This window comes from Dactylosporangium sp. CA-233914 (genome assembly GCF_050942935.1).
Taxonomy (GTDB): domain Bacteria; phylum Actinomycetota; class Actinomycetes; order Mycobacteriales; family Micromonosporaceae; genus Dactylosporangium.
This window is the reverse complement of sequence record NZ_CP192030.1, coordinates 1828116-1885608: the sequence shown is the minus strand read 5'-3', so window position 1 is coordinate 1885608 and position 57493 is coordinate 1828116. Positions and strand designations below refer to the sequence as shown.

Here is a 57493-nt window from a genome sequence, read left to right as displayed (position 1 = left end):
GGCCGCGCCCCGAGCGGCGCAAGGGCCTCCTCCAGCGCGTCAACCGCCCGAAGAACAAGATCAAGATTCGGTACCCACGTGAAGTGCAGCGCCACGCTGTCGCGCCCGTAGTGCGGGCTGAGCCACAGCGAGTCCGCCGCGACCGTGCGGATCTCGCAGATCTGCAGCGCGGGCACGACCACGTCGCGCACCCGCCCCACGGCCGCGAACGCCTCGGCCGCGTCCGCGCGCGCCACAAAGTACTCCGTCTGCAGTTCCTCGCCGCTGCTCGGCGTGAACTCGAGCTTGAAGTGCGGCAGCCGCTCGTGCCAGGGCCCGGGCACGCCGCCCTGCTCGGTGCAGTGCACCGGCGACATCACCGCGATCGGGTGCCGCTTCCCCGCCGCCGGTTCAGCCCCGAACAACCGCGCGGGCGCGGGTGCGTCCCCGTCGCGCCGCTTGACCCAGACCTGGTCGACGGTGTCGCCGCCCCAGGCGGTGAAGAGGCTGACGCTGTACCCCGCCGCCGCGATCTCGTCCCAGTGGGCATCCAGCTGCGCCCTCGGCAGCCTCTCGAAGACGTGCTGGCTGATCTCGTACCGCGGCAGCAGGTCCAGCGTCACCCGCACCACGATCCCGAGCGCCCCGAGCGCGACCACGGCCCCGTCGAAGTCCGCGTCCCCGCGCCGGAGCGTCATGAGTTCCCCGGTTCCCGTGACGATTTCGACCCCGGCCACCGCGGTGGCGAGGTTGCCGAGTCCTGCTCCGGACCCGTGCGTGCCGGTCGCGACCGCGCCGGCGATCGAGATGTGCGGCAGCGACCCGAGGTTGTGCAGCGCGTACCCGGCCGCGTCCAGCCGCCGCGCGAGCTCCCCGTAGCGCACCCCACCCGCGACGCTGACCGTCATCCGCTCCGTGTCGATCCGCACGTCGGCCGGCAGTCCGCCCACGCTGACCAGGTCGTGGTCCGTGTCGGCGATCGGGTTGAACGAGTGCCCGGTGCCGAGCACCCGCACCTTCTCCGCCCCCGCCACGATCTCCTGCACCTGCTCGACGCGGTCCGGCCGGTGCACCCGCGCCGCCCCGAACTCGATGTTCCCGGCCCAGTTCCTCAGCCGCTCGGTCATGTCGCCTCCCCGCCGAACCGTGCCCTGCCCCGCCACCGTAGCGGCCCCGGCCCGGACGCCCGCGCCCCCGGCGCAGCCGGAACGCGCCCGCACGTGGCCCGCGTCCGCGCGCCGGGCGGCGGAGCAGGCATCGCCGATCTTCGAGCCGGGGCGACCCGAATGGGCGGGCGCCGGTCCCCGGCCGGACGTCGTTCACCACCGAACGAGGCGACAGCGGGCCACTTCGGTCGTTCCTCGGGCTCGGGCGCCCGCGCAGACTTCGCATCGTGACCTCTCAACAACCGCACGGCACCGGCCCCTGGCGGCCGGAGAACCCCGGTCTGCGGCGCTCCGCCTCGCCGTTGGAGCCGTTGCCGCCGTTCGGGCCGCCCCGGCTCGCCGGGCGGCCCCAACCCGCCGGCGGCCATGACGCCCCGGCGCCCGCAGGCGCGGGCGGTTTCGCTGCGTCCGCGCCCGGGGGCGGGGTCCGTAAGCACGGGTGGTACCTGGTCCTGGCCGCCGCGGTGCTCGGCGTCTTCGTCTTCTGCGGCATCGTGGTCGCCGCCGCGGGCAACCAGGAGAAGCCGGCGAAAACCCGGGACGTCGCGCGAAACGGGGCACTCGGCGCGCCCATCGGCGAGCCGGTGGCGTCGCATTCCGCCGTCGGCGGTGCTCAGGCCGCGAGCACGGCAGCCACCACCGACGCACCCGCGCCCAGCGCCGCGCCGACGACCGCCGCGGTCGTACCGGGCGCCACGGCAACGACGGCCGGGACGAAGCCCGCCACCAAGCCGACCACGAAGCCGCCGACCACGAAGCCGCCGGCGACGAAGACCGCGACGAAACCGCCCGCGGCGAACTGCAACCCGAACTACACGCCGTGCGTGCCGAACGATCCGGTCGACGTGGACTGCGCCGGCGGCGGTGGCAACGGGCCGTCATACGTTCAGGGGCCCGTCCGCGTGATCGGCAGCGACCCGTACGGCCTCGACAACGACCACGACGGCATCGGGTGCGAGTGACCGGCTCCCGCCGCGACACGCCCGGCGCGCGGTCGCCCAGCGCACCGGGGTAGACGCGGGGACTCAGCGGACGCCTGTCAGGACTCGGGCCGGGGCGGGCGGCGTACGGGGCGGGCACGGCGAAGCGGTGATGGGGTCAGGCGGGCTGGTTGAGGTACCGCAGCATCTGCTGGATCTCGGCGGTGCGCGACTCGTCGATTCGCTTGGCCAGGTCCAACGCCCCGGGGTTCACGCCTGTGCCGGTCTCCATCCGGGCGATCTCGATGGCGTTGTGCTGGTGGGCGATCAGCAGGTTGAGGAACTTCGTCTCGAAGCCGGCGCCGGTGGCCGACTCCAGGGCCTTGATGTCCTCGGGGCTGGCGCCGTGGGCGCCGCCGTGGCCCGCGTGGGAGGACGGGTCGGCGGCCGGGGGCTGGCCCCAGGCGCCGAGCCAGCCCTGGATGGTCTTGAGCTCGTCGGTCTCCGTGACGTCGATGGCGGCCGCGAGCGTGCGCACGTCGTCGCGGACGGCCTTGGAGCGGGCCAGGCGCACCATCTGCAGGGCCTGGCTGTGGTGGGCGGCCATCATCTGGCTGAACATGACGTCGGTGTCGTTGAAGACGCGCTGCTGCGTGGCTGCGGGGGCGGGCTGCGCCGGGGCGGCGGCGCAGCCCGCCAGCAGGAACGCCGCGAGCAGCAGGGGCGCGAAGCGTTTCATGAATCCGGGAGTCTCCTTGGGTCGGGGCGACACGCCCGGCGCGCGGGCGCGTCGCCCCTTCGTTGAGCGGTACCGGGGGATCAGACGCGCTGCCACAGGGCCGGGACGTTGGGCGGCTCCCAGCCGGGGATCGCGGTGTGCGCCTGGCGGCACTGGTACGTCACGCCGTTGTACGTGACGCGGTCGCCGACCTTGTACGCGGTGCCGGCGGCCCAGGTGGTCGTGCCCGACGGCGGCTGCGTGGGCGTGGGCGAGGTGGACGGTGAGGGGTTCGGACGCGTCGGCGACGGCGACGGCTGCGTGGGCGTCGGCGTGGGGTTGCCGCTGCCGACCTGCAGGTCGACGCACGAGTAGAACGCGTTGCCGGTGTCGGCGATGTTCCAGCGCGCCAGCACCAGGATCCGGCCGGTACGGCCGCCGAGGCTCACCGTGTGGGAGACGGTGGCGTCGGGCTGGCGCCCGCCGCCGTCGATGTTCGCGATGCGGGTGCCGCCCACGAAGTACTCGAAGTTCGTCGTGGCGTGGCGGGCGGTGAACACCCAGGTGAAGGTGACGGTGTTGCCGACCGAGGTGGCCGGCCAGCCCTTGTTCGGGTCGTCCAGCTCCGCGAACCGGGCATTGCCGCCGCTGCAGCTCGTCAGGCCCTTCGGGCCCTCGACGCTCTGCGGCTCGTAGACGATCTCGCCGCAGTTGGCCACGCGGCCCTGCGCGCACATCGCCTGGCGGCTGGGCGGTGAGGAGATGTACCCGTGCGCGGACGCGGGAGACGCCGTCACCAGGAGTGCGGCGGCCACCGAGGCCAGCGTGAGGGGTACCGCAGCGATCGCTTTGCCCATCCAATCGCTCCTTCCAGCGGTGGGGGTGATGCCGTCAATGTAAGGGAAGGATTGTTAACAGTAAATAACCTTTATGAATGTTCGTCAATGGAGCGCTCTCACCTGAGGTAGGGTTGAGGACCTTTTAAGGCGCGCCCGCACGGCCGAATCACCCCGCCCGGCGGGATTCAACCGGCGCCCCGCGGTCAATGGGGTCGCCATGCCCTTCATCACCGCCTCCGACGGAGCCAGGATCTTCTACAAGGACTGGGGTTCGGGCCGCCCCGTCGTGTTCAGCCACGGCTGGCCGCTCAGCGCCGACGCCTGGGACAACCAGCTGATGCTGCTGGCCTCCAACGGCTTCCGCGCGGTCGCGCACGACCGGCGCGGACACGGCCGCTCCGCCCAGACGTGGAGCGGCAACGACATGGACACCTACGCGGACGACCTCGCCGAGGTCATGGACCAGCTCGGCCTCACCGACGCGGTCGTCGTCGGGCACTCCACCGGCGGCGGCGAGGTCACGCGGTACCTCGGGCGCCACGGCACGTCGCGCGTGTCGAAGGCGGTGCTCGTGGGCGCCGTGCCACCGCTGATGCTCAAGACCGGCGCCAACCCCGAGGGCACCCCGATCGAGGCGTTCGACCAGATGCGCGCCGCCATCCTGGCCGACCGCGCGCAGTTCTACCGCGACCTCAGCGCTCCGTTCTACGGCGCCAACCGGCCGGTCAGCACAGTCTCGGACGGCCTGCGCGAGCAGTTCTGGCGCCTGAGCATGCAGGTGGGGCTCAAGGCCGCGTACGACTGCGTGCGGGAGTTCTCCGAGACCGACTTCACCGAGGACCTCAAACGGATCGACATCCCCGTGTACGTCGCGCACGGCGACGACGACCAGATCGTGCCGATCCAGGCCGCGGCGCTCAAGACCGTGCAGTTGCTCAAGAACGCGAAGCTGAAGGTGTACCCGGGGGCGCCGCACGGCCTCAACGGCGCGTACGAGGCGGCGTTCAACGCCGATCTGCTCGCGTTCGCCCGCGACTGACCACCGCCGCGTCGCCCCGGCTCCTCCGTCCGCTCCTCCACTGTCGCCGTTGGCCGCGATCGCTCGTCACCGCGCCGCCGACCGGTTTCGCGTGGCCTGAAGCGCCTCTCGCGGATGCCAGCCCAGCACCCGGGCTCGGACGCCCGGTGCCCCGTCGGAGGCGCCCCGGTCGGGTGCGGATGAAGGTGGGTGTCAGCCGAGGTCGTCCAGCGTTGCGACGAGGCGGCGTACCACCGGTGTGGCGGTCCGCTCGTTCCAGGCGAGGCCGATGTCGACGGTCGGCACCGGCGGGGTAAGGCGGCGCAGCACCACCCCGCGCAGCCGCAGGTCCTTTCCTCGCCCCTCGGGCACCGCCGCGATCACGCCGCCGGCCGCGACCGCGCGCAGGAGCTGCTCGTCGTCGGGCTCGTAGCGGACCAGGTTGATGCCGGCCGGCCACACCTGCGCGACGATGCGGTCGAACATGCCGGGGCCGTTCTCGCGCGGCCACATGACCGCGGGCTCGCCGGCGACCGCCTCGCGCGGGACACGCCGCAGCCGGGCCAGGGGGTGGCCGGCAGGCAGCGCCAGCCGCAGTTCCTCGGTGGCGACGAGGCGCCAGCGGATACCGGGATCGTCCAGGGGCGGCCGGACGAACGCCGCGTCGTATCGCCCGGTGAGCAGTCCCGCGACGTTCGGGGCGTGCCAGCCGGTCTCGGGCAGCACCTCCACAAGCGGGTTCTGCGCGCGGAAGCGGTCGACGAGGGCGTCGACGCGCCCGCCGCGGGCGGATCGGGTGTATGCCAGCCGGACCCGTCCGCCCTGCCCGCGCGCGGCGGCGGCGATGCGCTCCCGCGCAGCGGTGGCCTGGGCGAGCAGCAGCGCGGCCTCGGCTGCCACGACCGCGCCGACCGGGGTGAGTGCGCACGCGCCCGGGCCGCGGTCGATGAGTCGCGCACCGATCTGCCGCTCCAGCGCCCGGACCTGCTGGCTCAGCGCCGGCTGCGCGACATGCAGGCGCGCGGCCGCGCGGGTGAAGTGCAGCTCCTCGGCGAGCACCGCGAAGTATCGCAGCCGCCGAAGGTCCAGGGGGTCCATTCGAGCGAGCATAGGCGCGGACGCGGGCGGGCGCTGATAAGCGTTGCTTATCGCGCGGTAGCGTACGCGACTTGGACATGGCTCCCGGACGCTGGTTGCCTGGGGGACATGGATGACGTGATCGTGCTCGGGGCCGGGGTGATCGGCCTGACCTGCGCATTGCGGCTCCTCGAGCGGGGCGCGCGGGTGCGCGTGCTGAGCGCCGACGAGCCCACCCGGACAGTGTCGCGCCTGGCCGCGGCGGTGTGGTACCCGACCCATACCGATGCCGACCCGCGCGTCCTCGCCTGGGCGCGCCGCACGTACGACGAGCTCATGGCCCAGGCCGCGGACGGCGTACCAGGCGTCGCGCGGCGACCGACCCGCATGGTGCTGCGCCGGCCCGCCGACATCCCCTGGTGGGCCGCCGCCGTGCCGGACTTCACCGTCGTGCCGGGCGCCACGGCCGAGCCAGGCGCCACGGCCGGACCGGGTGAGTGGCGCTTCACGGTGCCGTCGGCCGAAATGGAGGTGTACCTGCGATGGCTCGTCGAGCGCGTCGCCGACTCGGGCGGCACGTTGGTGCGCGGGCGCGTCGAACGGATCGCGGACCTGGGCGGGCAGGCGGGCACGGTGGTCAACGCGACCGGGCTCGCCGCCCGTGTCCTGGCGGGCGACGACGCGGTGTTCCCGGCCCGGGGGCAGATCGTGGGTGTGGCCAACCCCGGCCTCGTGACGTCGCTGCGGGACGAGGAGCATCCGGGCGGCATGACGTACATCCACCCGCGCTCCCGTGACGTTGTGCTCGGCGGGACGTTCGAGGCCGGTGACTGGAACGAGACCCCCGATCCGGCCATCACCGAGGCGATCCTGCACCGCTGCGCCGAGCTGGAGCCCGCGCTGGCCGGGGTGCGACCGCTGTGGGAGGCGGCCGGCCTGCGCCCCGCGCGGCAGGGCGGGCCGCGGCTCGAGCTGGACCCGGCGCCGCTTCCGGGCGGCACGCGTGTCGTGCACTGCTACGGCCACGGCGGCGCGGGCGTCACGCTGTCGTGGGGCTGCGCCGACGAGGTCGCCCGCCTGGCCGGCTGAAAGCGGTCGTGGACCGGGACGCAACGCACGGCCGACGGACGGGATGCCGCAGGAGGCCGGCGCGAAGGCGCTGAGCGTCGACGGCGCCGCGCGAGACCGGCACATCGGGATCTCGCCGAAGCCGGCATCGTCTTGTGGGCGACAGGCCACCGCGCGAGCGCGCGGCCAGCACCCGCTCGCCGGACAGGGCGAGCGTGAAACGCGAGGGCCTACACACCCGCGCGCTGGACCGGGAGACGAGGTGAAGCGCGAGAGCTTACACGCCCGGGCGCGGGACCGGGCCGGCGGGAAGGACATATAGCGTTACGCCACCGCGCGGGCGTGTCGTCGGCGCACCGGCATGCCGGAACAGGGCGGCATGCCGGTGCGACGTTGACACGCGACCGCGCGGTGGCGAAGGACAGAGGCCGGGCGGGACGTCAGGCGTCGCGGGTCTTGAACAGGTACGCCGCCACGGCCAGCAGGAGTGCCGTCCAGCCGGAGAAGACCGCGAACCCTTGCCACTGGGTCAGCAGCGCGCCCGCAGGCAGGGTCGGCTCGAAGATGAGCCGGCCCGCGTTGGTCGGCATCCAGGCGTTGACGTGGGCGCCCCAGGAGCCCGGGAGCAGCTGCGTCAGCTGCGACACGATGAGGATCAGGCCCAGGACACCGGTGATGGCGCCCGCGGTGTGGCGGACGATCGCGCCGAACGCCAGTGCGAACAGGCCCAGCATCGCGATGTAGAGGCCGGCGCCGATGACGGAGCGGGTCACGCCAGGGTCGCCGAGGCTGACCGGGATGTGCTCGGCGATGATCGCGCGGCCCAGGAAGAACCCGCCGAAGGCGAGCGCCTCGCCGACCACAAGCATGAGGGCGGCGAAGACCAGGATCTTCGCGGTGAGGACCGTCAGGCGGCGCGGTTGCGCCTGGAGGGTGGAGCGGACCATGCCGGTCGTGTACTCCGCCGAGATGACCATCACGCCGAGAACCGCGATCACGAGCTGGGCGATGAACACGGGGCGGGCCAGGACGATTTCCAGCGGATGCCGGGCGAGGTAGTCATGGTCCGAGGCGCCGGCCGAGTCCCACTGACGCATGATGCTCCAGGCGATGACGGACATGAGGCCGATCGCGATGCCCGCCATGGCGACGATCGACCACACAGTGGAGCGCACCGTGCGCAGCTTCGTCCACTCGGAGCGCAGCATGCCGGGCAGGCCGGCTCGTGGCAGTACCGAATAATCGCTCATCGCTTCTCTCCTGGCACGGCGGCGTGGTACTCCACGCTGTCCTTGGTCAGCTCCATGAATGCCTGCTCCAGCGACGCCTGCAGGGGCGAGAGCTCGTGCAGGCGGACGCCGTGGTCGAACGCCAGGTCACCGACGCGCGGGAGCGGCACTTCGGTGATGAGCAGGGCGCCGTCGGGCTCGGGCGTGGCCTTGCCTCCCGCGGCGATGACGAGTTCGGCGAGGCGGCCGGGCTCGGGCGTCCGCGCGCGTACGGCGAGCGCCGAGTTGCGGTCGATGAACTCGCGCACCGTGCAGTCGGCGATCATTCGGCCCCGGCCGATCACGAGCAGGTGGTCGGCGGTGTGCTCCATCTCGGACATAAGGTGGCTGGAGACGAGCACGGTGCGGCCCTCGGCGGCCAGGGAGCGCATCAGGTTGCGGATCCACAGGATGCCCTCGGGGTCGAGGCCGTTGACCGGCTCGTCGAACATGAGCACCTTCGGATCGCCGAGCAGTGCGGTGGCGATGCCGAGTCGCTGGCCCATGCCGAGCGAGAAGCCCTTGGAGCGCTTCCGCGCGACGCCAGCGAGGCCGACGATGTCGAGCACCTCGTCGACGCGGCGGCGCGGCAGATTGTTGCTCTGGGCGAGGCACAGCAGGTGGTTGTACGCGCTGCGGCCGCCGTGGATGGCCTTGGCGTCCAGCAGGGCGCCGACCTCTCGCATCGGGTTGTCGAGGGTGGCGAAGGGGCGGCCGTTGACCGTGACGCTGCCCCCGGTGGGCGCGTCCAGGCCGAGGATCATGCGCATCGTGGTCGACTTGCCCGCCCCGTTGGGGCCGAGGAACCCGGTGACCTGCCCGGGGCGGACCGTGAACGACAGCCGATCGACGGCGACGCGTTCGCCGTACCGTTTCGTGAGGCCGATCGCCTCGATCATCGTGGTGTCCTTCCGCTGACTCGGCCGGCCCCCGCGCGGGCGCGCCGTCGCAGCGAAACTAGACGGGTGTTGCTGTGGCGAGGCTAAGAGATGCTGTGACGCCCCTCAGCCGCGCGTGTACGTCATGTCGAAGTCCTTGGCCCACGTGATGCCGTCCTTCGACATCTCCCAGTAGGCCGTGATGCGATTGCCGTCGGCGGCGATGGTGCCGGTGAAGCGCTGATTGAAGCCCTCGGCCGCGCGCCAGATGCGCCATATGGCGCCGTCGACGTCCATGCCGTACGACCGCAGGACGCCGCGGGAGTCGGAGTACAGCATCGTGAAGGTCTTGCTCCCGTCGTCGTAGCCGATGATCGACGTCGTCGGGAACGGCGAGTTCTCGAGCCATTCGCGCGGCACGTCGTCGCCCGGTGGGTCCGCGTCCGCGCGCTGGACCAGGAACTCGCCGTCGTCTGCCCATGCGAAGCTCGCCCAGCCACGCATGGTGATCTTGCCGTTGACGGAGGCGACGGTGTCCCACATGCCCAGCAGGGACCCTAAACGCCGCCGTACCTCGCTCATCGCCGCTCCCCGGATTCTCGTTCCCGCCAGAACATGAACCCGACTTATACACTAGGCGCCCGCGCGCGGGCTCCACCCAGCGGTCAGTTGCGGACGGCCGCGAGGAGCCTGTCGCACTCGGCGATGAGGCGCCCGCGCAGCGGTGCGGCGCGCTCGGCGAAGCCCCGCTGCGCCTCCACGTAGCGCGCGCGGCCCTCCGGGGTCTCGATCCGCACCGGGTCGTAGCCGAGGTCGGCCAAATCGTAGGGAGAGGCGCGCATGTCGAGCGTGCGGATGTCGCGGGCCAGCTCGAAGCCGTCGCCGATGAGCTCGGCGGACACGAGCGGGGCGAGCTTGTACGCGTGCTTGTAGAGGTCCATGTTCGCGTGTAGGCAGCCCGGCTGCTCGTTGGCGGCCTGGGCCTCCCGGGTCGGCTGCAGCAGGTTCAGTGGTCGCGCGGGCGCGGTGTAGAAGCGGAACGCGTCGAAGTGGCTGCACCGGATCCGGCTCGCCTCGACGACGGCGTCGGTGCCGGCGGCGCCCAGGCGCAGCGGCCACGCGTTGTGCCGCAGCTCGTCCTGGGTCTGGCGGTACACCATCGCCCACTCGTGCAACCCGAAGCAGCCCAGGTGCGGCGTCCGCCCGGCCGTCGCGACGAGCAACTCCCGCACCCACGCGATCGCGTCCGCGCGGCGGGCGGGGACGGTGACCGCCTCCGCGCCCGAGCCGGAGAGCACGACGCCCGCGCCCGGATGCCAGCGGCGCAGCTGGGCGGGGCGATACGAGTAGTAGGTGAACAGGAAGTCCTCGACGGGGTGCTTACGCCCGGTCCGGCGGCGGGCCAGGTGCGGCTCGATCCACGCGTCCACGCGCGCCTCGTGGGCGGCGCGGCGCGCCTCCCAGGTCGGCTGGTCCAGAACGGTGAGCTGCACCGATCAAGTTTACGGAGAGGTAGCGTCGAAGCCATGCGCAAGCTCTGTGCTCTGCTGCTCGCCTGCTTGCTCCCCCTCGCCGCCTGCTCGGACGTGTCCAAGGACCCCTCCGAGCCCGCCCCCGCGCGGCCGGGTCCTTCGAGCCCGAACGGTTCCCCGAGCCCCTCGGGGCTCGGCCAGCCGACCCAGGTCAAGGTGACCGTGCCGGCCGGGCTCGCGTCCGCGCCGTTCAACCAGGATCGGCACCTCCAGCTGCCCGCCGGCTGGACCGCCACGGTCTACGCCCGGATCGACAAGGCGCGCTTCATGGCCCTGACGCCCAGCGGCGACCTGCTCGTGTCACAGCCGGGCGCCGGAAAGGTCCAGATCGTGCGCGCGGGTGCGGTGTCGCAGTTCGCGACCGGGCTGCGCCAGCCCCACGACATGGTCTTCGCGCCGGTCAACGGCAGGACGTACCTCTTCATCGCCGAGTCGAACCGCGTCGTGCGGTATCCGTACAGCAACGGCGACCTCAAGGCCCACGACGGCGAGGTCGTCGTCGACGGCCTGCCCGACACCAGCACACCTGAGCTGCGCGGCCAGTACGCACACGTGCTCAAGAACATCGCCGTGCACGGTGACACGCTGTACGTCTCGATCGCCTCCACCTGCAACGCGTGCGTCTCCGACACCGTCAGCGACCCGCAGCGGGCCGCGATCTACACCTACGCCGCGGGCGGCACCAACGCCTCGCGGCGCCTCCTCGCGCGCGGCATCCGCAACGCCGAGGGCCTCGCGTTCCGCCCGGGCACCGACGAGCTGTGGATCGTCGTCAACAACCGCGACAACACCCTGGTGCCGGACGACCGCGACGTCGACGGCGACGGCAAGTCCGACAAGGGCAAGCGGATGTCCGAGTTCGTCGACGACTACCCGCCGGAGGAGTTCATCAAGGTCCGCGACGGCGGCTTCTACGGCTGGCCGTTCTGCAACCCCAACAGCGACAACGGCCTGCGCAACATGGGTTTCCTGCGCGACTACGAGCTCAACCGCGACGGCTCGAAGGCCGACTGTGCCAAGGCCGACCCGATCGACCTGGGCTTGCCCCCGCACAGCGCGCCGCTTGGCCTGACGTTCTTCAACGGCGCGGCGATCGTGCCCCTGCACGGCTCGTGGAACCGCACGAAGCCGGCCGGGTACAAGGTCCTCTACATTCCGTGGACCGCGTCCGGGCCCGGCGATCCGGTCGATCTGGCAACCGGCTTCGTGGCCGCGGACGGCAAGTGGTGGGGACGGCCGGTGGACGCCGCGGTCGACACGGACGGAACGCTGCTGATCAGCGACGACGGCAGCGGTACCATCCTGCGCCTGACGCCTCCGCGCGCGGGCTGACGCCTTCTTTCGCCACCACGCGGTCGGGTCGCCCGTGCGGCCCGGCCGCGACACGCCAACGCGCGGATGTGAGGGCGCGGGCGCGCGGGCACCGGACCGGCGGCGCCGTGGCTGCGGCGGCGGAGTGGTGCGGGGACGGCCGCGTGCAAGCGTGGCAGTCGCGAGCACGGAGCGCTAGGACGCGCAGGCGCGTGGGTGGAGGGGCTTGGCGGATCAGCCGGGGCGGGCGATCCGGGCCGGGCTGCCGTCGGCGTTGTGGAACGTCACGCCGAGTGGTCCATTGTGGACTGTGAGTTCGCCCGGGGCGGTGACGCTCACGTCGAGCTCGCCGTCGGCGATCTTCAGGCCGCGGATCCGGAAGGCGCCGACCGGGGACGGGGCCAGCGGGGCGAACATGATGCGGCCGGCCGGGACGTCGACGTCGAGGCCCAGCAACGCGACCAGGATCGCCGGTGCGGCCGCCGCGGACCAGGCCTGGGGGCGGCAGGCGATCGGGTACGGGGTCGGCAGGTCGTCGCCGCCATAGAGCTCCGGCAGGCGGTACTCGAAACGCTCGGCCGCATCCAGCAGCGCGCCGATGATCGCCGACGCCTCCGCGTGGTGGCCGGCGCGGGCCAGGCCCAGCAGGGCGATGGCGTTGTCGTGCGGCCAGACGGAGCCCAAGTGGTAGGAGAGGAAGTCGTACCCGGCCGATGCGGGCGCGGCCGTGCGGAGGCCGAACGGCGACCGGAGCTCGGCCAGGCGGTCGGCCACGGCCTCGCTCTCCCCCGGTGTCAGCAGCCCGGTGCCGAGCAGGTGCCCCATGTTGGAGGCGACGAGGTCGACACGTGCACCGTCGCCGTCCAGCGCGATCGCCGGGTAGCCGCCGGGGCACCAGAACCGCGCGCGGAAGCGCTCGGCGAGGTCGTGCGCCCAGTCGCGCCAGGTCTTCGACTCCGCGCCCGCGCCGGGCTCGGCCTCGTCCGGGAACTGTTCGAACAGATAGGCCGCGTCGAGGGCGGCCCGGTAGGCGTACGCCTGGACCTCGCTCAGGGCGATCGGGCCCCGCGCGCGCCGGCCGTCGGCGAACTGGACGGCGTCGGCGGAGTCCTTCCAGCCCTGGTTCGTCAGGCCCTCGCCGCCGGTGTCGTGGGTGACGAAGGCGTCGTGGCGCGCGAGCCAGGCCAGGGCGCGGCGGACGTTGGGCAGCAGGGATCGGACAGTCTCGACGGGCATACCCCAGCGGTACGCGTCCGCGAGCGTGCTCACGAACAGCAGCGTCGCGTCGACGGTGCCGTAGTAGAGCGGGGGCAGGCTGTGGCCGGTGGACTCGCGGCGTAGCTCGTGCAGGATCCGGCCCGGCTCCTCCTCCGTCGCCGGGTCGTGCCGCTCGCCCTGACGGGCCGCGAGGGCGCGCAGGGTGCCCGCGGCGACATCGTGGCCGAGCGGCAGCGCCAGCCTCGCGGCCCAGAGGGCGTCGCGGCCGAACAGGGTCAGGTACCACGGGCTGCCGGCGGCGTAGTACGCGTCCGCGCCGTCGGTGCGGCGGAGGGCATCCAGGTCCTGGACGCTTGCGCGGACCAGCGCGTCCAGCCGGCGGTCGGACGAGGCGACCCGCAGGGTGCTGAAGCGCCTGGGGCGGGCGACCGGGGGCCGGTCGGTACGGGTGATGCGCAGCTCGGCGGACCAGGTTCCGCGCGCGGGGACGATGGCTCGCCAGAGCAGGGTCGCGGCCGCGCCGTGCGCGTCCGCGCGGGTGGTGATTCGGGCGGGCGGGGCCGTTTGGATGCGAACCGACATGCCGTCGGGGGCCTGCCAGTCCAGGTGGGGCATGGGGTCGGCGGGCGAAGACGGAGCGGGGCAGGTGGGCGGTTCAGCGGCGCGGCCCGCGCGGACGGTGCCCAGCGCGGCGAAGTCGGTGGCGGCGCGGACCGCCACGTCCACCTCGATCGCGGACTGCGACGCGTTGGCCAGGGTGATCGTCTCGGTGCCGCCGGACGGCTCGGCCAGGCGGCGGAGGGCCGCGGTCAGGGCGGGCACTTGCGGTACTGCTGAAAAATGCGCGGACGCGGCGCCCGTGCGGCGGACCGTCAGCGTGACGGGCTCGGAGCCGTCCAGCGTGACGGCCAGGCGGGACAGGACGCGGCGGTCCTCGACGTAGAGACCGTCGGGATCTTGTTCCAGGCGGCCCGACGGGGCCGACAGCCACGTCGCGGGGGCGGCCACGCAGGTGATGCGGTCGTGGGTGTACGGCTCGGGCATGGGGCGCTCAGCCGCCGATGACGTTGACGGCGCGGGCGACCACGAGCAGGACCGTGACCAGGGAGATGACCGACTCCCCGACCATCAGCATCTTGGCCCACGCCGACATCGGCAGGGTGTCGGTGGGGCTGAACGCGGTGGCGTTGGTGAAAGCCAGGTAGAAGTAGTCGAAGAAGCCCGGTTCCCAGTCGTGGTGGGCCAGTTGGGGGACCTGCATCTGGGTGAAGAGGAAGTCGGGGTGCGGGGTGTCCGCGTCCGCGCGGGCGGCGGGGCCGCCGCGGTCGCCCTCCCAGAACCACAGGGCGAAGACGATGACGTTGGTGAGCCAGATCGCGGCGCCCCACAACAGCAGGTGCTCGGACGGGACCTCGCCGTGGGTCTGGGTGAAGAGGGCGCGTACGAGTAGCCCGACCGACCAGGCGGTGACGAGCGTCAGCAGAACGGCGAGGCCGATGCTGAGCGGGCGCAGGATGCGGGTCTCGCGGTTGATCCGCGTCGGGTTGACCACGACGATGCTCAGCAGCAGCGCGCCCTCCAGACCCGGAAGCAGCCAGCGCGGGCGCGGGGCCAGGTCGGCGGGCAGTACCAGGTGGATGACGATGGCGATCGCGATGACGAGCGCGGCGGGCCAGCGCTGTTCCGCCTCCGTGCGGCGCAGCCAGCCGGGCGCCTGGGCGGGCTTGCCCGGCTTGGGCGTTCCGTTGGAGCCGAGGTCCAACGCGGGCGGCAGGTCACTCACGGCAGCCAACCGTAGACCTGCCGTCGCGCGGTGGCCAGCGGGACGGCCCGCGTTTCGCGATGCGCCTGGCCGGGGCCGGCGCACGGACGCGGGCGCGACGACGCGCGGACACGAGGACGTGGGGACACGAGAACGTGGGGACACGAGGTAAGCCGACAAGACGGCCCGTGTTTCGTGACGCGCGGACGCGCATGCGCGGTGGGGGAACCTCGTGGAAGCGTGGTCAGGTGAAGAGGTGGTAGAGCTGCCAGGTGATCGCTGCGATTCCCGCCAGTGCCAAGGCGCCCAGGTAGGCCAGGACGAGGCGGGTGTCGCGCAGGATGCACTTGGAACGGGTCAGGCCACGGCGGCGGGCGCGGACGTAGCCGGCGAAGCCCAGCAGTGCGAAGCCGAGCACCGCGACCGGGCCCAGGAGCCAGGCCAGGGCCGCGATCGTGGCGTAGACACAGAGACGGAGCGGGTCGTACGGGGGTGCGGAAGGCACGGACGCGGCGGACGTGGGGGACGTGAGCCGCGCGGACGCGGCGGTCGGATGCGGCACGGACACGGCCGCTGTGGCCGGCGGATGCGGCGCGGACGTGGGGGACGTGGCCGGCGGATGCGGCACGGACGTGGGGGACGTGTGCGGCGCGGACGCGGAGGGCTGGGGCGCGGTCATCGGGTCGCCTCCGATGTCGCGGCACGTGGGGAAAGGGGCAGCAGCGTTCGGGTCGCGCGCGGCAGGCGCTGGGCCGAGAGCGCCGGCCAGGCCTGGACCGCGCAGAACGGCGCGCATTGATGATCGTCCTCGCGGCGGGTGGCCACGTGGACACAGCACTGCAGCAGGCGCTCCTCGATCATCGTGTGCAGGTCCATGAAGGGCTTGACGGTGATGCGCTTGACGCGCTCGCCCAGCATCTTGCGCAGCCGGTTCCGGCCGCCCGGGAGCGAGGACGACACCAGGGTCGTGAGGGTCGAGATGCCCAGGTCGCAGTTTTCGCAGATGTCGCGCCACAGGGAGCCCACGTCCGGGTGGGACAGCGACGACTGCTCGGACAGCAGGCCCAGCAGGGAGTCCTTGACGGCGGTGCGCAGGGCGGCGGGCAGCTGGACGTCGGCGATGCGGTTGGCGACCAGGTCGGGCGCCAAGTCCAGGAAGGACAGGAGGCGGTCGTGGCCGATGAGGGCGGTCATCGACTGCCAGCGGCCCGCGTCGTCGCGCAGCATGTAGCCGACCGAGCAGCAGTGCGGGTGGGAGCAGGGCAGGGCGGTGAGGTCGCGCCACGTGACCAGGTCGCCGGTCTGCGGGCCCAGGCGCGCGAGGACGCCGGTGTGGGTGAGGCGGTTCATCGGGTCGATCGGGCCCGAACGGCCGGAGCCGAACTGGGGCTGCAGGGAGACGCCCCCGACGTACGGGGTGTCCAGGGCGCGCTTGACCACCGCGCCGATCTCGTCGTCGTTGACGCCCAGGGCGCAGGTCATGGTGAGCGTGGTGAAGATGCCGCGCGCGGAGAGACGGTCGACGGCCTGGTCCTTGAGGCGGCGTAGGTCGGCGCCGCGGTGGTGGCGGGCGGCGCGCTCGGACACGCCGTCGTACTGCAGGTAGACCTCGACCCGCTCCCGGTGCCGCGTGAGGAGGTCCAGCAGCGCGTCGTCGCGCGCGATGCGCACGCCGTTGGAGTTGACGAGGACCCGCACGACGTTGCGCGCGGAGACCTCGTCGAGGAGTTGCTCCAGCCACGGGTACAGGGTGGGCTCGCCTCCGGAGAGCATCAGCACGTCGATACGGCCGTTCTCGCGGGCGAGCTTGGTGTCGACTCCGGCGAGGACGTCGGCCAGGGGCACAGCGCCCTCGATCGCCGGCGAGGAGTCGGTGAAGCACGTCGGGCAGCGCAGGTTGCAGCTGTCGGTGAGGTCGGCCAGCAGGATGCAGGTGTGCTGGGTCTGCATCTCCGGCAGGCCGGCCAGGTACGCCGACGGGACCGGGGCGAAGTTGCCGGCCAGATCGGGGACGTGGGTCTTCGTGGGGGCGGTCCACTGCTCCAGGTACCGCAGGATCTCCGGCTCCTCGTCGTAGAGCGTGCGCACCAGCCCGTGGGCCGGGCAGCCCCGCTCGAGCCAGATCCGCCCGTCACGCTCGGCGAGCCAGCCCGACAGGCGCTGGACCGTCTCCAGTGGACGGTCGGGGTCATCGACGGCGCAGGACGGGCAGAACGCGTTGACGTAGCGATGGATGCGGTCGCCCCGTAGCGGCATTCCGGTGGTCATGACGATCCCCCCTGGTTGACGAGAGCGAGGCACACCCCGATGCCGACGACGGGGCAGACGAGAACGCTGGCGCCCCAGCCGATGAGCAGGCCGAGACCGAGACCGCGGTCCTTGCGCACGATCCACACGATGCCGAGGGTGAGGCACGCGGCGAACAGCGCCGCCTGGAGCAGGATCTCGAGGTAGAGGCCGAGCAGGGCGTTGTCGGAGTTGGCGCTGGAGCTGCCGACGGCGACCGCGGCGACGCCGATCAGGACAGACACGACCTGGGCGGCGAAGACAATGCCGATGCCGGCGAAGACGCGCTTCGTGCGGATCGGCCGCTCCGGACCGGGTGGGGGCGGGGGCACGGTCCAGTCGTGCTGCGGGGGAAAGCTCACGTCGGCACCTCCATTTCATTCGGTACCGTACGGTCGCGGGCGCCTCCGCGCGTGCGACGCCACGCCAGGCGGGTCACGGTGAGGGGCAGCAGCGCCAGCAGGAACAGCTGGGAACGGGTCAGGCCGGCCCATACGACCTCGTTGCCGCGCACGAACTCGACGCCGAACCGAAATGCGGCATAGGCGGCGAGGTAGTACGTGAAGAGGCGCCCGGGCGCGGTGACGCGCCCGCGCAGCGCGAGCAGGGCGGCGAACGCGGCGAGGTGGAACAGGATCTCGTACGCGAACGACGGGTGCAGCGGCACGTCTGCCGGGACGTGCATGGCCGCGGCGTGCGCCTCGTCGAGCCGGATGCCCCACGGCAGGCTCGTGGGAGTGCCCGGGGGCTCCGCCAGCAGGCAGCCGACCCGGCCGACGACCATGCCCGCGGCCACAGCCGGGGCGAACAGGTTGCCGGTCTTGTGCGGATACCCGCCGATCCGCTTGCCGATCAGGGCGCCCAGGTAGGCGCCGAGGAGCCCGGAGAGGATGCTGCGGTTGCCGTACGCCCACTGCTCCAGCAGCGTGGCGTTGTCCCGCGGGTCGAGGTGCTGCGCCCAGGTGCCCAGCCGCGCCATGATCGCGCCGCCGACGAGGGCGCCGGCCAGGACGTACCAGAGGCGCTCGTCTTGGGCGCGGCGCCGGCGGATCTCCCACAGCAGCACCAGGGTGGCGACCCCGACACCGAGCGCCACGAACACGTCGTGGGACAAGATCGCCACCGGCCCGATCCGCGTGATCACCGGGTGCATGGCTGCCGAGCCTACTGGCACATCGCCGCGCCGTGCGGGTCTTCCGCGCGGGCGCGGACACGACGAGCGCACGGCCCGCGACACGCCAGCGCGCGGACGCGGCAGACGCACGCAAAACTCGACGTGCGGGCGCGGAAGCAAGGGCGCAAGCACGGTGTGGACACGCGGGCGCGGAAGCGAGGGAGAGTGCGCGGGTGCGCTGGCGCGGGGCACATGCGCGGTGCGGGACGAGGTGCGGACGCAAGCGCGACGCGGACGCGCGGGCACGGTGCGGGACAGGGTGCAGGAACAAGATCGCCGCAGACGCGCGGGCGCGGTGCGGGACAAGGTGCGGACACAACCGCGCCGCGGACGCGCGGGCGCGAGCGAGGGCGCGGATGCGGGTGCGGGTGCGAGGACACAAACGCGGCGCAGGCGCGGACGCGCGGGCGAGGGTAGGGAGGGCAAGGTAGGGGCGGGGGAGAAAGAAGACACAGGCGCGAAGGCAAGTGAAGACGCACGGCGCAGGTGCGAGGACGCGCAGGCGCGCGGGGAACGCGCCAGGAGGCGTGAACGCGCGCGGGCGTGAGGGCGCGTCAGGGCGCGCAAGGATGCGAGGACGCGCAAGGACGCGAGGACGCGCGAGGACGCGAGAACGCGCAAGGACGCGAGAACGCGAGAACGCGCAAGGACGCGAGAACGCGAGAACGCGCAAGGACGCGAGGACGCGAGGCACCAGGTTGGTGGCGGAGTGTGAGGAAGACGAAGGGAATGTGGCCGCGCGGCGAAGAGACTGTGCGGGTCCGGCGGCGGGTTGCGGGGCTGTCCTACCCTAGCGGGATGGTCACCACGGAGGACCCTCTGCCGTTGTTGCCGGACCAGCCGGTCAAGCCCCGGCGCCGGCGGTGGTGGAGTGTCGTGGTCTGGCTGATGGCGGTTCCGTTCGTGCTGTGGGCGGCGTTGCGCGTGTTCGGGCTCGACACCGGGTTTCCGGCGGTGCAGTTGATCGCGTTCACGCCGTACGTCGCGATGGCCTCGTTCGTGCCGCTCGGCGTGGCGTTGCTCACCAAGCGGCTGTGGCCTGCGGTGGTCACGGCGGTGGCGACCGTGGCGCTGGCGGCGTGTGTGCTGCCGCGGTGGATCGCCGACAGCGATCCGGAGCCGGCCAATGGGCCCGGGTTGCGGGTGCTCAGCGTGAACATGCTGATGGGGGGCGCGGACACGGCTACGATCGTCGGGCTGGTGCGGTCGCTGGGTGTGGATCTGGTGACGCTGCAGGAGTACACGCCGGAGGCGAAGGCGGCGCTGCGCACGGCGGGGCTGGACGAGTTGCTGCCGAACTCGGTGTCGTACCCGCGCCCGGGCGTGACGGGGTCGGCGGTGTACAGCCGGTTCCCGGTGACGGACCTCGGGTATCGCCAGTTCCCGTCGGACTTCGGCCAGGCGCAGGCGGGGGTGCGGGTGCCGGGGGCGGGCGACGTGCGGGTGGAGTCGGTGCATCCGTGCGCGCCGGCGACCGCGCACGGCAGCGGGTGCTGGGAGCACGACATCGTGCAGGAGCCGGCCGCGACGCCGGACGGGGCGGTGAACCTGCTGATCGGGGACTTCAACGCGACGCTGGACCACGAGAAGTTCCGGGCGCTGCTGAATACGGGGTACCGGGACGCGGCGGACGTCGCGGGGGCGGGGTTGCAGGCGTCGTGGCCGTACGACGAACGCTGGTTCATTCCGGGCGTCGTCCTGGACCACGTGGTGGCGGATCGGCGGGTGGGGGTGCGGAAGGTGTCGGTGCATCGTGTTCCGGACAGCGACCACAAGGCGGTGTACGCGGAACTGGTCCTGCCCAGGGGGGCGGCGTAAGGGGAACCCGGCGTAAGGGGCGGACTCGGACGGCCGAAGGTACCGAGGGCGTACCTCCGCCTACACGCGGTTCGTTGGCCGGGAGTACCTTCACGTACGGATCGGGCCCCCGCCCGAACGGGAACACGTTGGAGCAGATGGGTGACACGAACGTTTCGCGGCCTCGCGGTCGCCTTCGCCGTGCCGCTGGTCCTGGGCACGGCGGCCGCCTGTTCGGACAAGCAGGGTGACGGCTCGCATACCTCGTCCGACCGGCCGACGGCGGTGGTGACCGCGCAGCCGACGGACGCGCAGTCGGCGCAGGTGATGGCCGAGCAGGTGTTCGACAACCTGTCGGAGGGCGACTGGGCCGGAGCCTACGACCTGTGGACGGACAACGCGAAGGCGGCGATCGGCAAGGACGCCTACATCGACCTGGTGTCGACGTGCACGGCGCAGCAGGGCGAGTACCAGGTGACGGGCGTGACGTCGGTCGACGCCTCGACGGCGACGGTCAAGTGGACGCACATGCCGGCCGGTGGCGGCGCCAGCCGGGCCGGGGCGAGCACGGCGAAGTACCAGAACGGGGCCTGGCACTTCGAGCCGGACCCGGCGGCGCTGAACGCGTACAGACAGAACAAATGCCCATAGAAGGGAAGGGCCGGGGTTTTCCCCGGCCCTTCCGCTTTTTACGGCTCGGGTCCGCGTCACCTGCGGGCCGCTGCTCCCGCCAGACACCGTTCGGCCGTGGCCGGCCTCTCTGCCAGGTCCGCGGGGCCAAGAGCCAGGATCAGACGCGCACGGAGCTCGACAGTCCGTAGCTGAGCGCGTCGACGAGCGCCTGCCAGCTGGCCTCGACCACATTCTCGTGGACCCCGACGGTCGTCCAGTCGTCCCCGGTCGCGTGCGTCTCGACGAGGACCCGGGTGACCGCGCCGGTGCCGTGGCTGCCCTCCAGGATGCGCACCTTGTAGTCGGCGAGCTGGAACCGCCCCAACTGCGGATAGTGCCGCGTCAGCGCCACCCGCAGCGCCTCGTCGAGGGCGTTGACGGGCCCGTTGCCCTCGGCGGTGGCGATGACGCGCTCGCCGCGGACGCGGACCTTCACGGTCGCCTCGGAGACGACGGCGCCGTCCTCGCGGTGCTCGACCAGCACGCGGTACGACTCGAGCGCGAACGGCTTCGGCAGCGCCCCCTCGGCCAGTTCCGCTCGGGCGAGCAGCTCGAAGGACGCGTCGGCGGCCTCGAACGACCAGCCGCGGGCCTCCAGGTCCTTGACCCGGTTGGTGACCCGGGACAGGGCCTCGGGGTTGCCGGCCAGGTCGACGCCGAGCTCGCGCGCCTTGAGCTCGATGCTGGCCCGGCCGGCCATCTCGGTGACTAGGATCCGCATGTCGTTGCCCACGACGACCGGGTCGATGTGGTTGTACAGCACGGGATCCACTTTGATCGCGCTCGCGTGCAGGCCCGCCTTGTGAGCGAACGCTGACGACCCGACGTAAGCCTGGTGGGTGTCGGGTGCGATGTTGGCGATCTCGGCGATGGAGTGTGCGACGCGCACCATCTGCTCGATGCACCCCTCCGGTAGGACGGGTATGCCGAGCTTGAGCTGGAGGTTGCCGACGACGGCGAACAGGTCGGCGTTGCCGGGGCGCTCGCCGTAGCCGTTGGCGGTGCACTGGAAGTGCGGCACGCCGGCCTCGACCGCGGCCACGGTGTTGGCCACGGCGCAGGATGTGTCGTTCTGGCAGTGGATGCCCAGCCGGGCCACCGCTTCCTCGGCGCTGATCCCGAGCGCGACGGCCAGGCGGTCCTTGACCTCGGCGATCGTGCGGCTGATCAGCGACGGCAGCATGCCGCCGTTGGTGTCGCACATGACGGCGGCCTCGGCGCCGGCGGCAAGGGCGGCGGCGGCGACGCTGGCGGTGTAGCCGGGGTCGAAGCGGTACCCGTCGAAGAAGTGCTCGCAGTCGAGGAAGACGCGGCGGCCCTCGGCGACGAAGTACTCCACCGTCTCGCGCACCATGGCCAGGTTCTCCTCGGCCGTGGTGCGCAATGCCCGCTCGACGTGGCGCAGGTCGGACTTGGCGACCAGCGTGACGGCGGGGGTCTCGGCGTCGAGCAGGGCGCGGACCTGCGGGTCGTCCTGGACGCGTACGCCGGCCTTGCGGGTCGCCCCGAACGCGACGAACACCGCGTGCTTGAGGTCGAGTTCGGTGCGCGCTCTGCGGAAGAACTCGGTGTCCTTCGGCATCGCCCCCGGCCAGCCGCCCTCGATGAAGCCGACGCCGAACTCGTCGAGCAGCCGCGCGACGGCGAGCTTGTCGACCACCGAGTAGCTGATCGCCTCACGCTGGGCCCCATCGCGCAGCGTCGTGTCGTACACCTGCATGGTTGTGCTCCTTTGGCGGGAATGGGGGGCCTTCAGGCTCGGCGGATCAGGGGCCTTCGGCTTGCTCAGGCTCCTGGCCCAACAAAAAGACCCCTCGCGAAATGCGAGAGGTCTGCGCGTCCGGCGGAGGAGTGCCGGGCACGCTAGGGGCCAATAATGAGCCGAGTCACGTTCGGTAGCTTGCCACGCTCGGGCCCGCCGTGGCACGTGATTCCGGATTTTGAGAAACAGGGTGATCTGCTTCACGATTCACCCTGTTCGTCACGTCCTTGTAACGAGCGTCGGTCAAGGTTGGAGCCAGTCCAGGAGCGACGCCCCGGGCGGGGTGTCGATCACCGTTGGTAGGGGGGTGAGGTTCGTGTCCATCGAGACGTTGCAGGCGGCGCTCCCGCCGTATGCGCGGGATCTGCGGCTGAACCTCGACTCCGTGTTCGCCACGGACCTGCTGGACGAGCAGCAGCTGTGGGGCGCCGCGCTGGCGTGCGCGATGACGACCCGCAGCCCGCTGGTGATCCGCGCCATCGCCGCCGAGGCGGGCGAGCACCTCAAGCCGGAGGCGGCCGAGGCCGCGAAGGCGGTCGCGTCGCGGATGGCGATCCACAACGTCTACTTCCGCGCCAAGCACCTGATCGGTGATGAGGCGTATCAGGACCTGCCCGCGCGCCTGCGCCGCCAGGTCTCCTCCACGCCCGGGGTCGGCGCCGCCGACGTCGAGGCGTGGTCAGTGGCAGTATCCGCGATCACCGGGTGCGGGGTGTGCCTGGAATCGCACGAAAGATCACTTCGCGGTGCAGGGGTGTCCCGCGAAGTGGTCGACGAGGTGTTGCGCGTCGCCGCGGTAGTTCACGCGTTGGCGGTAACCCTCGATGCAGAGGCGGCTCTCGACTAGGAGCTTTCCTCTTGTACGGGTGTCGGAGTGGCGGCTCCGGCACCCGTACGCATTTTTCGGGCTTTTCCGCCCGTACTCCCCCCGTGCAAGTTGCGCACAGGGTGTCTGCGTACCCGTATCCCCGACGGCTACCGTTGCGATCAACATCGACGGGCCGGATTGGGAGTACAGCATGATCGACGGAGTTCCGCGCGAGCCGGAGGAGCCCCCGGTCGATCCCCCGCTCGGCTGCGCCGACCCGATGCTGTGGCGCGTGGCGCGGGCCCTGCACGACGCGCACCGGCCACGGACCGACAACTTCTGCGAGTGCAAGGCGTTCTGGCCCTGCGCGGACGCGCAGCTGGCCGAGGAGGCGCTGCAGCTGGCGTACGACCGGCCGTCGCCGCGTGTCCTGCGCCCGGGCGCGGGGCGCAACTCGAACCTCGGCCGCTGGTCGGCCTGAACCCCGGGCTCCTCGCGTCCCGGCCCAGGAAACGCCCGGGCGCCGCGGCACCTGCCGGCCCGCTCCTGTCCGATTCCTCGCCTGGCGGGCGACAAATCTTTCCCTCGCGAAACCGGCAAGTCAGGCAATGCGGAACGGTCGCCAATAGGCCACGACGTGCAGGGCGCCCATGGCCGGTCGATCCACTTATGTCTCGGCGCAGAGCGCACCCGACATAAGCGGCAACCACCCCGCCAACCGAAATGCCCGGAAAACGAAAAGCGGCGCCCGGCACGAGACCGGACGCCGCCCGTAAACGAATCGTTACAAAACGCGATGCACCCAGCCATACGGGTCCGGTGCCGTCCCGCGCTGGATCGAGACGAGCTGCTCCCGCAGCCCCATCGTCACGGCCCCGGCCGCCCCGTCGCCGATGGTGAACTCCGCCTCGGCGTCGCGCACGGTCCCGATCGGGGTGATCACGGCCGCCGTCCCGCAGGCGAACGCCTCCCGCAGCCGGCCGCTGCGCGCGTCGTCGCGCCACTGGTCGAACGGGTACGGCTCCTCGCGCACCGCGTGCCCCCGTTCGGCCGCCAGCCGCAGGACGGACTCGCGGGTGATGCCCGGCAGGATCGAGCCGGACAGCGGCGGGGTCGCGATCGAGTCGTCGTCGAAGACGAAGAAGACGTTCATGCCGCCGAGCTCCTCGACGTATTTGAACTCGGTCGCGTCGAGGAACACGACCTGGTCGCAGCCGTGCTGCATGGCCTCGGCCTGGGCGACGAGGCTCGCGGCGTAGTTGCCGCCGCACTTGGCCGCGCCGGTGCCGCCGCGGGCCGCGCGGGTGTAGTCCCGGGACACCCAGACGCTGACCGGCTGGACGCCGCCCTTGAAGTAGCTGCCGACCGGCGAGGCGATGACGACGAAGAGGTACTCCGAGGACGGCTTGACGCCCAGGAAGACCTCGCTGGCGTATTGGAAGGGCCGCAGGTAGAGGCTGCCCTCCGCGTCGTCGGGCACCCAGTCCCGGTCGGCCCGGATGAGCGCCTCCAGGCAGTCCAGGAAGAGCCGCTCCGGCACCGGGGCCATCGCCAGCCGGTCCGCCGAGGCGCGGAACCGGGCCGCGTTGGCGTCGGGGCGGAACATGGTCACGCCGCCGTCGGCCGCCCGGTACGCCTTGAGGCCCTCGAAGATCTCCTGCGCATAGTGCAGCACCGCGGTCGCCGGGTCCATGGGGATCGGGGCGCGCGCCTCGACGCGGGCGTCATACCAGCCCTTGCCCTCGGCATAGCGCACCGTGACCATGTGGTCGGTGAAGATCCGCCCGAACCCCGGGTTGGCCATCAGCGCGGACCGCTCCGCGGCGGCTACGGGCTGCAGGTTCGGACGAATCTCGAAATCGAGCGTTTCACCGCCGTTCATGCATGCCTCCACAAATGGTTGCGGCGGCACACTCACGCCGCGTGCCGTGCCGCAAACTTACCCGAACGGACGTTCAATCGCAGCTAGCGCGCGGAGCTTCGATTCCGTGGCGTCGCCGACACCGCCGGCGACGCCCGAACAGATCGTTACGCGACGGCCGCGGCGAGGCGGTCACCGATCGCGTCGGTGGACAGCGCGGAGCCCGGCGTGCGCGCGGACACCTCGTTGCCGACCGCCTCGGTGACGCGCGCCGCCGCCTCCGGGTGGCCGAGGTGGTCCAGCAGCAGCGCGGTGGAGAGCACGGCGGCCGACGGGTCGGCGACGCCCTTGCCCGCGATGTCCGGGGCCGAGCCGTGCACGGGCTCGAACATGGACGGGAACGCGCGCTCGGGGTTGATCGAACCGCTGGCGGCGAGGCCGATGCCGCCGGTGACCGCGGCGGCGATGTCGGTGAGGATGTCACCGAAGAGGTTGTCGGTGACGACGACGTCGTAGCGCTGCGGGTTGGTCACCAGGAACATGGCCGCGGCGTCGACGTGCTGGTATTCGGTCTCGATGTCCGGGAACTCGGCCTTGACCGCGTTGAAGGTCCGTGCCCACAGGCCGCCGGCGTGGGTGAGCACGTTGGTCTTGTGGACCAGGGTGACCTTGCGGCGGGGGCGCTTCGCGGCCCGGGCGAACGCGTCGCGGATGACCCGCTCGACGCCGTGGCGCGTGTTGAGGCTCTCCTCGGTGGCGACCTCGGCGGCGGTGCCCGGATGCAGGTTGCCGCCGGCGCCGACGTAGAGGCCCTCGGTGCCCTCGCGGACGACGACGAGGTCGATCTCGCCCGGCTTCACCCCGGCCAGCGGGCTGGTGGTGCCCGGCCAGAGGCGGGAGGGGCGAAGGTTGACGTATTGGTCGAAGTCGAACCGCAGCTTCAGCAGCAGGCCGCGCTCGAGCACGCCCGGCGGGACGCTCGGGTCGCCGACGGCGCCGAGCAGGATCGCGTCCTGGCCGCGCAGTTCCTCCAGAACACTGTCGGGCAGGACTTCGCCGGTGCGGTTGTACCGGGCGGCGCCCAGGTCGTAGTCGGTCGTCTCGACGCCGGGCAGGACCACACGCAGCACCTTCAGCGCCTGCGCCACCACCTCGGTGCCGATGCCGTCACCGGCCACAACCGCGATCTTCGCCACCACACGCCCCTTTCGTAGACCCGTCAACGGTACGCCGCCGTCCTATTCCGTGGACGCGCGTCCCGGTCAATGGGACCACACCGGCGAATCCGGCCCGGCGAGCGGGGCGCGGGACGCAGGAATGAGGGCGGGGAGCGCCGCCACGCTCCCCGCCCTCGTCGGAGGAAAGTCCCTAGTCGGCGGACAGGTCCGCCGTGCTCGCCGCGGTCGCGCCGATGGCCTGCTGGGCCTCGCCGAGCAGGTCCGCCGCCACCGCCTGGTCGACGGTCAGCGTCATGAGCGCCTCCCCGCCGGCCTCGCGCCGGGCGACCTGCATGGCGCCGATGTTGACCCCCGCGGAACCCAGTATCGACCCCACCGTGCCCACCACGCCGGGGCGGTCAGCGTAGCGGAAGAACAGCAGCACGCCCTCCGCAGCCAGCTCGAGGCTGAAGCCGTCGATCTCGGTCAGCTTCAGCGCCTCGCGCGGGCCCGCGACATACGTGCCGGACACCGAGGCTACCCGCCCGTCCGGCAGCGCTCCACGCACGGTCACCAGGTTGGGCTGCTCGGATGAGTCGGTGAAGACCGCGAGGGCCACCTCGACCCCGCGGTCGGCCGCCAGATGTGGCGCGTTCACATAGGTGACCTGCTCCGCGACCACGCTGCCGAACAGGCCCTTCGTGGCGGCCAGCTTCAGCACCGACACATCGTGCTTGGCCACCTGGCCGTGCACCTCGACCGTCACGGACGAGGCCACGCCGCCGGCGACCGCGGTGAACACGGCGCCGAGCTTCTCGGCGAGGGGCAGCAGCGGGCGTACTTCCTCGGCGACCACGCCACCGGCCTGCACGTTGACCGCGTCCGGCACGAACTCGCCGTCGAGGGCCAGCTTCACGCTGCGGGCGACCGCGAGCCCGGCCTTGTCCTGCGCCTCGACCGTCGAGGCGCCCAGGTGCGGCGTGGCGACGACGCTGTCGAAGGAGAACAGCGGCGAGGCGACGCACGGCTCCTTCGCGAACACGTCGATGCCCGCCCCGGCGACCCGCCCGTCGGCGATCGCGTCGGCGAGGGCCTGCTCGTCGATCAGCCCGCCCCGCGCCGCGTTGACGATCCGCACGCCCGGCTTGACGATGCCGAGCTCACGAACGCCGATCAGCCCGACGGTCTCGGGCGTCTTGGGCAGGTGGATCGAGATGAAGTCGCTTTCCCGCAGCAGTTCGTCCAAACCCAGCAGCCGTACTCCCAGTGAGGCCGCCCGCGCGGGCTGGATGTAGGGGTCGTAGGCGACCAGGCGCACGCCGAAGACCGCCATCCGCTGGGCGAACAGGACGCCGATGCGGCCCAGGCCGACGACCCCGACGGTCTTGCCGGAGATCTCCACGCCGGTGTACTTCGAACGCTTCCACTCCCCCGCCTTGAGCGCGGCGGACGCGGCGGCGGTGTTGCGGGCGACGGCGAGCAGCAGCGCGACGGCCTGCTCGGCCGCCGAGACGATGTTGGACGTCGGCGCGTTGACGACCATGACGCCGCGCGCGGTCGCGGCCGGCACGTCGACGTTGTCGAGGCCGACGCCCGCGCGGGCGACGACCCTGAGCCGGGGCGCCGCGGCGACCGCGTCGGCGTCGATGCGGGTCGCGCTGCGCACGATCACGGCGCTGGCGTCGGCGAGCGCGGCCAGCAGGGCGGAGCGGTCCGTGCCGTCGATGTGACGGACCTCGTAGTCGTCGGCGAGCACCTCGAGAGCGGACGGGGCCAGCTCCTCGGCGATGAGCACCACCGGGCGGTCAGGAGGGAGGGTCATCGGCGTCCTCGACTTCCAGGCTTCGGTTGGCGTCGATTGCGGGGCACGCGACATTGCCCGCCTCGCACTGGGGGAAACGCGACGGGGCCGGGCGGTCGGCCTCTTCAGGCGATGGTAGGCCCGTCGATCCATGGGTCCCGGGGCCCGAAGACGTGAGCGCGATCACACGCGCCCGCGCGCGGGCCAAGGCTACGAGGCGGGTCATGAGCACGCGGGTTTCGAGTCGGACGAAAAAACATCCACGAGGCGATCGAGCGCATCGAGGAGCGTCTCCACGGATACGAGGCGCAGGACCACCACGACTACGCCGTCGACCACGAGCCGACGTTCCTGAGCCGCGTCGGAGACGGCCGGCCCCGGTGCGGGACTCCCTGCCCGCCGGGGCCGTCCTCGGGTGGATGTTCGGGGACGTCAGCTCGCCGTGTATCGCCAGAAGTCGCGGATCCACGAGGGCGTGATCGGGGCCGGGGCACCGGCCTGGGTGAAGAGTACGGCTACGGTGCCCGACGACGGCGTCACGTACGCGGATGTCCCGGTGCCGCCGACCCAGCGGTACCGGCCCGGGACGAGCCCGGGCGCGGACGCGGAGAGGTCGACCGAGCCGCCGTAGCCCCAGCCCTGTCCGGGCTCCAGGAACAGCCCGGCGGGCGCCCGCTGCGCCGGGGTGGTCTGGTCCGTGGTCATCGCGCGTACCGCCGCCTCGGACAGGATGCGCCGCCCGCCCGGCGCCACGCCGCCGGCGAGCAGCATCCGCCCGAACGCGGCCCAGTCCGGGGCGGTCATCGCCAACCCGCCGTTGCCGAGCTGAAACGCCGGGGGCGAGCTCCACTGTCCGTCGGGGCCGTCGGCGAGCTCCAGGCCGTCGTCGCTCGAGCGGTAGTAGGCGGTGAGGCGGTGGCGCTCGGACGCGGGGACGCGGAAGGTGGCGTCGGTCATCGCCAGGGGCTCGAACACGCGCTCCGCCATGACCTCGCCGAGGGGGCGGCCCGTCACCCGTTCGATGAGGGCGCCCTGCAAGGTTGAGCTGGTGTCGTACAACCAGGCCTCGCCCGGCTGGTACAGCATCGGGACGCGGGCCAGCTGGGCCAGCCACTCGTCGCGCGGCGGGAACGCCTGCACGTCGCGGCCGTCCTGCTGGACCGGGAACAGGGCCTGGACGGCGGGCAGGGTGAAGTCGGACGAGAAGCCCCAGCCGACGGTCGACGTCAGCAGGTCGTGCACCGTGATCGAGCGGGCCGCGGGGACGACGTCCGCGGCGCCGGCGTCCGGGGCGCGGGCCACCCGCGGCTCGGCCAGCTCCGGCAGCCAGTCGGCGATCGGGTCGTCGAGGCGGATCGTGCCCGCGTCGACCAGGGTCATCAGCGTGGCGGCCGTGATCGGCTTCGTCGCCGAGGCGATACGGAAGATCGCGTTCTCGGTCATCACGCGCTCGCCCAGGATCGCGTCGCCGACGACCGCCGTCTCGAGGCGGCCCTTCCGGTCGATCAGGGCCACGGCGCCGGGGATCTCGCCGCTTCGGACATAGGGCTCGAGGACCGTACGGAGCGCGCTCACGGAATCACCGTAGCAGCGCGGTCGCATGCCGAGTTACATCGATAAATCGGATAAATCATGACAAAGGGTGGGGTTGTCCGTGGTGGCGCGGCACAGGACGCGGGGGTGCCGTTGGGAGTTGTCGATCAGCATCGACGTGGCGGCGTCAGAACCAGCCGGACATCCGCAGAACGGGTTTGGCGAGCGCCGACGCGGGGCGAAAGGCGTTGACTCTCCAGTGGCTGGAGAGTCCAGGCTTGTGGGCATGACGACGAATCTGACGCCCGAGGAGAAGCGGGAGCTGTTCGGGGACTTCGATCCCGATCAGTATGCCGGGGAGGCCGAGCAGCGGTGGGGCAGCACCGAGGCCTACAAACAGACGCAGCGACGGACCGCGAAGTACACCAAGGCGGACTGGGAGCGGATCAAGGGCGAGGCGGCGCAGAACCAGGCCGGCTTCGCGGACGCGTTCGACCAGGGGATTCCGGCCGGCGACGCGCGGGCCATGGACCTGGCCGAGGCGCACCGGCAGCACATCAGCCGGTGGTTCTACGACTGCCCGTTCGAGGCGCACCGGGGGCTCGGGGACATGTACGTCGCCGATCCGCGGTTCACCGCGAACTACGACACCGAGCATCCGGGACTGGCGCAGTACGTCCGGGACGCGATTCACGCCAACGCCGACCGTCAGGGCTGAGGCGGGTTTCCGCCCTTGGCCACGCGGACCTGGCAGAGAGGCCGGCCACGGCCGAACGGTGTCTGGCGGGAGCGGCGGTCCGTCAGTGACGCGGACCCGAGCCATGAAAAAAGCGGGACCCCTCCCGAGCGGGAGGGGTCCCTTGCTCGCTCAGGCCGTCTCGGTGATCGGGCGGTCGACCCAGCTCATCATCGAGCGCAGCTGCTTGCCGGTCTCCTCGATCGGGTGGTTGGCACCCTGCTCGCGGTACTTGGTGAAGTTCGGGCGGCCCGCGTCGTCCTCGGCGATCAGCTCGCGGGCGAACTCGCCCGACTGGATCTCGGCCAGGATGCGCTTCATCTCCTCCTTGACCCGTGCGTCGATGACGCGCGGGCCGCGGGTGTAGTCGCCGTACTCGGCGGTGTCGGAGACGCTGTAGCGCATGCGGGCGATGCCGCCCTCGTACATCAGGTCCACGATCAGCTTGAGCTCGTGCAGGCACTCGAAGTAGGCGATCTCCGGGGCGTAGCCCGCCTCGGTGAGGACCTCGAAACCGGTCTGGACCAGGGCCGACGCGCCGCCGCAGAGGACGGCCTGCTCGCCGAAGAGGTCCGTCTCGGTCTCTTCCTTGAACGTCGTCTTGATCACGCCGGCGCGGGTGCCGCCGATGCCGGCCGCGTAGGCCAGGGCCAGCTGCAGCGCGTTGCCGGTGGCGTCCTGCTCGACGGCGACCAGGCAGGGCACGCCCTTGCCGTCGACGAACTGGCGGCGGACCAGGTGGCCCGGACCCTTCGGGGCGACCATCGCCACGTCCACGTCGGCCGGCGGCTCGATCAGGCCGAAGCGGATGTTGAGGCCGTGGCCGAAGAAGAGCGCCTTGCCGGCGGTCAGGTTCGGGGCCACGTGCTCGGCGTAGAGCGAGCGCTGCGCGGTGTCCGGCGCGAGGATCATGATGACGTCCGCCTCGGCGCTGGCCTCGGCCGGGGTGAGGACGCGCAGGCCCTGCTCCTCGGCCTTGGCACGGCTCTTGGACCCCTCGAGCAGGCCGATGCGCACGTCGACGCCGGAGTCGCGCAGGCTCAGCGCGTGGGCGTGACCCTGGCTGCCGTAGCCCAGCACCGCGACCTTGCGGCCCTGGATCAACGACAGGTCGGCGTCGTCGTCGTAAAACACCTCGGCGGGCATTTTGAGTTTCCTTTCACAAAGTGTTCAGGGATGCGGCGCGAAGCGCCCTTATGAGGCGGCGCGGAGCGCCGGACCGGTCGTGATGGAGCGCGAACCGCGGCCGATGGCCACGACGCCGGACTGGACCATTTCCTTGATACCGAACGGCTCCAGGTCACGAAGCAGCGCGTCCAGCTTTTCCGACGTGCCGGTCGCCTCGATGGTGAGGGCGTCGGCGGCGACGTCGACCACGCGGGCCCGGAACAGGTTCACGGTCTCGAGGACCTGCGAGCGCACCGGGCGTTCCGCGCGCACCTTCACCAGCAGCAGCTCGCGCTGCACGCTGGCGGTGGTGTCGAGTTCGACGATCTTCAGGACCTGCACGAGCTTGTTCAGCTGCTTGGTGACCTGTTCCAGCGGTGATTCGTCCGCGTTGACCACGATCGTCATCCGGGAGACCTCGGGGTGCTCGGTCTCGCCGACGGCCAGGGAGTCGATGTTGAAGCCGCGCCGGGCGAAGAGGCCGGCGACGCGGGCCAGTATGCCGGGCTTGTTCTCCACCAGGACGGAGAGCGTGTGCTTGGCCATGGTTTGCTGCGTCTCCTACACGTCGTCCTGGTCGAACGCGGGGCGGACCCCCCGCGCGAACATGATCTCGTCGTTGCTGGTGCCGGCGGCGACCATCGGCCACACCATCGCATCCTTGCCGACCACGAAGTCGATGACGACCGGCTGGTCGGTGACCTTCATCGCGGCCTCGATCGTGGCGTCGACGTCACGCTTGGTCTCGCAGCGCAGGCCGACGCAGCCCAGGGCGTCGGCGAGCTTCACGAAGTCCGGGATGCGGTGCTTGTGGGTGCCGAGCTCGGTGTTGGAGTACCGCTGGTCGTAGAACAGCGTCTGCCACTGCCGGACCATACCCAGGTTGCCGTTGTTGATGACGGCGACCTTGATCGGGATGCCCTCCAGCGCGCAGGTGGCCAGCTCCTGGTTGGTCATCTGGAAGCAGCCGTCGCCGTCGATCGCCCACACCGTCTTGTCCGGCATGCCGACCTTGGCGCCCATCGCGGCCGGGACCGCGTAGCCCATCGTGCCCAGGCCCCCCGAGTTGAGCCAGGTGGCCGGGTTCTCGTACTGGATGAACTGCGCCGCCCACATCTGGTGCTGCCCGACGCCGGCGGCGTAGATGGCTTCCGGACCGACGATCTTGCCGATGCGCTCGATGACGTACTGCGGCGACAGCGTCCCGTCGGACGGCTCCTCGTAGCCCAGCGGGTAGCGGCCGCGGATGTCGTCCAGCGTCGCCCACCAGTCCTTGAGTGACGGCTTGCGCCCCGCCGCGTGCTCGGCCGAGACGGCGGCGATGAGCTCCTCGATCACGTGCTTGGCGTCGCCGACGATCGGCACGTCCGCGGTGCGGTTCTTGCCGATCTCGGCCGGGTCGATGTCGGCGTGGATGACCGCCGCGTTCGGCGCGAACGTCGACAGCTCGCCGGTGACCCGGTCGTCGAAGCGGGCGCCGAGGGTGATGAGCAGGTCCGACTTCTGCAGCGTGTAGACGGCGCCGACGGTGCCGTGCATGCCGGGCATGCCCATGTGCTGCGGGTGGGAGTCGGGGAACGCGCCGCGGGCCATCAGCGTCGTGACGACCGGGGCGCCGGTGAGCTCGGCGAGCTTGAGCAGTGCCGCGGAGGCGTGGGCCTTGATGACGCCGCCGCCGACGTAGAGCACCGGGCGCTTGGCCCCGGCGATGAGGCGGGCGGCCTCGCGGATCTGCTTGCCGTGCGGGTGCAGCGTCGGGTGGTACCCGGGCAGCTCCAGCGTCGGCGGCCACTTGAACGTGGTCTGCTTCTGCAGCACGTCCTTGGGGATGTCGACCAGGACCGGGCCGGGGCGGCCGGTGCTGGCGAGGTGGAACGCCTCGGCGAGCACCCGGGGCAGCTCCTCGCCGGACTTCACCAGGTAGTTGTGCTTGGTGATCGGCAGCGTGATGCCGGCGATGTCCGCCTCCTGGAAGGCGTCCGTGCCGATGTACTGCGACGCGACCTGGCCGGTGATGGCGACGATGGGGACCGAGTCCATGTAGGCGTCGGCGATCGGGGTGACCAGGTTCGTCGCGCCCGGTCCGGAGGTGGCCATGCAGACGCCGACCTTGCCGGTGGCCTGCGCGTAGCCGGTCGCGGCGTGGCCGGCGCCCTGCTCGTGGCGGACCAGGATGTGCCGGACGTTCTCGGAGTCGAACAGCGGGTCGTACGCCGGGAGGATCGCACCACCGGGAATGCCGAAGACGACGTCGGCGCCGAGCGCCTCGAGCGAGCGGACGAGTACCTGCGCCCCGGTGAGCAGCTCCGGCTGCGTCTTCTTGTCGGTGGCCGGCGCGGCGGGCGGCGCAGGGTGCCCCCGGTGGGCGAGGACTTCTGGCGTGGGTCTCGTCATCGCTGTTCGCACTTTCGCTCGAAGGTGTCTAGGCAAATACTCCGGACATGAAAAAACCCCACGTGCTCGGCACGGGGGGCTAGCGCGCTGACGGCAGGCGTCGGCGCGCTAGATGATAAGTACTCGGAGCGACCTCGACGACATGTGCCCACTCTGGCGCATCTCATGGCCTGAGTCAACCTATCCCAGGATGCGGAACGTGTCAGACTCGCAGGTATGCCCGAGCTGCGGTCCAAGACTTCCACTTCTGGTCGCAACATGGCCGGCGCCCGCGCCCTGTGGCGCGCGACCGGCATGACCGACTCCGACTTCGGCAAGCCGATTGTCGCCATCGCCAACAGTTTCACGCAGTTCGTGCCGGGCCATGTCCACCTGCGCAACCTCGGGATGATCGTCGCCGACGCGGTCGCCGAGGCCGGAGGGGTCGCCAAGGAGTTCAACACCATCGCCGTCGACGACGGCATCGCCATGGGCCACGGCGGGATGCTCTACTCGCTGCCCAGCCGCGAGCTCATCGCCGACGCCGTCGAGTACATGGTGCAGGCCCACTGCGCCGACGCCCTCGTGTGCATCTCCAACTGCGACAAGATCACGCCCGGCATGCTGCTCGCCGCCCTCCGCCTGAACATCCCCACCGTCTTCGTCTCCGGCGGCCCCATGGAAGCCGGCAAGACCATCGCCATCGAGGGCGTCGTCCACGACAAGGACGCCAAGCTCGACCTCATCGACGCGATGATCGCCTCCGCCAACGAGGCCGTCACGGACGAGCAGCTCGGCCAGATCGAGCGCTCCGCCTGCCCGACGTGCGGCTCGTGCTCGGGCATGTTCACCGCCAACTCCATGAACTGCCTGACCGAGGCGATCGGCCTGGCCCTGCCCGGCAACGGCTCGGCCCTGGCCACGCACGCCGCCCGCCGCGGCCTGTTCGAGCGGGCCGGGTCGCTGATCGTCGAGCTCGCCAAGCGGTACTACTTCGACGACGACGCCTCCGTGCTGCCCCGCGCGATCGCCTCCCGCCCGGCGTTCGCCAACGCGGTGGCGCTGGACGTCGCGATGGGCGGCTCCACCAACACCGTCCTGCACCTGCTGGCCGCCGCCCGCGAGGCGGAGCTGGACTTCTCCGTGGCCGACATCGACGCGATCTCGCGCCAGGTGCCGTGCCTGGCCAAGGTGGCGCCGAACACGCAGAAGTACCACATGGAGGACGTCCACCGCGCCGGCGGGATTCCGGCGATCCTCGGTGAGTTGTCCCGGGCCGGCCTGCTGGACGAGTCGGTCTGGTCGGTTCACGCTCCCACGTTCCGGGAGTGGGTCGAGCAGTGGGACATCCGCGCGGCCTCGCCGTCCCAGGAGGCTCTGGAGCTGTTCCACGCCGCACCCGGCGGGGTTCGCACGACCGAGCCGTTCTCCACGCAGAACCGGTGGAGCTCGCTGGACACCGACGCCGCGGGCGGATGCATCCGCAGCGTGGAGCACGCGTACACCGCCGACGGCGGCCTCGCGATCCTCTTCGGCAACCTCGCGCCCGACGGCTGCGTGGTGAAGACCGCGGGCGTGCCCGAGGAGAACCTGACCTTCTCCGGCCGGGCGCGGGTCTTCGAGTCCCAGGAGGCCGCGGTCGACGGGATCCTCGCCAAGCAGGTCGTCGCAGGCGACGTCCTGGTCATCCGCTACGAGGGGCCCAAGGGCGGCCCCGGGATGCAGGAGATGCTCTACCCGACGAGCTTCCTCAAGGGCCGTGGCCTCGGCCGGGCCTGCGCGCTGATCACGGACGGGCGCTTCTCCGGCGGCACGTCGGGCCTGTCGATCGGCCACATCAGCCCCGAGGCGGCCGGCGGCGGCCTCATCGCGCTGGTCGAGGACGGCGACCGGATCGACATCGACATCCCGAAGCGCTCCCTGCAGCTCGTGGTCGGCGACGAGGAGCTCGCCGCGCGCAAGATCGCGCAGGAGAAACGGGAGCGGCCGTACACCCCGCTGGACCGGGAGCGCCCGGTGTCGGCGGCGCTGCGGGCGTACGCGTCGATGGCCACCTCGGCCAGCGACGGCGCCTACCGCCGGGTCCCCTAGAGCCGGGTCGGTTCCACTACGATTGCGGGGTCACTGCGACTGGCGCATGCAAGGTGGAACCGACCACCGGGGAGCTTCCGTAGACCGCCGCACCGCGCGCCTGGGTGCCGCGTTCGTCGTCAGGAGGCTGCCCATGCACGCTCCCCTGTCCGCCGCGGACCCCGAGGTCGCCGCCCTCGTCCAGGGCGAGACCGAACGCCAGCACGACACCCTGCGGATGATCGCCTCGGAGAACTACGTCTCCCGGGCGGTCCTTGCGGCCACCGGCTCCGTCCTCACCAACAAGTACTCCGAGGGCTACCCCGGCAAGCGGTACTACGAGGGCCAGCGCTTCATCGACCCGATCGAGGAGCTGGCCATCGCCCGCGCGAAGGCCGTCTTCGGTGTCGAGCACGCCAACGTCCAGCCGTACTCGGGCTCGCCGGCGAACCTCGCCGTGTACATGGCCCTGGCCAAGCCGGGCGACACCGTCATGGGCATGGCGCTGCCGATGGGCGGCCACCTGACCCACGGCTGGTCGGTGTCGGCGACCGGGGCGTGGTTCCGGGCGGTGCAGTACACCGTGCGCAAGGAGGACGGGCGGATCGACTTCGACGAGGTCCGCGACATCGCCCTGCGTGAGCGCCCCCGGCTGATCTTCGCCGGCGGGACCGCGATCCCCCGGACCATCGACTTCCCCCGCTTCGCCGAGATCGCCCGCGAGGCCGGCGCGGTGCTGGTCGCCGACATCGCCCACATCGCCGGCCTGATCGCCGGCGGCGCCCACCCCTCGCCGGTCGGCCACGCCGAGGTCATCTCCACCACGACCCACAAGACCCTCCGCGGCCCCCGCGGCGCGATGCTCATGTGCGACGAGCGACACGCCAAGGCCATCGACAAGGCCGTCTTCCCCGGCCTGCAGGGCGGCCCGCACAACCACACCACCGCCGGCATCGCGGTCGCGCTGGGGGAGGCCTCGAAGCCCGATTTCAAGGTGTACGCCCACCAGATCGTCGCCAACGCCAAGTCCCTGGCCACGGCCCTGCTGGAGCACGGCTTCGACCTGGTCTCCGGCGGCACCGACAACCACCTGATCCTGCTGGACCTCACCGGCAAGGGCATCGGCGGCAAGCCGGCGGCCCGCGCCCTGGACCGGGCGGGCATCGAGACGAACTACAACACCGTGCCGTACGACACCCGCAAGCCCTTCGACCCGTCGGGCGTCCGCCTCGGCACGGCGGCCCTGACCACCCGCGGCCTGACCGAGTCGCAGATGCCGCAGGTGGCATCCTGGATCAGCCGCGCGGTGGACGCGGCCCTGAAGGACGACGAGCCGGCCCTGACGACGATCGCGGGCGAGGTCCGCGAACTGCTGTCGACGTACCCGATGCCCGGCCGCCACTGACCTGTCCGACGCGGGGCGCTCCCGGTTTTGCGGCCGGGGCGCCCCGTTCATCTACTTGCGCCGCAGGAACCGCCGGCCCTTCTCCTTGGGCTCCTCGTCGAGGTTCAACTCGAGCGGCGCGAGATCCTCGAACGCCCCGATGTCGCGCTTGCGCTGCTCGGGGATCCGCTCGCCCCCGTGCCCGTCCTGATTACGCCCCCAGCCGGCGGCGTCCGGGCCACGCCCCCAGCCGGCCGCGTCCTGGTTACGCCCCGACCCGGCCGCGTCCTGGTTGCGCCCCCAGTCGGCCGGCTCGTCGTTGTGGGCCGGCCGTCCCCCGACGCCCTGGGCCGCCCAGTCCGCCGCATCGTCGTTGCGGCCCGGTCGCGCGAAACCCTGGTCGGCCCGCTCCGGCGTCTGGCTGCCTGGCCCCGGCGGGTTGCCCCACGCCGGCTGCCCGGCGTCCGCACCGCCCCGGTCCCACCGGCTGGTCGCCTCGGTGGCCCACCCGGGCCCGCCCTCGACCGCGCCCGGCTGGACGTCGTTGTTCCGGTCCTTGTCGTTGTTCCGGTCCTTGTCCTTGTTCCGGCCCCACCGCGACTTCTTGGGCTTCTCGGCGGGTTCGGCGGCCGGGGCCTGCTGCGCGTCCCACCAGGCCTCCTCCTGCCCGCCGCCGGCGGCGGCCGGCGCTTCGGGCGCGGCGGCCCAGGCCTCGGTACGCCCGCCAAAGTCCCGCGGCGCCTCCGCTTCCCGACCCCCACCGAACGCCCGCCCGTCGCCCGCCGGGTTGAAGGCCGCCGCGTCGACGCGCCGATCCCCGTAGGGACCAAACGCCTCCGGGCCCGGACGTCCAGCGCCCTGCGAACCGAACGCCGCGTCGTCCACGCGCCCAGCACCCTGCGGCCCGAACGCCGCATTGTCCACGCGCCCAGCACCCTGCGGACCGAACGCCGCATTGTCCACGCGCCCAGCACCCTGCGGACCGAACGCCGCATTGTCCACGCGCCCAGCGCCCTGCGAACCGAAGGCCGGGTTGTCCGCGCGCCGATCACCGTACGGATCGAACGCCGCCGCGTCCGCGCGCCCAGCACCCTGCGAACCGAACGCCGGGTTGTCCGCGCGCCGATCACCGTGTGGACCGAACGCCGCCGCGTCCGCGCGCCCGGCGCCTCGCGAGCCGAACGCCTCAGCTTCCGCATTCCCGGTCCCCGCGGGCACTCCCGGCCAGGCCTCCGTACGCGCGTCCCCGGCGTCCTCAGCCGCCTGCTGCGACCGATCCCGCCGCCGGATCGACCGGGCCTGCGGGTCCGCATCCCACGACCGCTGAAGGTCAAGGGGCTGAGCCACCAGCGCGGGCGCGTCCCCGTCGAAGAGGCTCCCGCCCCAGGACGGCCGCTCCCCGCCACCGGTCTCAGCCGGCGGCCGCTCACCCGGTCCAGACTCGGCAGCCGACCGCCATTGCACGGACGGCCGAACGGCCGGCTCCCCGGCGGACCGCCGCCCAACCGTCGGCCCGTCAGACGCGGACGCCTCCCCCGCGGCCCGCCACTCGGACGCGGGCTGTTCACTCCCCGAACGCCACTCAAACGACGGCCGCTCGGCCGCGGAAGGCTCCCCCGCGGACCAACGCTCGGCCACCGACGGCTCCCCCGCAGACCAACGCTCGGACGCGGACTGCTCCCCAGCAGACCAACGCTCGGGCGCGGACGCCTCCCCCGCCGAACGCCACTCGAACGACGGCCGCTCGGACGCCGACGGCTCCCCCGCGGACCGCCACTCCACGGACGGCCGCTCGGACGCGGAACCCTCGCCCGCCGAACGCCACTCCACCGCCGGCCGCTCCGACCCGGCCGGGTCTCCCGCGGACCAACGCTCGGACGCGGACGGCTCCCCCGCCGAACGCCACTCAAACGACGGCCGCTCGGACGCCGACGGCTCCCCGGCGGACCGCCACTCCACGGACGGCCGCTCGGACGCGGACCGCTCCCCTGCAGGCCGCCACTCCGCCGACGGCCCGTGCGGCGCGGACGGCACGATCGGCGCCGGCCACTCGACCGAAGACTGTTCCTCCGCCGGCCGCCCACCGGCGGATCCGGTCACCGAGCTCCAGGAATCCTGCCACGCCTCAGAGCCCGGCACGGGCGCGCGGTTCTCAGCCACCGGCTCCGGCGCCCGGAGGTCTCGCCGGGAATCCGCCACCGGTTCGGGCGCGCGGGTGTTGTGCCACGGCTCCGATACCGGCTCGGGCATGCGGTAGTCCCGCTGCGGCTGCGCCACCGGTTCCGAAGCTCGGCCGTCACGCCACGGCTCCGCCGCCGGCTCGGACGCGCGGGTGGTTTGCCACGACTCGGCTTCGGGCTCCGGGGTCCGGCTGCTCCGCCAGGAATCGGCCGCCGGCCCCGAGTCGCTCGGGTCCCGCCACGAATCAGCGGAGCGCCCGGACGCGAAGGAGTCCCGCCACGACTCGGCGGCGGGCTGCTGCGGTTCGTGGGCGGACGCCGGGGTCCACGATTCGGACGAGCGCTCGGACGCGGGCCGCCACGCGTCCGTCTCTCGGGCGGGCTCGGCGGAGTCGGCCCAGGAGCGGCGCGGCGAGCCTTCGGCGGCGCTGCCCGACCGGGTTCCCGGCTCGTACGTCGCGTCCCCCGCGTCGTACGTCACGGGGAAGTCGTCGGCCGCGCTCGTCCAGCGGTGCCGGTCATCGGTAGCCGACGGGTCGCCGGCTACCGGGGACCAGGAGCGGCCGACGGTGGTGGGCGGAGCGTCGTCGGCGCGGCGGCGGCCGGACTCGGGCGATGCGGGGTCTGCCTCCGCCAACCACTCGGCCAGCCGGCCCGCGGAGTCGCTGTCCCAGTTTCCGACCAGCTCGCGCGTCGAGCGGGCCTCCCAGGACGCGTCCGAGCCGCGGCCGCGCGGCGGCGCGCCGTAACCGTCGTCGCGGTGGTCGCCCGACTCGCCGGGATCGCTCGTATTGCCATATACACCCAAGTCGTCTCGGTCCTCCGAACCGCGACGGCCGTCCGTGTTGCCACGACCATCTGGATTGTCGCGACCGCGCGCGGGTGCGGCGGCCGGGTCGTCGTCGTGCAGGGCGGCCCCGGACCCGCCACGCCGACGCGCGGACGCGCCGGCATCGCCGAGAGCGTCGAGTCCATCGCCGGAGCCAGAACCGAAGCGCGAACCAGCGCCCGAGCCCGAACCAATGCCGGAACCCGAACCAGAGTCGAAGCCCGAACCGGTGCCGGAACCCGGTTCATCGCCGAAAGGCGAGCGGGGCCCGGGATCGGAGCCGAGCCCCGCGCCGAAGTCCGGATCGGCGGCGCCGCCGGGGCGCGGCTCGGCGCTGGGAAGGCCGCCAGGATCGTCACCCAGACCGAAGCGGGGGCCGTCGCGATCGTCGGGGGCCGCTTCCGCGTCCACGCGGGCGCCGTTGCCGCCGCGGGCGAGGCGGCCCAGGCGCGCGCGCATCGCGCCGTTGCCCGGGCGCCAGCCGGTCGTGGGCGGGGCGTCGGCCGAGCCGACCAGGGAGGGCGGGGCGGAGATCGGGTCCTCACCCGCAGCGGCGGCGAACGCCGCGTCCGTCGGCGACGCGGCGGTGCGCGGGGGCTCGGACGGCGTCGCGGCGTCGCGGGCGAAGGTGCGCGGGAGCGGGAGGGGCTCGGGCAGCTGGTTGCCCGCCGCCATGACGAGAAGGCGCTCCATGACGTGCAGATCGACGCGGTACGGCTCGGCGGAGAGCCAGCGGCCCGCGGCGTCCGACATCTCGTGGGCGTGCACCAGGTGCAGGTGCTCGCCGGGCGCGACCGAGATGACCAAGTTCTCGCTGACGTCGCCGCGCGAGGGGGCGACGACGAGATACCCACGCACGGAGCCCCCGACCTTGGCCAACTGCTCGCGCCAGGTGTGCACCTCCGCGGCGAGGCCGTCGACGTCCTCGGAGCCGGGGACGAACAGGCGGCCCCCGCGCAGCACCTGCCCCGCGGCGTCCATCGTGAACTCGCCGTGCGGCCAGACCGTCGGCAGGAACAGGGCCACGCGGCGCCCGGCGGCGACCAGGTGCGTGCAGCCGCCCTCGCCCAGGGCGAAGAAGCGGGCGCTCGGGATCGCCTCGAGCTCCTTCAAGCGCGGGAGATGATCATCCGGCTTGCCCCACCAGCGGCGGCCGCTCACCGCCTCGTCGATGGACATTCGCGACACGCGCCGGGCGTCGAGGAGGAGGGCCGAAAGGAAAGACCCTGCCAGCGGTACGACAAAAGCCAGATTGATCCCGATGAAGCCCAGCACGCCGAGGATGTCGAACCAGCTGTCCGGCAGGCGACCGCGTGTGGCCGCACCCCACGCGACCGCGCCCGCGACAACGGCGAGGATGGCGAAGAGCGGAAAACCGCGGAGCGTGAGCACCACCACACCGGCCAGCGTCACGATCGCCGCGGCGCCCCACAGGATGCTGAGCTCGGTGATGCCCCACACGGCCACGGCCAGCGCGGCGAGGACAGCCACGGCCAGCAGAGCACCGGGCACGATGCCGGTGGGGCGGACCCCCACGCGCCTGCTGCTCTTGACGCCGTCGGTCCACGGGGCGGGCGCGTCGTGGCGGAATGTGGTGGTCAAGTCCTAGCCTCCCGCCACGGGCGGCAGCCCGCAAAGCTGGACATATCTCCGCGGATCGCCCGGCCGACCCAACCGGCCGGTCGCGATCTCGTCAAGCACAGCACCGAGCGTAACCCCGGCCGTCAGTGCTAGCGAGAGCCGCCCGGTCGCTCTCGTACACAGGTACCCATCCCCCACGGCGCTCAGTATGCCCGCCCGGCCGCGGCGAGGCAGTTCCTCGAAAGGTGGGAGGATGGCGATGTGAGCACCCAGGTCAAGGTAAAGTTCCGGCGCAGTGCAGCGCTCGCCGTCGCCGCCGGCATCACCGTGATCGGCGCCGTCCCGCTGCTCGCCGAGAGCGTCTGGTTCCTGTTCGTACTGCTGGTACCGCTCGCCGTCACCGTCTGGGCCTGGCGCGCGGGGACCGACGTCGACGAGCGGGGTTTCACGGTGCGCGCACTGTTCGGTAGCCGGACGTTCCCGTGGAACGCCGTGGACGGCCTGGTCATCGACGGCGGCACCGTGCAGGCGCGCCTGGCCAACGGCCACCTGGTGCTCCTCGACGCCGTCCGCCCCGGCGACCTCCCCCGCGTGATCAAGGCCAGCGGCCAGAACCTCGAGACCAACCGGCCCGCCGCCGAGCGCGCGGACGCGGAAGAGGACGAGGAGAGCAACCAGCCGGCGTAGCTCAGGGCGGCCACGCCCCACGCGGACGCGTAGGCGACTCCTGTGCAACAGGCCCTGGAGGGCGCGCCATCGAATCCTCGCCCAGTTGCACTGGGGGCCACATGGCCATATGTTAACCATCAGGGCCGCAAGGGGCCCGCCGAGCCAACCGGACACCACCGCCCCGGGTACCGCATCATCCAGATGCCGATCCGCGGCGGCCGCAGCCCAGCACCAGCCACCGGACTGGGGGCCGGCGTGCTCGGCGAATACCGGAAACGATGCCCTCGACAACCCCGGGATGAGCCCGGCGCAGCCACTGCGCCGGACCACACCGGAACGACGAGGCGCACACCCCCGGACTGTTCGATAGCTCCGCACTACCACGAGCTATGAGACAGGCTTAGTAACCGTCCGTCACCACGTTCTCCAGAGGCTCGCCCGCAAGGAAGCGGCGGAGCTGGGCGGCGGCGAGGGCGTAGCCGCGCCGCCAGAGGCCCGACACCGAGCCGGCGACGTGCGGCGTGATGAAGACGTTCGGCAGGCGCCACAGTTCGTGGCCGGGCGGCAACGGCTCGGGGTCGGTGACGTCCGTGGCGTAGGCGATGCGGCCCGTCCGCGCGGCCGCGGTCACCGCCTCCGTGTCCACGACCGGGCCCCGCGCCGCGTTGACCAGCAGGGCGCCGTCGGCGAGCCGGGCGAGGAAGCCGGCCGAGACGAGGCCACGGGTCTCGTCGGTGAGGGGCACCAGCAGCACGACCACGTCGGCGGCGGGCAGCAGCCGCGGAAGATCGGCGACGCCCGACACGCCGGCGCGCGGACGCCTCGCCACCCGGGTCACCGTCACGCCGAACGGGGCCAGCCGCGCCTCGACCGCGCGCCCGATCGAGCCGGCGCCGACGATCAGGACCCGTTTGCCGGTCAGCTCCCCCGTGTGGCGATACGCCCACTCCCCCCGCTGCTGCACCCGCGCGAACAGCGGAAACTCGCGCACGCAGGCGAGGATCGCGCCGACGACCCACTCGGCGGTCGGCGAGTCGTGCACGCCCCGCGCATCGCAGAGCGTCACGCCGGCCGGGAGCCGTCCGATCCACGCGTCCGCGCCCGCGCTCATCAGCTGTACCGCGCGCAGCCCCGGCAACCGCGCGACGAGCGCGTCGATCTCGCGCTCCGGCATGAACGGCGGCACCCAGAACGCCACGTCGCGCGGGTCCGATGGCAACTCCTCCGGCCCCGCCATGACCTCGACGACCACCTCTCCGGCGACACGCCGGCGCGCGGAGGCGCCACCGGCCGCGTCGAAGCCGGCAACACCGCCGCCCGAACCCGCACGCGCGGACGCCGCACCGGCACCAGCCGGTGCGGCGCCAGAAACAGCGGCGCCGCCGTCCGACCCCGCACGCATGGACGCGGCACCGGCCGGCTCGAAGCCGGGTGGACCGGGCGAGGCGGCGGGAGAATCAGCGCCGGAGGCGGCCACAGCGGCCGAGGCGGCGTGGGTCGCAGCGGAAACGCCAGGGCCGGCCGGAGCGGATCCAGCCGGCGCGGCGACCGGCGAAGAGGCCGGCGCGGGCGCGGAGGCGGCCGGAGCTGCCAGGGCGGCGGCGATCGGGGCGAGGCCGACCTCGTGCGCGATCCAGATCTTCACCATGGGTTCGATGATGCGGGCGCAGCGACGCGCCGCGGGAAGTGCGGTGGGCAAACGTGGCTCGCGGCGACCAACGCTACGCTTGGCCGGGTGAGCGCCCGGACGTACCGTTTCGCAGGCCGGCACGCCGGCCGGAGTCTTGCCGCCGTCTGCGTGGCCGCGGCGGTTCTGACCCTCGGAGCCTGCTCGTTCGGGCCGCCGCCGCCGGATGAGCTTGGGTCACCGCCGAAGCTGTCGCCGTATCCGTCGCCGTCCCGCTCGGGCGGGAGCGAGGACGGCGGGGCCGAGGTGTCGGTGACGGTGCTCGCCAAGGGGCTGGCCGTGCCGTGGGGGATCGCGTTCCTCCCGGACGGTTCGGCACTGGTTACCGAGCGTGACAGCAAGCGGCTGCTCAAGGTCGGCAAGGAGACCACGTCCGACGGGATGCTGGTGGCCGAGCTGCAGAAGATCGACGCGGCGGTGCCGGGGGGCGAGGGCGGGCTGCTCGGGATCGCGGTTTCGCCGCAGTACGACACGGACAAAACAGTATTCGTGTACTACACCGCGCAGGACGACAACCGTGTCGCCAAGCTGACGCTGGGGCAGGCGCCGACGCCGATCCTCACCGGCATCCCCAAGGCGAGCGTCCACGACGGCGGGCAGATCCGCTTCGGCCCGGACGGGTTCCTGTACGTCGCGACCGGGGACGCGAGCAAGCCGGAGAACGCGCAGGACCTCAACAGCCTCGGCGGCAAGATCCTGCGGATCCAGACCGACGGGAAGCCGGCGCCCGGTAACCCGTTCGGAACGGCGGTGTACAGCTACGGACATCGAAACGTGCAAGGGTTCGCGTGGGACAAGAACCAGCGCATGTACGCGATGGAGTACGGCGCCAACGAGGCGGACGAGCTCAACGTGATCGAGGCCGGCAAGAACTACGGGTGGCCCGCCATCGAGGGCAAGGGCAGCGACCCGAAGTACACCAATCCGATCCAGACCTGGAAGACCGCCGACGCGTCCTGCGCCGGCCTGGCCTACCTGGACGGCTACCTGGTGACCTCGTGCCTGAAGGGCCAGCGGCTGTACGTCATGCAGGCCACGGACACCGGCAGCCTGCTGGGCGCGCCCGTGCCGCTGCTCAGCGACAAGTACGGGCGCCTCCGCGCGGCCGCCGTGTCGCCCGACGGCAGCCTGTGGGTCTCGACGTCGAACAAGGACGGCCGCGGCGACCCGAAGCCGGACGACGACAAGCTTCTGCGGCTGGTCATCAGCAACGTCGGCGAGGCCGGGAAGAGTTGAGCTCGCCGTTGAGCCGTCGCGTGGCGCTGGCCGCCCGCCGGGCCCGGCGCCGCGCGATCGTCATGGCCGCGGGGCGCCGCCGCCATCCGGCGGACTCCCGCGCGAGCATGCCTCGCCACAAGTGGCTGCTGCGGATCGCGCGCGGCCTGCTCGTCGGCGCGGTCGCGATCGCCGGGATGTTCATCGGCGTCACGCTGGGCGGCAGCACGACGCAGGACATCGGCCCCTTCCGCGCGCAGCTGTCGCTGGCCCCGTCGTGGCACGGTGACACGTCGGTGGAGATCCCGCCGCTGGGCTCGCTGGAGCTGGACAGCCACGACGGCCCCGTGCACCTGCGCATCCGGCTGGAGTCGCTGGACGAGGCGCGCACCCGCGCGTTCGCGGCGAAGTCCGGCAACCTGGAGCAGGTCAGCCACGACGCGGTCGACCAGCTCAACCTGGGCGTGCGGCGCCTGGCGATGCAGACCGCCGGCTGCGGCATTCTCGGCGCGATGATCCTGGTCGCGCTGGCCTTCCGGGCCCGGCGCGAGACCGCGGCCGCGGGCCTCGTGGTCGTCTTCGCGCTCGCCTCGACCGGCGCCGCGACGCTGTTGACCTTCAAGCCGGCGGCGATCCAGGAGCCGACGTACCGCGGCCTGCTCGTCAACGCCCCCGCCATCATCGGCGACGCGCGCCGGATCACCGACCGCTACGAGGAGTACCGCGCGCAGCTGCAGAAGCTGGTGCTCAACGTCAGCAAGCTCTACGGCACCATCTCGTCGCTGCCGGTGTACGAGCCGGACAAGAGCGCCACCAAGGTCCTGCACATCTCCGACATGCACCTGAACCCGGCCGCCTGGGGCGTGGTGCGCTCGGTCGCGGACCAGTTCGACATCGACATCATCGTCGACACCGGCGACATCAACGACTGGGGCAGCGAGCCCGAGGCGTCCTACGTGAACGTGATCAGCGACCTGCGCGTGCCGTACCTCTACATCCGGGGCAACCACGACTCCGCCGTCACCGCGGCCGCGGTCGCCCGCCAGCGCAACGCCATCGTCCTGGACGACACGATCGTGACGGTCAAGGGCCTGACGTTCGCCGGCATCGGCGACCCGCGCTTCACCCCGGACAAGTCGACGGACCCGACCAACGAAGAGCAGCACCAGCAGGTCGTGACCTCGGGCGACGTCCTGGCCAAGAAGATCCGGCAGAGCAGCACGCCCGTCGACGTCGCGATGGTCCACGACCCCGTCTCCGCGCAGGAGCTGGCCGGCCTGTGCCCGCTGGTCCTGGCCGGACACCGCCACGAGCGCCAGATCTCCCGCCTGAACCCGAACCCGCCGATGGCCGCGCCGCTGCCGGCCCAGGTGACCTCACCGTCCCCGTCGGACTCGACCTCGGCCTCGGCGCCGGCGTCGGCAGCCGCGCGGGCGCAGCAGGAGCGCACGCTGCTCATGGTCGAGGGCTCGACGGGCGGGGCCGGACTGCGGGGCCTGGAGAGCTCGAAGCCCTTGCCGCTGGCGCTTTCCATCCTGTACTTCGATGAGCAGCACCACCTCTCCGCCTACGACGACATCCAGGTGGGCGGCACCGGGCTGACGGAGGTCTCGCTCCAGCGCCACCTCGTCCAGCCGGACACCAAGGCCGCACCGACCCCGTCACCGACCCCGTCGCCTTCGTCGTCCGCCTCGCCATCAGCGTCCCCGGCCCCGGCGGCCTCCTGAACGCTCATCCGGCCACAAAGCGGTAGCCCGACAAGTCGGGCGCTCCGCGCCACGACTTGTCGGATATTTCCCCCGGCAGGCGGCACACCGCCGATGACCGACAAATCGGATTCCGGTGCGGTCAGCGGAGTTTCCAGAACCACAGAGCGGACGCGCCACCACTGACAGGCAGCCCGGATACCCGCGGGGCCGGCAGAAGGTCGAGGCGACCAAGTCCCGCTGGTGTTCCTGATCACACGGACACGGCGCGGTCAGCGGCGGACGCGCCACCACTGACAAGCAGCCCGGATACCCGCGGGGCCGGCAGAAGGTCGAGGCAACCGAGTCCCGCTGGTGTTCCTGATCACACGGACACGGCAGGGCCGGGCCGGCGAATGCCGGCCCGGCCCGTTTCGCCAGGTCCCACTCGATGGCGCCGCCCGGAGACCGACCCGGCCCGGGCGCGCTGCGCAGGCGACAGCGGCCCCGAGCCGGAGATCAGGAGAGCCGAGCGATGATCAGCTCCCGGACGGTCTTGGCGTCGGCCTTGCCGCCCGTGGCCTTCATCACCGCGCCGACCAGCGCGCCCGCCGCCGCCACCTTGCCCTCGCGGACCTTGGTGGCGATGTCCGGGTTCGCGGCGATCGCATCGTCGACGGCCTTCGTCAGCGCGCCCTCATCGGAGACGACCTCCAGCCCGCGGGCGGCCACGACCTGCGTCGGGGTGCCCTCGCCGGCGATGACGCCCTCGAGGACGACGCGGGCGAGCTTGTCGTTGATCTTGCCGCTGTCGACCAGGGACTGCAGCTCGGCGACCGCGGCCGGGGTCACGCCCAGGGCGTCGAGCTCGGTCTCGGTCTCGTTGGCCCGGCGGGCCAGCTCGCCCAGCCACCACTTGCGCGCGGACGCGGGCGACGCGCCGGCCTCGACGGTCGCGGAGATGAGCTCCACGGCGCCGGCGTTGACCACCGACTGCATGTCGAGGTCGGAGAAGGCCCACTCGCGCTGCAGGCGCTCGCGGCGCACGCGCGGCAACTCCGGCAGGGCGGCCTTCAGCTCGGCGACCCACTCCGCTGACGGGGCCAGCGGGACGAGGTCCGGCTCCGGGAAGTACCGGTAGTCGGTCGCCGTCTCCTTGCTGCGGCCCGAGGTCGTGTCGCCGGTCTCCTCGTGGAAGTGGCGGGTCTCCTGCACGATCGTGCCACCGGACTCGAGGACGCCGGCCTGGCGGATGATCTCGGAGCGGACGGCGCGCTCGACGCTGCGCAGGGAGTTGACGTTCTTCGTCTCCGTGCGGGTGCCCCACGCCGCGCCCGCGCGATTGAGCGACGTGTTGACGTCGCAGCGCAGTGAGCCCTGCTCCATGCGCACGTCGGAGACGCCCAGGGTACGGATGACGTCGCGCAGTTCGGTGACGTAGGCGCGGGCGACCTCCGGCGCGCGGGAGCCCGTGCCCGGGACCGGCTTGGTGACGATCTCGACCAGCGGGATGCCGGCGCGGTTGTAGTCCACAAGGGACTCCGTCGCGCCGTGGATGCGCCCGGTCGCGCCGCCGACGTGCAGCGTCTTACCGGTGTCCTCCTCCAGGTGCACGCGCTCGATGCCGATGCGCACGATCTCGCCGTCGAGTTCCACGTCGAGGTACCCGTTCACGCACAGCGGCTCGTCGTACTGGCTGATCTGGAAGTTCTTCGGCATGTCCGGGTAGAAGTAGTTCTTGCGGGCGAACCGCCCCCACGGCGCGATCGAGCAGTTGAGCGCGAGGCCGATGCGGACCGTGGCCTCGATCGCGGCGCGGTTGGCGACCGGCAGGGCGCCGGGCAGGCCGAGGCAGACCGGGCAGACCTGGGTGTTGGGCTCAGCTCCGAACGCGGTCGGGCAGCCGCAGAACATCTTGGTGTTGGTACCGAGCTCGACGTGGGTCTCCAGGCCGATGACCGGCTCGAAGCGGGCCACCGCCTCCTCGTACGAAAGCTGCGTCACGGTGCTCATTGTCATGCCTGCTTTCAGCCTTGGTGTATCCACGCACGACATTGGGTATCCATCGCACACCTGGAAGGAGCCGCCATGCCTGTGCAGTTTCGGAAGAGCAAGAAGTTCGGCCCGTTCATTTTCCACTTCACGCAGGAGGGCTTCTCCTCGTGGAGCTTCAAGCTGGGCCCCTGGTCGTGGAACTCGCGGAGCCGGAAGAACCGTGTGGACCTGCCCGGCCCGTTCTCGTGGCGCCAGGGCAGCCGGGGCTGAGCGTTGAGCGGGGCGGCGTGACACACCGCCCCGCTTCTCATGTCTACAGCGCCGGCGGGGTCAGCGTCGGCAGCGTGGACTCCAGCGCGGCCGCGACCCGGTACATCCGGTCGTCCGCCATCGTCGGCGCCATGATCTGCAGGCCGACCGGCAGCCCCTCCGACAGCCCGGCCGGCACCGAGATGGCCGGCCCGCCGTAGAGGTTCGACGGGATCGTGTACAGGTCCGCCAGGTACATCTGGTACGGGTCCGAGGTGCGTGAGCCCAGCGGGAACGCCACGAACGGCGTCGTGGGCGCCACGAGCACGTCCGCGGTCTCGAACGCGGCGGTGAAGTCGCGCGTGATCAGGGTCCGTACCTTCTGCGCCTGGCCGTAGTAGGCGTCGTAGTACCCGGCCGACAGCGCATACGTGCCGAGGATGATGCGCCGCTTGACCTCCGGCCCGAAGCCCGCGTCGCGCGTGAGCGACATGACCTCCTCCAGCGAGTGCTTCCCGTTGTCGCCGGTGCGCAGGCCGTAGCGGACGCCGTCGAAGCGCGCCAGGTTGGACGAGCACTCGCTCGGAGCGATGAGGTAGTACGCCGGCAGCGCGAACTTGAAGCTCGGACAGGACACCTCGACGACCTCGGCGCCGAGCTTGACCAGGGCGTCGATCGACTCGCGATACGCCGCGGCGACACCCGGCTCCGCTCCCTCGCCCGCGAACTCCTTCACCAGGCCCAGGCGCACGCCGCTCAGGTCGCCGGTGGCGCCCAGGCGCGCCGCGCCGACGACGTCGGGCACCGGCTGCGGGATCGAGGTGGAGTCGCGCGGGTCGTGGCCGCCGATGACGGCGTGCAGCAGCGCCGCGTCCTCGACGGTCCGCGCGCAGGGGCCGGGTGTGTCGAGCGAAGAGCTGAAAGCGATGAGGCCGTACCGCGACGTGCCTCCGTAGGTCGGCTTCGCGCCCACGGTGCCGGTGACGGCGGCCGGCTGGCGGATCGAACCGCCCGTGTCCGTGCCGATCGCCAGCGGCGCCTCGTACGCGGCGACCGCGGCCGCCGATCCGCCGCCGGAGCCGCCGGGGATTCGCGTCGTGTCCCAGGGGTTGTACGTCGGGCCGTAGGCCGAGTACTCCGTCGACGAGCCCATCGCGAACTCGTCCATGTTGGTCTTGCCGACCATCACGAGCCCGGCCTCGCGCAGGCGCGTCATGATCGTCGCGTCGTACGGCGGGCGCCACCCCTCGAGGATCTTCGAGCCGGCGGTCGTCGGCACGCCCCGCGTGGTGATGACGTCCTTGACGCCGATCGGCACGCCGTCCAGCGGCCCGAGGCCGGCCCCCTTGGCCCGGCGTTCGTCGGCGGCGCGGGCGGCCTCCAGCGCGCCCTCGCGGTCGACGTGGAGGAACGCGTGGACCTTCGCCTCGACGGCCTCGATCCGCTCCAGGTGCGCGGTCGCGACCTCGACGGCCGAGACCTCCTTGGCGTCCAGGCGCCGGCCGAGCTCGGTCGCGGAAAGTTTCGTCAGGTCACTCACAGCTCAGGCCTCCTCGTCCAGGATCCGCGGGACGCGGAAGCGGTTCTCCTCGGCGTCGGGCGCGCCGGCCAGCGCGTCCTCGCGCGCCAGGCCGGGGACGACGACGTCGTCGCGGTACACGTTGGTGAGCGGTACCGAGTGCGAGGTCGGCGGCACGTCGGCCGCCGCGATCTCACCCACCTGGGCGACGGCCTGCAGGATCACGTCGAGCTGCCCGGCGAAGGTGTCGAGCTCTTCATCGGTGACGGCGAGCCGCGCGAGGCGCGCGAGGTGCGCCACCTCCTCGCGGGAAATCGTGGCCATTCGGCGCTGCTCCTTCAGGTCGTCGGCTTCGACGCAGCGTGACATGCCGGCGTCGACCCGACGAGTCTATTTCGTGCTGATGACAGGGCGTGCGGCAGTCTTCGACAGCCAGTCCAGCAGCCGGTCGGGGGGCATCGGGCGGGCGAAGTACCAGCCCTGGGCGACGTCGCAGCCGGCCTCGACGAGCATCCGCCAGGTGCGTTCGTCCTCGACGCCCTCGGCGACGACGCGCAGCCCGAGCGCCCGGGCCAGGTCGATCATGGAGCGCACGATCGCGGCGTCGTCGGGGTCGGTGGTCACGCCGAGCACGAACGAGCGGTCGATCTTCACCTCGGCCAGCGGCAGGCGGCGCAGGTGCAGCATCGAGGAGTACCCGGTGCCGAAGTCGTCCAGCGCGATCGCGACCCCGAGCTTCTTCAGCCGCGCCAGCGTCGCGAGGACGCGGCGCGGGTCGGCCATCAGCGCACTCTCGGTGATCTCCAGCTCCAGCCGGGACGGATCGACCGACATCTGCGCCAGCCGCGCCGCGATCCGGTCCGCGATCTCGCCCGTGTGCAGGTCCCGCACGCTCACGTTCACCGCGACCCGCACCCTGCCGGCCGCCGGCGTGCTGTCGCGCCACGCCGCGAGCTGCCCGATGGCCTCGTCGACGACCCGCAGCGTCAGCAGCCGCATCACCGAGCTGTGCTCGGCGACCCGGATCAGCTCCTCCGGGTCGATCGGCCCGCGCCGCGGGTGCCGCCAGCGCAGCAGCGCCTCCACGCCCACCACCGCGCCCGTGGCCAGCGCGACCTGCGGCTGGTAGTACAGCTCGATCCCGCCGTCCGGCCCCGACTCCAGCGCCCGGCGCAGGTCCGCGAGCAGGCTCAGCCGCTCCGGGGTGTTGTGGTCGGACTCGGGGGCGTAGACGGCGAGGTTGTCGCCGCGGCCCTTGGCGTCGTACATCGCGACGTCCGCGTGCTGCATCAGCTCGGCGAAGTCGGTGCCGTGCTCCGGATACACGGCGACGCCGACCGACGCGCCCACGTCGATCGGCAGCCCGTCCAGCAGCACCGGCTCCGCCAGCGCCGACATGACCTCCGCGGCGCACCGCCGCGCGTCGGCGGTGTCCCGAAGATGCGGTACGACCACGGCGAACTCGTCCCCGCCGAGCCGTCCCACCAGGTTGTCGGCGCCCGAGTCCCGCGCGGCCGCGGTGAGCCGCTCACCCACCTCGACCAGCAGCCGGTCGCCGACCCGGTGCCCGAGCGCGTCGTTGACCTGCTTGAAGGCGTCCAGGTCGAGCAGCAGCAGCGCCAGGCGCCGCTCGGCCGCCCCGCCCTCGGCCCGCTCGGCGTGTTCGCACAGCCAGCCCGCGACCGCGCGCTCCAGCGCCTTGCGGTTCGCCAGCCCCGTCAGCGGATCCCGCTGGCCGGCCTCGACCCGCTGCGCGGCGAGCTTGGTCATCCGCCGTACCGCGAACAGCGACACCAGCGCCAACGGCACCAGCATGACCGCGACGTGCGCCGCCGCGACGAGCCCCGGCGCGGACAGCAGCAGCGCGCCGTTGGGCAGCGCCTCGGCGACCACGGCGCGCCCGAGCACCGCCCGCCAGCTCCCGCCGAAGCGCAGCCAGACGGCCGTCGACACCAGCAGGTTGTTCACCACGAACCACGTCACGGCGGCGGCCAGCACCCACAGCACCGCCGCGCCGCCCAGCAGCGCGTGCGCGTCCCCGAGCGCCTCCCGCGGCAGGAGCATCCCCGCGGCGAGGAACGACAGCATGTACTGCGCGGCGTTGAACGCGGCCCGCCAGAACGTGTGCTTGAGCCAGACCGCCGCGACGACCACGGCCCCGAGCTGCACGACGACCGCCGGCGCGGACCCGTACGCGATCAGAATCGCGAACGTGAAGCACACCGACGGAAACGTCGGGACGGAATCGTCCCGCCCGCCCCGCACGAACGGCGGCGTGTCGGAGACCACGGCGAGCAGCGCGAAGACCCAGAACGCCGCGTCCAGCCGCACCCCGTCCCCGGCCTCGTGAACGATACTGCCCGCGAGCAGAAACGCGGCGAGCGCGATGACGAGCACGACGTAGGCGAAGAACCGATGACGATGCCGAGGCGGCGCGGTGTTGCGCAGCGCACTCTGCTCCATCCGGTACCCGCTTTCAGCTAGGCGCGCGGCCATGGGGGAAGCGGGCCGCACAGCATCGTTCGGACGCCCTGCGAGCCTGCACCCTGAACAAGGGAGATTTCAGGAAAGGATGCCGAATCGATGCAGAACCGCCACGCGATTCAACCAACCGGGCGATGCCCCAATGACAGATCAGCTTAAATATCGGTACGCCGTAACTACTCGCAAACGTTCCGTGACCATTCAACATTGAAGCCCATCACCCAATAGCGGCCGTTACCACACCATGCGTAACCGACTACACTCCGCCATTGCGACGCCTACACTCTGACGCGACCGAGCCACCAATCGGCAATCCGCACACCGGCCGCCACGCTCCCAGACCGCGCGCACCGGGCGGGGTTTCAAGCCACAGAGTCTCCAGCGAGCTATCGCGGTCCCGGGCCCCAGCCGCAGGGACTGCACGCAGCGGCCCAGCCCTCTGGTCGGCGTGCTGCGTGCGTCGACCCGCTGGCCCAGGCTGGAGAGCTCGGCCAGCACCGGGCACCTCGCATGGCGTCACTTCTGCCTCCGCCCCCACCACCGTCGTCGCCGCCCGCCCACAGCTCGAACACACCCCACACCACGGCCGCCACCGCCGCCTGCGCTTCGAGCGCGTGCCCCAGGCTCGAACCCGCACCCCGCATGACGTCACCGTGCTTCGAGCGCGGGGTCCGAGCACCAGACCAGAGTGTGCGCGCCGTCGCCGTGCTTCACCGCCGCCCCGGGCTCGGCCTCGCACTTCAGGCGCCGTCACCGCCGCTTCGCGGGCCGGCCCGGGCCTCGAGCCCGCACTTCGCCGCGCTTCGGGCGCGGGTTTCGGGCACGGCGCCACGGTGCGCGTGCGGGCTCCTGGCTCTACTCGGCGGCCGCCGCGTCGGCCGCGGCCGTCTCCTCCGCGGACATGTCGGTCCCGGTTGCGGCCGTCTCGGCAGTCGTGGCCGGCGTCGCGGCGGCCGGAGTTGTGGTGTCCGCGGGGGCGGCGGCGTCGTCCGCTGGTTGGGCGGCGGCCCGCGCCGCATCCGGGCCGGCGGTCAGCAGGATGTCGAAGCCCGCCTCGTCCAGGATGGGTACCTTCAGCGTCGCCGCCTTCTCCGCCTTTGAGCCCGGGGACTCGCCGACGACCACGAAGTGGGTCTTCTTGGACACCGAGCCGGAGACCTTGCCGCCGCGGGAGGTCACGGCCTCGGTCGCCTCGTCGCGGGAGTATTTCTCCAGCGAGCCCGTCACCACGACCGTCACGCCCTCCAGGGGGCGCGGGGCGCTCGTGTCGCGCTCCTCGACCATGCGAACGCCGGCGGCGGCCCAGCGCTCGGCCCAGGCGCGGTGCCAGTCGACCGCGAACCAGTCGTGGACGGCGCGGGCGATCGTGGGGCCGACGCCCTCGACGGCGAGGAGCTCCTCGGTGGTGGCGTTGGCGATCGCGTCCATCGATCCCAGGGAGTTGGCCATGGCCTGGGCGGCGGTCGGGCCCACGTGGCGGATCGAGAGGGCGACCAGGACCCGCCACAGCGGGCGCGTCTTGACCTCCTCCAGGTTGGCCAGGAGGCTCACGGCGTTGGAGCCCAGGGCCCCGTTCTTGTTGACGAAGAACGGGGAGCGGGCGAGCCGCTCGGCGTCGATGTCGAACAGCTCGCTCTCGTTCGGGATCACCGACTCGAGCAGGGCCGCGGCCGCCTCCATGCCCAGCGCCTCGATGTCCAGGGCACCGCGGCTGGCCAGGCCGAAGAGCCGCTCGCGCAGTTGGGCCGGGCAGAACTGCGTGTTGGGGCAGCGGATGTCGACGTCGCCCTCCTTGCCGGGGGCGAGCGTCGTGCCACAGGACGGGCACTGGGTCGGCATCACGAACGCGCGCTCGCTGCCGTCGCGGCGGTCGACCACCGGCCCGAGCACCTCGGGGATCACCTCGCCGGCGCGGCGGATCACCACGGTGTCGCCGATGAGGACACCCTTGCGCACGACCTCCTGCGCGTTGTGCAGGGTCGCCTGCTGCACCGTGACCCCGCCGACGAACACCGGCTCCATCACCGCGAACGGCGTGACGCGCCCGGTCCGCCCCACGTTGACCTGCACGTCGATGAGCTTGGTCATCGCCTCCTCGGGCGGATATTTGAACGCGATCGCCCACCGCGGCGCTTTGCTCGTCGAGCCGAGCCGGCGCTGGATCGACATCTGGTCGACCTTCACGACCACGCCGTCGATCTCGTGCTCGAGCCTGTGCCGCCGCTCGCCATACTCCTCGATGTATTTCCGCACGCCCGCCAGGTCCTCGCAGACCCGCCACCGGGCCGAGGTCGGCAGCCCCCAGGCGTGCATCAGCTCATAGGCCTCGGACTGGCTGGCCGGGTTGAACCCCTCCCGCGCCCCGAACCCATGCACCAGCATCCGCATCGGCCGCGCGGCGGTGATCTGCGGGTCCTTCTGCCGCAGGCTGCCACTGGCCGCGTTGCGGGGGTTGGCGAACGGTTTCTCCCCCGCCGCCACCTGGGCCGCGTTGACCTCCTGGAAGCCCTCCAGCGTGAAGAACACCTCGCCGCGCACCTCGAGCAGGTCGGGCAGGCCGTCGCCGGTGAGGTGCTCGGGGATGTCGCGGATCGTGCGCGCGTTGAGGGTGATGTCCTCGCCGGTGCGCCCGTCGCCGCGGGTGGCGGCCCGGGTGAGCCGCCCGTGCTCATAGGTCAGGTTGAGCGCCAGCCCGTCGATCTTGAGCTCGCACAGGTAGCGCGGCCGGCTCCCGGCATCGCGCTCGGTCCGCTCCGCCCACGCCTCCAGCGCCGGCTCGTTGAGGGCGTTGTCGAGGCTGAGCATGCGCTCGCGGTGCGCGACGGACGCGAACTCGGTCGAGAACATGCCCCCGACCCGCTGGCTGGGCGAGTCCGGGGTCATCAGCGCGGGATACTCGTGCTCGAGCGCCTCCAGCTCGCGCATGAGCTTGTCATAGTCCGCGTCGGTGACCGCCGGCGACTGGAGCACGTAGTAGCGATACTGGTGCTCGTCGAGCTCAAGGGCCAGCTCGGCGTGCCGCTCACGCGCCTCGATCGTCGGTTCGGACTCGGCTTCGGTCATGGGAGTGAACTTACCGCGAGGATACGACAAAAACCGCGTCAGTCCAGGTCATCGGTGAGGCGGCGGCCGGCCTCACGCACCGCGGTCAGCGCCGAGCGGACCCTCGCCTCGGCCGGCAGCCCGCACGGCGGTGTCACGACCGCCTGCTCGGCCATGGTCTTGAGCGGGAACCCGAGCTTGCGCCACAGGTCACGGACCTGCCCGGCCTGCTCCGCCGACGTGCGCCCGGACACCCCGGCGAAGAGCCCCATGCCGGCGTCGAGCTGCTCGCCCAGCGCGTCGAGGTCGTGCACCAGCGACAGGTCCAGCGCCACGCCGACGGCGCCGGCCTCGCGCAGGAGCACCAGGGGTACGGACGAGGCACAGCAATGGACCACGACCGGGACGCCGGCCGCGGCGATGACCTCCGACAGCGCCGCCCGCGCGACCGCGGGATCGACGGAGCGCAGCGTGCCGAAGCCGCTCTCGGTCGGCACCCGCCCGGCCAGAACCGCCGGCAGCGACGGCTCGTCGAGCTGCAGCAGGACGCTCGCGTGCGGCAGCCGCGCCCGCACCTGCGCCACGTGCGCGCGGACGCCCTCGGCGAGCGAGGCCGCGAGGTCGCGCGCGGCGCCCGGGTCGCGCAGCACCTGCCCGCCGATCGGCAGCCCCAGCGAGGCGGCGAGCGTCCACGGTCCGGGCACCTGCACCTTGAACAGCCCGCCGAACTCGCCGGCCTGCTCCGTCATCGTGTCCAGGTCGCGTTCGAGCAGGTCGCGGGCGACGCGCAGGTCATGTCCGGGCCGGGCGGCGACGCGCCACCGGGCGGCGTACAGCTCGATCGGCAGCTCCACCAGGAACGCGCCCGCGCGCCCGATCATGTCGGCGCCCGGGCCGCGCGCGGGCAACTCCGGCAGGTGCGGCAGGTCGGGCAGCTCGCCCAGGACGACGCGCTGCGCCTCCGCGACGTCGGTGCCGGGCATGGAGCCGATGCCGGTCGCCGACCCCGCCGGCCAAGGGAAG

At 72.2% G+C, this 57493-nt stretch carries 45 protein-coding genes and 1 riboswitch (2 of these 46 only partly in view); of the genes, 15 read left to right on the top strand and 30 right to left on the bottom strand.

The genetic code is table 11. From position 1 onward, the window contains the following. On the bottom strand, positions 1 to 1106 hold the 5' portion of the coding sequence (locus ACQPY0_RS08560; RefSeq protein WP_432986654.1) for an FAD-binding protein. Its footprint begins 133 nt before the window's first position; only the first 1106 of its 1239 coding nucleotides appear in the window; the start codon lies at positions 1104 to 1106; its stop codon lies off the left edge, out of view. 266 nt (positions 1107 to 1372) lie between these two features. Here ACQPY0_RS08560 and ACQPY0_RS08555 point away from each other — a divergent pair, with 266 nt between their 5' ends. Next, a complete protein-coding gene (locus ACQPY0_RS08555) occupies positions 1373 to 2107 on the top strand; it encodes a hypothetical protein (protein WP_432986652.1) in 735 nt (244 codons plus the stop codon). Positions 2108 to 2243: 136 nt separating this feature from the next. Here ACQPY0_RS08555 and ACQPY0_RS08550 read toward each other — a convergent pair whose 3' ends face one another. Next, positions 2244 to 2804: a DUF305 domain-containing protein gene (locus ACQPY0_RS08550; RefSeq protein ID WP_432986651.1), complete on the bottom strand. Its 561-nt coding sequence runs from the start codon at positions 2802 to 2804 to the stop codon at positions 2244 to 2246. 80 nt (positions 2805 to 2884) lie between these two features. Then, positions 2885 to 3640, bottom strand: coding sequence for a lytic polysaccharide monooxygenase (locus tag ACQPY0_RS08545; protein ID WP_432986649.1), 756 nt, complete (start codon positions 3638 to 3640; stop codon positions 2885 to 2887). A gap of 199 nt (positions 3641 to 3839) precedes the next feature. On the opposite strand from ACQPY0_RS08545, the gene ACQPY0_RS08540 reads away from it, so the two are divergent. Continuing rightward, on the top strand, positions 3840 to 4661 hold the full coding sequence (locus ACQPY0_RS08540) for an alpha/beta fold hydrolase (RefSeq protein ID WP_432986647.1): 822 nt from the start codon (positions 3840 to 3842) through the stop codon (positions 4659 to 4661). Positions 4662 to 4853: 192 nt separating this feature from the next. On the opposite strand, the gene ACQPY0_RS08535 is transcribed toward ACQPY0_RS08540, so the two are convergent. Next, positions 4854 to 5738 carry a LysR substrate-binding domain-containing protein gene (locus tag ACQPY0_RS08535; protein ID WP_432986645.1) on the bottom strand — a complete coding sequence of 295 codons (885 nt, stop codon included), beginning with the start codon at positions 5736 to 5738 and terminating at the stop codon, positions 4854 to 4856. Positions 5739 to 5846: 108 nt separating this feature from the next. On the opposite strand from ACQPY0_RS08535, the gene ACQPY0_RS08530 reads away from it, so the two are divergent. Beyond that, positions 5847 to 6806, top strand: a complete 960-nt coding sequence (locus ACQPY0_RS08530) for an FAD-dependent oxidoreductase (protein ID WP_432986643.1) — start codon at positions 5847 to 5849, stop codon at positions 6804 to 6806. A gap of 419 nt (positions 6807 to 7225) precedes the next feature. On the opposite strand, the gene ACQPY0_RS08525 is transcribed toward ACQPY0_RS08530, so the two are convergent. The 4 genes from ACQPY0_RS08525 to ACQPY0_RS08510 form a co-directional block, all read right to left on the bottom strand. Then, positions 7226 to 8035, bottom strand: a complete 810-nt coding sequence (locus ACQPY0_RS08525) for an ABC transporter permease (RefSeq protein WP_432986641.1) — start codon at positions 8033 to 8035, stop codon at positions 7226 to 7228. Then, positions 8032 to 8952: an ABC transporter ATP-binding protein gene (locus tag ACQPY0_RS08520; protein WP_432986640.1), complete on the bottom strand. Its 921-nt coding sequence runs from the start codon at positions 8950 to 8952 to the stop codon at positions 8032 to 8034. The genes ACQPY0_RS08525 and ACQPY0_RS08520 overlap by 4 nt, the downstream gene beginning before the upstream one ends. Before the next feature lie 105 nt (positions 8953 to 9057). Further along, complete coding sequence (locus ACQPY0_RS08515; RefSeq protein ID WP_432986638.1) at positions 9058 to 9513, bottom strand: hypothetical protein; 456 nt, start codon at positions 9511 to 9513, stop codon at positions 9058 to 9060. An 83-nt stretch (positions 9514 to 9596) separates the two neighbouring features. Continuing rightward, positions 9597 to 10424, bottom strand: coding sequence for a 3-methyladenine DNA glycosylase (locus ACQPY0_RS08510; RefSeq protein ID WP_432986636.1), 828 nt, complete (start codon positions 10422 to 10424; stop codon positions 9597 to 9599). Positions 10425 to 10457: 33 nt separating this feature from the next. Between ACQPY0_RS08510 and ACQPY0_RS08505 the strand changes: the two genes are divergently transcribed. After that, complete coding sequence (locus ACQPY0_RS08505) at positions 10458 to 11795, top strand: PQQ-dependent sugar dehydrogenase (protein WP_432986634.1); 1338 nt, start codon at positions 10458 to 10460, stop codon at positions 11793 to 11795. A gap of 213 nt (positions 11796 to 12008) precedes the next feature. Here ACQPY0_RS08505 and ACQPY0_RS08500 read toward each other — a convergent pair whose 3' ends face one another. The 6 genes from ACQPY0_RS08500 to ACQPY0_RS08475 form a co-directional block, all read right to left on the bottom strand. After that, the gene (locus ACQPY0_RS08500) at positions 12009 to 14036 is read right to left on the bottom strand and encodes a glycogen debranching N-terminal domain-containing protein (protein ID WP_432986632.1); all 2028 of its coding nucleotides are present in this window, start codon (positions 14034 to 14036) and stop codon (positions 12009 to 12011) included. 7 nt (positions 14037 to 14043) lie between these two features. Further along, positions 14044 to 14775, bottom strand: a complete 732-nt coding sequence (locus ACQPY0_RS08495; protein ID WP_432986631.1) for a hypothetical protein — start codon at positions 14773 to 14775, stop codon at positions 14044 to 14046. Between the two features lie 223 nt (positions 14776 to 14998). Next, on the bottom strand, positions 14999 to 15433 hold the full coding sequence (locus ACQPY0_RS08490; RefSeq protein WP_432986629.1) for a hypothetical protein: 435 nt from the start codon (positions 15431 to 15433) through the stop codon (positions 14999 to 15001). Then, a complete protein-coding gene (locus ACQPY0_RS08485; RefSeq protein ID WP_432986627.1) occupies positions 15430 to 17022 on the bottom strand; it encodes a radical SAM protein in 1593 nt (530 codons plus the stop codon). The genes ACQPY0_RS08490 and ACQPY0_RS08485 overlap by 4 nt, the downstream gene beginning before the upstream one ends. Beyond that, positions 17019 to 17402, bottom strand: coding sequence for a hypothetical protein (locus ACQPY0_RS08480; protein ID WP_432986625.1), 384 nt, complete (start codon positions 17400 to 17402; stop codon positions 17019 to 17021). Before ACQPY0_RS08480 ends, ACQPY0_RS08485 begins: the two co-directional genes overlap by 4 nt. Then, complete coding sequence (locus ACQPY0_RS08475; protein ID WP_432986624.1) at positions 17399 to 18193, bottom strand: prolipoprotein diacylglyceryl transferase; 795 nt, start codon at positions 18191 to 18193, stop codon at positions 17399 to 17401. Before ACQPY0_RS08475 ends, ACQPY0_RS08480 begins: the two co-directional genes overlap by 4 nt. 819 nt (positions 18194 to 19012) lie before the next feature. Between ACQPY0_RS08475 and ACQPY0_RS08470 the strand changes: the two genes are divergently transcribed. Both ACQPY0_RS08470 and ACQPY0_RS08465 read left to right on the top strand, forming a co-directional pair. Then, the gene (locus ACQPY0_RS08470; protein WP_432986622.1) at positions 19013 to 20032 is read left to right on the top strand and encodes an endonuclease/exonuclease/phosphatase family protein; all 1020 of its coding nucleotides are present in this window, start codon (positions 19013 to 19015) and stop codon (positions 20030 to 20032) included. A 141-nt stretch (positions 20033 to 20173) separates the two neighbouring features. Further along, on the top strand, positions 20174 to 20662 hold the full coding sequence (locus tag ACQPY0_RS08465; RefSeq protein ID WP_432986620.1) for a hypothetical protein: 489 nt from the start codon (positions 20174 to 20176) through the stop codon (positions 20660 to 20662). Between the two features lie 139 nt (positions 20663 to 20801). Here ACQPY0_RS08465 and cimA read toward each other — a convergent pair whose 3' ends face one another. Next, positions 20802 to 22403 carry a citramalate synthase gene (cimA, locus tag ACQPY0_RS08460; RefSeq protein WP_432986618.1) on the bottom strand — a complete coding sequence of 534 codons (1602 nt, stop codon included), beginning with the start codon at positions 22401 to 22403 and terminating at the stop codon, positions 20802 to 20804. Between the two features lie 358 nt (positions 22404 to 22761). On the opposite strand from cimA, the gene ACQPY0_RS08455 reads away from it, so the two are divergent. Continuing rightward, a complete protein-coding gene (locus ACQPY0_RS08455) occupies positions 22762 to 23292 on the top strand; it encodes a carboxymuconolactone decarboxylase family protein (protein ID WP_432986616.1) in 531 nt (176 codons plus the stop codon). Between the two features lie 172 nt (positions 23293 to 23464). Then, positions 23465 to 23734, top strand: a complete 270-nt coding sequence (locus tag ACQPY0_RS08450; RefSeq protein WP_432986614.1) for a hypothetical protein — start codon at positions 23465 to 23467, stop codon at positions 23732 to 23734. A 303-nt stretch (positions 23735 to 24037) separates the two neighbouring features. Here ACQPY0_RS08450 and ACQPY0_RS08445 read toward each other — a convergent pair whose 3' ends face one another. The 4 genes from ACQPY0_RS08445 to ACQPY0_RS08430 all read right to left on the bottom strand — a co-directional run bounded on the left by ACQPY0_RS08445 (position 24038) and on the right by ACQPY0_RS08430 (position 29647). Further along, a complete protein-coding gene (locus tag ACQPY0_RS08445; protein WP_432986612.1) occupies positions 24038 to 25135 on the bottom strand; it encodes a branched-chain amino acid aminotransferase in 1098 nt (365 codons plus the stop codon). 146 nt (positions 25136 to 25281) lie between these two features. After that, positions 25282 to 26310 (bottom strand): 3-isopropylmalate dehydrogenase, encoded by a 1029-nt coding sequence (locus tag ACQPY0_RS08440; protein ID WP_432986610.1) that lies wholly within the window; start codon positions 26308 to 26310, stop codon positions 25282 to 25284. A 172-nt stretch (positions 26311 to 26482) separates the two neighbouring features. Continuing rightward, entirely contained in the window at positions 26483 to 28093 is a 1611-nt protein-coding gene (serA, locus tag ACQPY0_RS08435) for a phosphoglycerate dehydrogenase (protein ID WP_432986608.1), read from the bottom strand. A gap of 411 nt (positions 28094 to 28504) precedes the next feature. Then, a complete protein-coding gene (locus ACQPY0_RS08430; RefSeq protein ID WP_432986606.1) occupies positions 28505 to 29647 on the bottom strand; it encodes a serine hydrolase domain-containing protein in 1143 nt (380 codons plus the stop codon). A gap of 244 nt (positions 29648 to 29891) precedes the next feature. On the opposite strand from ACQPY0_RS08430, the gene ACQPY0_RS08425 reads away from it, so the two are divergent. Further along, entirely contained in the window at positions 29892 to 30323 is a 432-nt protein-coding gene (locus ACQPY0_RS08425) for a TipAS antibiotic-recognition domain-containing protein (RefSeq protein WP_432986605.1), read from the top strand. A gap of 150 nt (positions 30324 to 30473) precedes the next feature. On the opposite strand, the gene ilvC is transcribed toward ACQPY0_RS08425, so the two are convergent. Genes ilvC through ACQPY0_RS08410 form a run of 3 tightly spaced genes read right to left on the bottom strand, consistent with a single transcriptional unit; the run spans position 30474 to position 33902 of the window. Continuing rightward, the gene (gene ilvC / locus ACQPY0_RS08420; protein WP_432986603.1) at positions 30474 to 31487 is read right to left on the bottom strand and encodes a ketol-acid reductoisomerase; all 1014 of its coding nucleotides are present in this window, start codon (positions 31485 to 31487) and stop codon (positions 30474 to 30476) included. Positions 31488 to 31535: 48 nt separating this feature from the next. Next, entirely contained in the window at positions 31536 to 32054 is a 519-nt protein-coding gene (gene ilvN / locus ACQPY0_RS08415) for an acetolactate synthase small subunit (protein ID WP_344613581.1), read from the bottom strand. A gap of 15 nt (positions 32055 to 32069) precedes the next feature. Next, positions 32070 to 33902 (bottom strand): acetolactate synthase large subunit, encoded by a 1833-nt coding sequence (locus ACQPY0_RS08410; RefSeq protein ID WP_432986601.1) that lies wholly within the window; start codon positions 33900 to 33902, stop codon positions 32070 to 32072. 216 nt (positions 33903 to 34118) lie between these two features. Between ACQPY0_RS08410 and ilvD the strand changes: the two genes are divergently transcribed. Both ilvD and glyA read left to right on the top strand, forming a co-directional pair. Next, positions 34119 to 35972, top strand: a complete 1854-nt coding sequence (ilvD, locus tag ACQPY0_RS08405) for a dihydroxy-acid dehydratase (protein ID WP_432986599.1) — start codon at positions 34119 to 34121, stop codon at positions 35970 to 35972. A 25-nt stretch (positions 35973 to 35997) separates the two neighbouring features. After that, a riboswitch (ZMP/ZTP riboswitch) is annotated at positions 35998 to 36085 on the top strand. 20 nt (positions 36086 to 36105) lie between these two features. Beyond that, complete coding sequence (glyA, locus tag ACQPY0_RS08400) at positions 36106 to 37356, top strand: serine hydroxymethyltransferase (RefSeq protein WP_432986597.1); 1251 nt, start codon at positions 36106 to 36108, stop codon at positions 37354 to 37356. Positions 37357 to 37407: 51 nt separating this feature from the next. On the opposite strand, the gene ACQPY0_RS08395 is transcribed toward glyA, so the two are convergent. After that, positions 37408 to 41946, bottom strand: coding sequence for a hypothetical protein (locus tag ACQPY0_RS08395; protein WP_432986595.1), 4539 nt, complete (start codon positions 41944 to 41946; stop codon positions 37408 to 37410). Positions 41947 to 42186: 240 nt separating this feature from the next. On the opposite strand from ACQPY0_RS08395, the gene ACQPY0_RS08390 reads away from it, so the two are divergent. Then, a complete protein-coding gene (locus ACQPY0_RS08390) occupies positions 42187 to 42612 on the top strand; it encodes a PH domain-containing protein (protein ID WP_432986593.1) in 426 nt (141 codons plus the stop codon). Positions 42613 to 42994: 382 nt separating this feature from the next. Here ACQPY0_RS08390 and ACQPY0_RS08385 read toward each other — a convergent pair whose 3' ends face one another. Beyond that, positions 42995 to 43831, bottom strand: a complete 837-nt coding sequence (locus tag ACQPY0_RS08385) for a 2-hydroxyacid dehydrogenase (protein WP_432995077.1) — start codon at positions 43829 to 43831, stop codon at positions 42995 to 42997. Between the two features lie 498 nt (positions 43832 to 44329). On the opposite strand from ACQPY0_RS08385, the gene ACQPY0_RS08380 reads away from it, so the two are divergent. Beyond that, on the top strand, positions 44330 to 45517 hold the full coding sequence (locus ACQPY0_RS08380) for a PQQ-dependent sugar dehydrogenase (RefSeq protein WP_432986591.1): 1188 nt from the start codon (positions 44330 to 44332) through the stop codon (positions 45515 to 45517). 8 nt (positions 45518 to 45525) lie between these two features. After that, positions 45526 to 47223, top strand: a complete 1698-nt coding sequence (locus ACQPY0_RS08375) for a metallophosphoesterase (protein WP_432986589.1) — start codon at positions 45526 to 45528, stop codon at positions 47221 to 47223. A 477-nt stretch (positions 47224 to 47700) separates the two neighbouring features. Here the strand turns inward: ACQPY0_RS08375 and gatB are convergent, their stop codons facing one another. Next, on the bottom strand, positions 47701 to 49194 hold the full coding sequence (gene gatB / locus ACQPY0_RS08370; RefSeq protein ID WP_432986587.1) for an Asp-tRNA(Asn)/Glu-tRNA(Gln) amidotransferase subunit GatB: 1494 nt from the start codon (positions 49192 to 49194) through the stop codon (positions 47701 to 47703). A 75-nt stretch (positions 49195 to 49269) separates the two neighbouring features. Between gatB and ACQPY0_RS08365 the strand changes: the two genes are divergently transcribed. Further along, positions 49270 to 49446, top strand: a complete 177-nt coding sequence (locus ACQPY0_RS08365) for a DUF4236 domain-containing protein (RefSeq protein WP_345124978.1) — start codon at positions 49270 to 49272, stop codon at positions 49444 to 49446. 43 nt (positions 49447 to 49489) lie between these two features. Here the strand turns inward: ACQPY0_RS08365 and gatA are convergent, their stop codons facing one another. The 5 genes from gatA to ACQPY0_RS08340 all read right to left on the bottom strand — a co-directional run. Further along, positions 49490 to 50965: an Asp-tRNA(Asn)/Glu-tRNA(Gln) amidotransferase subunit GatA gene (gene gatA, locus ACQPY0_RS08360; protein ID WP_432986585.1), complete on the bottom strand. Its 1476-nt coding sequence runs from the start codon at positions 50963 to 50965 to the stop codon at positions 49490 to 49492. A gap of 3 nt (positions 50966 to 50968) precedes the next feature. Further along, entirely contained in the window at positions 50969 to 51268 is a 300-nt protein-coding gene (gene gatC, locus ACQPY0_RS08355; RefSeq protein WP_432986583.1) for an Asp-tRNA(Asn)/Glu-tRNA(Gln) amidotransferase subunit GatC, read from the bottom strand. Between the two features lie 66 nt (positions 51269 to 51334). Next, positions 51335 to 53407, bottom strand: coding sequence for a putative bifunctional diguanylate cyclase/phosphodiesterase (locus ACQPY0_RS08350; RefSeq protein WP_432986581.1), 2073 nt, complete (start codon positions 53405 to 53407; stop codon positions 51335 to 51337). Positions 53408 to 54283: 876 nt separating this feature from the next. Beyond that, the gene (gene ligA / locus ACQPY0_RS08345; RefSeq protein ID WP_432986579.1) at positions 54284 to 56491 is read right to left on the bottom strand and encodes an NAD-dependent DNA ligase LigA; all 2208 of its coding nucleotides are present in this window, start codon (positions 56489 to 56491) and stop codon (positions 54284 to 54286) included. Positions 56492 to 56529: 38 nt separating this feature from the next. Beyond that, positions 56530 to 57493: the 3' portion of a methionine synthase gene (locus ACQPY0_RS08340; RefSeq protein WP_432986577.1), read on the bottom strand. 35 nt of this gene lie beyond the right edge of the window; only the last 964 of its 999 coding nucleotides appear in the window; the start codon falls outside the window, past its right edge; its stop codon occupies positions 56530 to 56532.

Excerpts from the sequence above, each read along its gene's own strand:
- ACQPY0_RS08550 (WP_432986651.1), bottom strand. The coding sequence starts at position 2,804 with ATGAAACGCTTCGCGCCCCTGCTGCTCGCGGCGTTCCTGCTGGCGGGC.
- ACQPY0_RS08545 (WP_432986649.1), bottom strand. The coding sequence starts at position 3,640 with ATGGGCAAAGCGATCGCTGCGGTACCCCTCACGCTGGCCTCGGTGGCC.
- ACQPY0_RS08540 (WP_432986647.1), top strand. The coding sequence starts at position 3,840 with ATGCCCTTCATCACCGCCTCCGACGGAGCCAGGATCTTCTACAAGGAC.
- ACQPY0_RS08535 (WP_432986645.1), bottom strand. The coding sequence starts at position 5,738 with ATGGACCCCCTGGACCTTCGGCGGCTGCGATACTTCGCGGTGCTCGCC.
- ACQPY0_RS08530 (WP_432986643.1), top strand. The coding sequence starts at position 5,847 with ATGGATGACGTGATCGTGCTCGGGGCCGGGGTGATCGGCCTGACCTGC.
- ACQPY0_RS08525 (WP_432986641.1), bottom strand. The coding sequence starts at position 8,035 with ATGAGCGATTATTCGGTACTGCCACGAGCCGGCCTGCCCGGCATGCTG.
- ACQPY0_RS08520 (WP_432986640.1), bottom strand. The coding sequence starts at position 8,952 with ATGATCGAGGCGATCGGCCTCACGAAACGGTACGGCGAACGCGTCGCC.
- ACQPY0_RS08515 (WP_432986638.1), bottom strand. The coding sequence starts at position 9,513 with ATGAGCGAGGTACGGCGGCGTTTAGGGTCCCTGCTGGGCATGTGGGAC.
- ACQPY0_RS08505 (WP_432986634.1), top strand. The coding sequence starts at position 10,458 with ATGCGCAAGCTCTGTGCTCTGCTGCTCGCCTGCTTGCTCCCCCTCGCC.
- ACQPY0_RS08500 (WP_432986632.1), bottom strand. The coding sequence starts at position 14,036 with ATGCCCGAGCCGTACACCCACGACCGCATCACCTGCGTGGCCGCCCCC.
- ACQPY0_RS08490 (WP_432986629.1), bottom strand. The coding sequence starts at position 15,433 with ATGACCGCGCCCCAGCCCTCCGCGTCCGCGCCGCACACGTCCCCCACG.
- ACQPY0_RS08485 (WP_432986627.1), bottom strand. The coding sequence starts at position 17,022 with ATGACCACCGGAATGCCGCTACGGGGCGACCGCATCCATCGCTACGTC.
- ACQPY0_RS08475 (WP_432986624.1), bottom strand. The coding sequence starts at position 18,193 with ATGCACCCGGTGATCACGCGGATCGGGCCGGTGGCGATCTTGTCCCAC.
- ACQPY0_RS08470 (WP_432986622.1), top strand. The coding sequence starts at position 19,013 with ATGGTCACCACGGAGGACCCTCTGCCGTTGTTGCCGGACCAGCCGGTC.
- cimA (WP_432986618.1), bottom strand. The coding sequence starts at position 22,403 with ATGCAGGTGTACGACACGACGCTGCGCGATGGGGCCCAGCGTGAGGCG.
- ACQPY0_RS08450 (WP_432986614.1), top strand. The coding sequence starts at position 23,465 with ATGATCGACGGAGTTCCGCGCGAGCCGGAGGAGCCCCCGGTCGATCCC.
- ACQPY0_RS08445 (WP_432986612.1), bottom strand. The coding sequence starts at position 25,135 with ATGAACGGCGGTGAAACGCTCGATTTCGAGATTCGTCCGAACCTGCAG.
- serA (WP_432986608.1), bottom strand. The coding sequence starts at position 28,093 with ATGACCCTCCCTCCTGACCGCCCGGTGGTGCTCATCGCCGAGGAGCTG.
- ACQPY0_RS08425 (WP_432986605.1), top strand. The coding sequence starts at position 29,892 with ATGACGACGAATCTGACGCCCGAGGAGAAGCGGGAGCTGTTCGGGGAC.
- ilvC (WP_432986603.1), bottom strand. The coding sequence starts at position 31,487 with ATGCCCGCCGAGGTGTTTTACGACGACGACGCCGACCTGTCGTTGATC.
- ilvN (WP_344613581.1), bottom strand. The coding sequence starts at position 32,054 with ATGGCCAAGCACACGCTCTCCGTCCTGGTGGAGAACAAGCCCGGCATA.
- ACQPY0_RS08410 (WP_432986601.1), bottom strand. The coding sequence starts at position 33,902 with ATGACGAGACCCACGCCAGAAGTCCTCGCCCACCGGGGGCACCCTGCG.
- ilvD (WP_432986599.1), top strand. The coding sequence starts at position 34,119 with ATGCCCGAGCTGCGGTCCAAGACTTCCACTTCTGGTCGCAACATGGCC.
- glyA (WP_432986597.1), top strand. The coding sequence starts at position 36,106 with ATGCACGCTCCCCTGTCCGCCGCGGACCCCGAGGTCGCCGCCCTCGTC.
- ACQPY0_RS08385 (WP_432995077.1), bottom strand. The coding sequence starts at position 43,831 with ATGGCGGGGCCGGAGGAGTTGCCATCGGACCCGCGCGACGTGGCGTTC.
- gatB (WP_432986587.1), bottom strand. The coding sequence starts at position 49,194 with ATGAGCACCGTGACGCAGCTTTCGTACGAGGAGGCGGTGGCCCGCTTC.
- ACQPY0_RS08365 (WP_345124978.1), top strand. The coding sequence starts at position 49,270 with ATGCCTGTGCAGTTTCGGAAGAGCAAGAAGTTCGGCCCGTTCATTTTC.
- gatC (WP_432986583.1), bottom strand. The coding sequence starts at position 51,268 with ATGGCCACGATTTCCCGCGAGGAGGTGGCGCACCTCGCGCGCCTCGCG.
- ACQPY0_RS08350 (WP_432986581.1), bottom strand. The coding sequence starts at position 53,407 with ATGGAGCAGAGTGCGCTGCGCAACACCGCGCCGCCTCGGCATCGTCAT.
- ligA (WP_432986579.1), bottom strand. The coding sequence starts at position 56,491 with ATGACCGAAGCCGAGTCCGAACCGACGATCGAGGCGCGTGAGCGGCAC.